The 41,526-nt window shown below is 63.2% G+C and carries 35 protein-coding genes and 1 tRNA gene (1 of these 36 running past the window's edge); 17 read left to right on the top strand and 19 right to left on the bottom strand.

The genetic code is table 11. The features are described from left to right. The first annotated feature begins 390 nt into the window (after window positions 1-390). From J2Y68_RS18025 to J2Y68_RS18010, 4 genes are all read left to right on the top strand, one after another. A complete protein-coding gene (locus tag J2Y68_RS18025; RefSeq protein WP_309995374.1) occupies window positions 391-1,953 on the top strand; it encodes an NCS1 family nucleobase:cation symporter-1 in 1,563 nt (520 codons plus the stop codon). 92 nt (window positions 1,954-2,045) lie between these two features. Further along, the gene (locus tag J2Y68_RS18020) at window positions 2,046-2,804 is read left to right on the top strand and encodes an aspartate/glutamate racemase family protein (protein WP_309995373.1); all 759 of its coding nucleotides are present in this window, start codon (window positions 2,046-2,048) and stop codon (window positions 2,802-2,804) included. A 32-nt stretch (window positions 2,805-2,836) separates the two neighbouring features. After that, the gene (locus J2Y68_RS18015; RefSeq protein ID WP_309995371.1) at window positions 2,837-3,604 is read left to right on the top strand and encodes an SDR family oxidoreductase; all 768 of its coding nucleotides are present in this window, start codon (window positions 2,837-2,839) and stop codon (window positions 3,602-3,604) included. A 269-nt stretch (window positions 3,605-3,873) separates the two neighbouring features. Then, the gene (locus J2Y68_RS18010; protein WP_309995369.1) at window positions 3,874-5,361 is read left to right on the top strand and encodes a cation:dicarboxylate symporter family transporter; all 1,488 of its coding nucleotides are present in this window, start codon (window positions 3,874-3,876) and stop codon (window positions 5,359-5,361) included. A gap of 46 nt (window positions 5,362-5,407) precedes the next feature. Here the strand turns inward: J2Y68_RS18010 and J2Y68_RS18005 are convergent, their stop codons facing one another. Both J2Y68_RS18005 and J2Y68_RS18000 read right to left on the bottom strand, forming a co-directional pair. Next, window positions 5,408-5,809: a sterol carrier family protein gene (locus J2Y68_RS18005; RefSeq protein WP_309995368.1), complete on the bottom strand. Its 402-nt coding sequence runs from the start codon at window positions 5,807-5,809 to the stop codon at window positions 5,408-5,410. Window positions 5,810-5,822: 13 nt separating this feature from the next. Next, a complete protein-coding gene (locus J2Y68_RS18000) occupies window positions 5,823-6,848 on the bottom strand; it encodes an asparaginase (RefSeq protein ID WP_309995366.1) in 1,026 nt (341 codons plus the stop codon). 80 nt (window positions 6,849-6,928) lie between these two features. On the opposite strand from J2Y68_RS18000, the gene purD reads away from it, so the two are divergent. Then, window positions 6,929-8,239: a phosphoribosylamine--glycine ligase gene (purD, locus tag J2Y68_RS17995; protein ID WP_309995365.1), complete on the top strand. Its 1,311-nt coding sequence runs from the start codon at window positions 6,929-6,931 to the stop codon at window positions 8,237-8,239. A gap of 1 nt (window position 8,240) precedes the next feature. Then, a complete protein-coding gene (locus J2Y68_RS17990) occupies window positions 8,241-9,179 on the top strand; it encodes a phosphoribosylaminoimidazolesuccinocarboxamide synthase (RefSeq protein ID WP_309995363.1) in 939 nt (312 codons plus the stop codon). Window positions 9,180-9,256: 77 nt separating this feature from the next. Here J2Y68_RS17990 and J2Y68_RS17985 read toward each other — a convergent pair whose 3' ends face one another. Continuing rightward, entirely contained in the window at window positions 9,257-10,531 is a 1,275-nt protein-coding gene (locus J2Y68_RS17985) for a helix-turn-helix domain-containing protein (RefSeq protein ID WP_257370949.1), read from the bottom strand. 126 nt (window positions 10,532-10,657) lie between these two features. Here J2Y68_RS17985 and J2Y68_RS17980 point away from each other — a divergent pair, with 126 nt between their 5' ends. Then, window positions 10,658-10,882 carry a hypothetical protein gene (locus J2Y68_RS17980; RefSeq protein ID WP_309995361.1) on the top strand — a complete coding sequence of 75 codons (225 nt, stop codon included), beginning with the start codon at window positions 10,658-10,660 and terminating at the stop codon, window positions 10,880-10,882. A gap of 114 nt (window positions 10,883-10,996) precedes the next feature. Here J2Y68_RS17980 and J2Y68_RS17975 read toward each other — a convergent pair. From J2Y68_RS17975 to J2Y68_RS17955, 5 genes are all read right to left on the bottom strand, one after another. After that, window positions 10,997-11,073, bottom strand: a tRNA-Pro gene (locus J2Y68_RS17975). A 99-nt stretch (window positions 11,074-11,172) separates the two neighbouring features. Then, entirely contained in the window at window positions 11,173-13,005 is a 1,833-nt protein-coding gene (locus tag J2Y68_RS17970; RefSeq protein ID WP_309995359.1) for an ABC transporter ATP-binding protein, read from the bottom strand. After that, a complete protein-coding gene (locus tag J2Y68_RS17965) occupies window positions 13,002-14,801 on the bottom strand; it encodes an ABC transporter ATP-binding protein (RefSeq protein ID WP_309995357.1) in 1,800 nt (599 codons plus the stop codon). Before J2Y68_RS17965 ends, J2Y68_RS17970 begins: the two co-directional genes overlap by 4 nt. Window positions 14,802-14,953: 152 nt before the next feature. Further along, on the bottom strand, window positions 14,954-15,901 hold the full coding sequence (locus tag J2Y68_RS17960; protein ID WP_309995355.1) for a metallophosphoesterase: 948 nt from the start codon (window positions 15,899-15,901) through the stop codon (window positions 14,954-14,956). 4 nt (window positions 15,902-15,905) lie between these two features. Beyond that, window positions 15,906-18,227, bottom strand: a complete 2,322-nt coding sequence (locus tag J2Y68_RS17955; RefSeq protein WP_309995353.1) for a transglycosylase domain-containing protein — start codon at window positions 18,225-18,227, stop codon at window positions 15,906-15,908. Here J2Y68_RS17955 and J2Y68_RS17950 point away from each other — a divergent pair. From J2Y68_RS17950 to J2Y68_RS17940, 3 genes are read left to right on the top strand one after another with little or no spacing between them, the layout of a single operon-like run. Next, window positions 18,226-18,381 carry a DUF4177 domain-containing protein gene (locus J2Y68_RS17950; protein ID WP_011775990.1) on the top strand — a complete coding sequence of 52 codons (156 nt, stop codon included), beginning with the start codon at window positions 18,226-18,228 and terminating at the stop codon, window positions 18,379-18,381. The genes J2Y68_RS17955 and J2Y68_RS17950 overlap by 2 nt on opposite strands. A 2-nt stretch (window positions 18,382-18,383) precedes the next feature. Further along, on the top strand, window positions 18,384-18,920 hold the full coding sequence (locus tag J2Y68_RS17945) for a RidA family protein (protein WP_257370943.1): 537 nt from the start codon (window positions 18,384-18,386) through the stop codon (window positions 18,918-18,920). A 17-nt stretch (window positions 18,921-18,937) separates the two neighbouring features. Further along, window positions 18,938-19,849, top strand: a complete 912-nt coding sequence (locus J2Y68_RS17940; RefSeq protein ID WP_309995349.1) for an NUDIX hydrolase — start codon at window positions 18,938-18,940, stop codon at window positions 19,847-19,849. A gap of 190 nt (window positions 19,850-20,039) precedes the next feature. On the opposite strand, the gene J2Y68_RS17935 is transcribed toward J2Y68_RS17940, so the two are convergent. Beyond that, window positions 20,040-20,717 carry a Crp/Fnr family transcriptional regulator gene (locus J2Y68_RS17935; protein WP_011775987.1) on the bottom strand — a complete coding sequence of 226 codons (678 nt, stop codon included), beginning with the start codon at window positions 20,715-20,717 and terminating at the stop codon, window positions 20,040-20,042. 233 nt (window positions 20,718-20,950) lie between these two features. Between J2Y68_RS17935 and J2Y68_RS17930 the strand changes: the two genes are divergently transcribed. Both J2Y68_RS17930 and aroQ read left to right on the top strand, forming a co-directional pair. Further along, on the top strand, window positions 20,951-22,135 hold the full coding sequence (locus tag J2Y68_RS17930; RefSeq protein ID WP_309995347.1) for a MarP family serine protease: 1,185 nt from the start codon (window positions 20,951-20,953) through the stop codon (window positions 22,133-22,135). Between the two features lie 130 nt (window positions 22,136-22,265). Next, window positions 22,266-22,742 carry a type II 3-dehydroquinate dehydratase gene (gene aroQ, locus J2Y68_RS17925; protein ID WP_309995345.1) on the top strand — a complete coding sequence of 159 codons (477 nt, stop codon included), beginning with the start codon at window positions 22,266-22,268 and terminating at the stop codon, window positions 22,740-22,742. A 75-nt stretch (window positions 22,743-22,817) separates the two neighbouring features. On the opposite strand, the gene J2Y68_RS17920 is transcribed toward aroQ, so the two are convergent. From J2Y68_RS17920 to J2Y68_RS17905, 4 genes are all read right to left on the bottom strand, one after another. Continuing rightward, on the bottom strand, window positions 22,818-24,998 hold the full coding sequence (locus tag J2Y68_RS17920) for an alpha-galactosidase (RefSeq protein WP_309995383.1): 2,181 nt from the start codon (window positions 24,996-24,998) through the stop codon (window positions 22,818-22,820). Between the two features lie 119 nt (window positions 24,999-25,117). After that, window positions 25,118-26,458: an ABC transporter substrate-binding protein gene (locus tag J2Y68_RS17915; RefSeq protein ID WP_309995343.1), complete on the bottom strand. Its 1,341-nt coding sequence runs from the start codon at window positions 26,456-26,458 to the stop codon at window positions 25,118-25,120. 37 nt (window positions 26,459-26,495) lie between these two features. Continuing rightward, window positions 26,496-27,407, bottom strand: a complete 912-nt coding sequence (locus J2Y68_RS17910) for a carbohydrate ABC transporter permease (protein WP_309995341.1) — start codon at window positions 27,405-27,407, stop codon at window positions 26,496-26,498. 25 nt (window positions 27,408-27,432) lie between these two features. Next, the gene (locus tag J2Y68_RS17905; protein WP_397335319.1) at window positions 27,433-28,395 is read right to left on the bottom strand and encodes a carbohydrate ABC transporter permease; all 963 of its coding nucleotides are present in this window, start codon (window positions 28,393-28,395) and stop codon (window positions 27,433-27,435) included. 213 nt (window positions 28,396-28,608) lie between these two features. Between J2Y68_RS17905 and J2Y68_RS17900 the strand changes: the two genes are divergently transcribed. Together J2Y68_RS17900 and J2Y68_RS17895 are read left to right on the top strand one after the other, a co-directional pair. Further along, window positions 28,609-29,808 carry a Gfo/Idh/MocA family protein gene (locus J2Y68_RS17900; protein WP_309995339.1) on the top strand — a complete coding sequence of 400 codons (1,200 nt, stop codon included), beginning with the start codon at window positions 28,609-28,611 and terminating at the stop codon, window positions 29,806-29,808. 14 nt (window positions 29,809-29,822) lie between these two features. After that, a complete protein-coding gene (locus tag J2Y68_RS17895; RefSeq protein WP_309995337.1) occupies window positions 29,823-30,842 on the top strand; it encodes a LacI family DNA-binding transcriptional regulator in 1,020 nt (339 codons plus the stop codon). 100 nt (window positions 30,843-30,942) lie between these two features. Here the strand turns inward: J2Y68_RS17895 and J2Y68_RS17890 are convergent, their stop codons facing one another. The 4 genes from J2Y68_RS17890 to acs form a co-directional block, all read right to left on the bottom strand. After that, entirely contained in the window at window positions 30,943-32,313 is a 1,371-nt protein-coding gene (locus tag J2Y68_RS17890) for an FtsX-like permease family protein (protein ID WP_309995335.1), read from the bottom strand. Beyond that, window positions 32,306-33,055, bottom strand: a complete 750-nt coding sequence (locus tag J2Y68_RS17885) for an ABC transporter ATP-binding protein (protein ID WP_309995333.1) — start codon at window positions 33,053-33,055, stop codon at window positions 32,306-32,308. The genes J2Y68_RS17890 and J2Y68_RS17885 overlap by 8 nt, the downstream gene beginning before the upstream one ends. Before the next feature lie 90 nt (window positions 33,056-33,145). Beyond that, window positions 33,146-33,943, bottom strand: a complete 798-nt coding sequence (locus tag J2Y68_RS17880; protein WP_309995331.1) for a DeoR/GlpR family DNA-binding transcription regulator — start codon at window positions 33,941-33,943, stop codon at window positions 33,146-33,148. 166 nt (window positions 33,944-34,109) lie between these two features. After that, the gene (acs, locus tag J2Y68_RS17875; RefSeq protein WP_309995329.1) at window positions 34,110-36,113 is read right to left on the bottom strand and encodes an acetate--CoA ligase; all 2,004 of its coding nucleotides are present in this window, start codon (window positions 36,111-36,113) and stop codon (window positions 34,110-34,112) included. Window positions 36,114-36,586: 473 nt separating this feature from the next. Between acs and J2Y68_RS17870 the strand changes: the two genes are divergently transcribed. From J2Y68_RS17870 to J2Y68_RS17860, 3 genes are read left to right on the top strand one after another with little or no spacing between them, the layout of a single operon-like run. After that, window positions 36,587-37,987: a hypothetical protein gene (locus J2Y68_RS17870; protein WP_309995328.1), complete on the top strand. Its 1,401-nt coding sequence runs from the start codon at window positions 36,587-36,589 to the stop codon at window positions 37,985-37,987. Window positions 37,988-37,998: 11 nt separating this feature from the next. Continuing rightward, a complete protein-coding gene (gene nth, locus J2Y68_RS17865) occupies window positions 37,999-38,793 on the top strand; it encodes an endonuclease III (RefSeq protein ID WP_309995326.1) in 795 nt (264 codons plus the stop codon). Continuing rightward, window positions 38,790-39,467, top strand: a complete 678-nt coding sequence (locus J2Y68_RS17860; protein ID WP_211713477.1) for an NUDIX hydrolase — start codon at window positions 38,790-38,792, stop codon at window positions 39,465-39,467. The genes nth and J2Y68_RS17860 overlap by 4 nt, the downstream gene beginning before the upstream one ends. 23 nt (window positions 39,468-39,490) lie before the next feature. On the opposite strand, the gene J2Y68_RS17855 is transcribed toward J2Y68_RS17860, so the two are convergent. Both J2Y68_RS17855 and J2Y68_RS17850 read right to left on the bottom strand, forming a co-directional pair. Then, window positions 39,491-39,691, bottom strand: a complete 201-nt coding sequence (locus tag J2Y68_RS17855; RefSeq protein WP_309995323.1) for a YegP family protein — start codon at window positions 39,689-39,691, stop codon at window positions 39,491-39,493. Window positions 39,692-39,850: 159 nt separating this feature from the next. Continuing rightward, window positions 39,851-41,526 carry the 3' portion of a bifunctional 3'-5' exonuclease/DNA polymerase gene (locus J2Y68_RS17850; RefSeq protein WP_309995380.1) on the bottom strand. 16 nt of this gene lie beyond the right edge of the window, so the window shows 1,676 of its 1,692 coding nt (coding positions 17-1,692); its start codon lies off the right edge, out of view — the gene reads right to left on this strand; its stop codon occupies window positions 39,851-39,853.

Genomic DNA, 41,526 nt, shown 5'->3' with positions numbered 1-41,526 from the left:
AAGGGACTCAATCCACTCCGCAGTCTCTTCCGGATCACGATCAGGCAGCTGGGCAGTCAACCCGCTGAGGATGTGTGAGGTCTCTTCTCCTACAGCCACGTCCAACCTCTCTTCATTGAATGTCTGGGCGCTTGCTCTGTGGGGGCGCTCAAGGAATTTCGTATTGTGAGAATAAAATTCTGCAATTCGAGATTACGTCTGCCGATGGGCAGCGTCAACACGGATCACCTGTCCGCAACGGTCAACTGGCAATCCTGTCGCCAGGCAACCAAATGTGACCCTGCATACACCGGGAGCACCTTGACCACAAGTGACCTGCGTCATAGAGTGCTTTCACTATTCAATAACTAGTTTCCGCAATGTGGAAGCAGTACGAAGTGGAGATCCACGATGCAGACGACTTCATCAGTCGGCGTCACTGAGACTCCGGACGAACCGCAGGGTGGCCCCAACCACCGTGCAGTAGGCAACACAGAACTATGTGAAATTGCGTCCGAAGCATCAGGCCGTACCATCAGCCCAAGCCTTTACAACATCGACCTGGCCCCCACCAAGGCCAAAGGCCGAAAGTGGACCAGCTACAGCATCTTCACCCTCTGGGCCAACGACGTCCACAGCCTGGGTAACTATGCTTTCGCGATTGGCCTTTTCTCGCTCGGATTGGGCGGGTGGCAGATCCTGGTGGCCCTGGGGATTGGTGCGGTCCTCCTCTTCGCCCTCCTGAACTTCTCCGGGTTCATGGGCCAGAAGACCGGCGTCCCTTTCCCCGTGATGAGCCGCATCAGTTTTGGCATCCGCGGTGCGCAGATTGCCAGCTTGATCCGCGGCGCCGTTGCCGTGGCGTGGTTCGGAATCCAGACATACCTGGCATCCGTCGTCCTGCGCGTCATGCTCGTTGCCATGGCGCCAGGCCTGAAGGACCTGGACAGCAACTCCATTCTGGGACTTTCCACCTTGGGCTGGTTGTCCTTCGTGGCCCTGTGGATCGTCCAGCTTGTCATCGTCAGTTTCGGCATGGAAATGATCCGTAAGTACGAGGCGTTCGCGGGTCCGGTCATCCTGGTCACCATGGCCGCCATCGCTGTGTGGGTCTTTGTCGAAGCCGGTGGAGCCATCCAGTGGTCCGGGATCAAGGGCCTTGAAGGTGGCGAGATGTGGTTGACCATCTTCGCAGGCGGAGCCCTGTGGGTTTCCATTTACGGAACCTTCGTGCTGAACTTCTGCGACTTCACCCGCTCGTCCACCACCAAGAAGTCGATCGTCAAGGGCAACTTCTGGGGTATCCCCATCAACATGCTGGTCTTCGGCGCCATTGTCGTGGTCATGGCCGGCGGGCAATACAAGATCAACGGCACGGTCATCGAAAGCCCCTCCGATATTGTCCAGAGCATCCCCAACACGCTCCTGTTGGTGCTGGCATGCCTGGCGCTGCTGATCCTCACCGTGGCCGTGAACCTGATGGCAAACTTCGTGGCGCCGGTGTACGCACTGACCAACCTCTTCCCGCGGCACCTGAACTTCCGTAAGGCAGCCTGGGTCAGTGGCACCATCGGCCTGGTCATCCTGCCCTGGAACCTTTACAACAACCCGATCGTGATCGTGTACTTCCTGGGCGGACTTGGCGCCTTGCTCGGCCCGCTGTTCGGAGTGATCATGGCCGACTACTGGCTGGTACGCCGGGGTAAGGTCAATGTCCCCGAGCTGTACACCGATGATCCCAAGGGCGCCTACTTCTACAAGCGCGGCGTGAATCCAAGGGCCATCATCGCTTTGATCCCGGCCGCGGCCATCGCCGTTGCCATAGCGTTCATCCCGGCGCTGGCACCAGCAGCACCCTTCGCGTGGTTCATCGGAGCAGGCGTCGCCGCCCTCACGTTCTTCGCCGTTGCTGACAAGAAGCAACGTCACGACGACGTGTCCGGTGAGCCGATCGCCGTCGCAAGCACCCACTAGCAACTCAGCACCAAGGCCAGGCCCATCCTCATTGGCAGCCGGACTCCGGTCCAGTTGCCCCGGGGGTGGGCGTCGCCGTTGAAAGGATTTCCATGCGCATCCTTGTCGCAAACGTCAACACCACCCAGTCCATGACGGACTCCATCGCCGCCCAGGCGCGGGCGGCGGCTGCTCCGGGCACCGAGATTATCGGAATTACGCCACGCTTCGGCGCCGACTCCTGCGAGGGCAACTTTGAAAGCTACCTCGCCGCGATCGCGGTCATGGATGCTGTGGTCAACTATCCGGAGCCGTTCGACGCCGTCATTCAGGCAGGCTACGGCGAACACGGCCGCGAAGGCCTGCAGGAACTCCTGGAGGTGCCGGTCGTGGATATCACCGAGGCTGCCGCAAGCACCGCCATGTTCCTGGGCCACAAGTATTCGGTGGTCACCACGCTTGACCGCGCGGTGCCCCTCATCGAGGACCGGCTCAAGCTGGCCGGCCTGGACGCCCGCTGCGCCTCTGTCCGGGCCAGTGGCATGGCAGTGCTGGAACTCGAGGAGTACCCCGAGCGGGCCGTCGAAGCGATTGTTGGCCAGGCCGAAGAGGCCGTCCGAAATGACAAGGCCGAGGTCATCGTCCTTGGCTGCGGCGGGATGGCGGGGCTGGATGAGCAGATCCGCCAGCGGACCGGCGTTCCCGTGGTGGATGGCGTAGCCTCGGCCGTCACCATCGCCGAGTCACTGGTCCGCCTTGGCCTGTCCACGTCCAAGGTCCGAACCTACGCCACGCCGCGCCCGAAGACTGTCATAGGCTGGCCGATAACCGCAGCCCGGCATTCCACAGACCAGCCCGAAGCCGCACACTGACGCTGCCCAAAGCATTTTCCGAAAGGCAACACATGACTGAGTCCAGCCTGCCCGCCCACCCGAGGATCGCCGTCGTCACCGGGGCCGGTTCCGGCATAGGGCGGGCGGTCGCCCGGCTGATGCTCGCGGAGGGTTACCGGGTGGCGCTGGCCGGCCGCCGGGAGGCGCAGCTGCTTGAGACTGCGGGCGATCATCCGCACGCGCTTGCGGTTCCTTGCGACGTAACAGCGCCCGACGACGTCGCTCGCCTCTTCGCCGAGGTCCGCCAGCGCTGGGGCCGGGTTGATGTGCTGTTCAACAACGCCGGTATCTTTGGTCCTGCGGGCGACGTCGGCGAGATCAGCGTGGACGAATGGGAAGCGACACTGCGGGTCAACGTCACCGGTTCCATGCTGTGCGCAGCGGAAGCGGTGCGAACCATGAAAGCCCAGGAACCCCAAGGTGGGCGGATCATCAATAATGGTTCCATTTCGGCGCATTCACCCAGACCCAGATCCGTGGCGTACACGGTCACCAAGCATGCGATGACAGGCCTCACCAAGAGCATCGAACTGGACGGCAGGGAGTTCGGGATCACGTGCGGCCAGATCGACATCGGCAACACGCGCACGGAAATCATGGACACGATTGGTGTCGGATCAGGAGCCCTGCAGGCCGACGGTAGCCGCAAGGTGGAACCGATGTTCCCGGTGGACGACGCAGCCCGTGCCGTGCTGATGATGGCCAACATGCCGGCGTCGGCAAGTGTCGGATCACTGGTGGTCACCGCAGCCGGCATGCCGTTCGTGGGCCGCGGCTAGCGAGTTAGGAGCGCCCGCCGGGGGAGTGGATGTACCGGCCCCACCCACTTTGCTTTTGAATGCCCGGGACACGCCTGAGGAGGAGTGTGTCGCGGGCTTTTCTGCGCCCAAACAAGGTGGTGGAGGCCCGCATCCCGGAGCCTTCCAACCGAATGTGACTTCCATAATATGGAAACTCAATTTCCCCTTGCGGAATCATGTGACCCGGCTTACATTGAAAACATCCCCCCAAAACGAGGGGCTGTTCCCAAACTGATTGGTTCAGATCAATGAAGATCCCAGACCCCGCGGCGCTGAAGGCGAGTTCGGCCCCGCAGAAGAAAAAGCGGCTGTACCAGTCGCTCTTTTTTCAAATCCTGATCGCCGTCGTCGCAGGTGTACTCATCGGTCATTTCTGGCCGAACATTGGGTCTGCCCTCCGGCCACTGGGTGATGGATTTATTCAACTCATCAAAATGATCATTGCCCCGCTGATTTTCCTCGTGATCGTCACAGGAATCTCGGCAGTGGGCGACGTCAAGGCGGTCGGCAGGGTTGGGGTCAAGGCACTCCTGTACTTCACCGGCGCCACGCTATTCGCCCTCGTTTTCGGGCTTATCGTAGGAAACATCGTTCAGCCCGGTGCTGGACTGAATATCGATCCATCAACGCTTTCGCAGGAAGCACTTGACGCCAAGACCGGCCATGCCGTCCCCAAGGACGCGGCCGCCTTCATCCTGGACGTCATTCCCTCGAGCGTGATCGGGGCCTTCGCCAGCAACAGCCTGCTCCAGGTCCTGTTCTTCTCCGTCTTCTTCGGCGCGGCGATCGTCGTCATTGGCCGGGAACGTTGCTTGCCGGTCATCAGCCTCATGGAAACCGTCCTGGAGCTGATCTTCAAGATCATGTCCTGGATCATGAGGGTGGCCCCGATCGGTGCCTTTGGTGCCATGGCCTTCATCATCGGCCAGTACGGCGTGGGGACGCTTGGGACCTACGCCCTGTTGATCGCCTCCTGCTACGGAGCGGCCGTCATCTTCATTGGCTTGCTGTTCCTGGTGGCGTGGGGCTTCGCCCGGGTTCCGCTGTGGCAGTTCCTCAAGTACACCCGCGAAGAGTTCCTGCTGGCCCTCGGCACCGCCTCAACGGAAGCCGTGATGCCGCGCATCATGACCAAGCTGACCAACGCCGGGTGCTCCCGGGCCACCACCGGTTTGGTGGTTCCCACCGGCTACTCCTTCAACCTCGACGGCGCCGCGATCTACCTTTCGATTTCGCTGCTGTTCCTGGCCCAAGCGTTCGGCCATCACCTGGACCTCGGCCAGCAACTGGCAGCCCTCGGCGTGCTGCTCCTGACATCAAAGGGCATGGCCGGCGTTCCGGGTTCATCGTTCCTGGCACTTTCTGCCACGGCCGCAGCTCTCGGCATCTTCCCTGTTGCCGGTGTGGCGCTTCTTCTCGGAGCCGACCGCCTCATGGACTCCATGCGCGTCGTCGTGAACTTGCTCGGCAACTGTGTGGCGACGTTCGTTGTCGCCAAGTGGGAGGGCCAATTCGACCGGAGCGTCATGGTTCGCGCCTTCAATGGCGAGATCACCAACGAGGACACGGCCATCATGCTTGGCAAAGAGGACGTCTACGCGCAGCAGGAACTGGAGCGCATCAGCAGTGGCCAGAACCCATCACCGAAGTTCCGCGGCGGTCCGACCTCCGATGAGATCCCGCAGTTCGAGATGAGTAAGCCGGGCCAGACGACAACACCGATCTGCCCCGACTGACTTAAGTGATGATGCCCTCCGGAAAGCTCCGGAGGGCATCACCTGTTTAAAGTGGCAGTAGTTCGGAGAGGTTGGCCCTCAAACCTGAGGCTGTCACTTTGTGTGACGATACCGCGTCCGCCCACGAGATTAGGCCTGTCACCAGCGAAAGCCAGGTGGCGGCGTCGCACTCAATCACATTGGGGGGAGTGCCGCGCGTGTGGCGGGGCCCCTCCACGCACTGCGTGACCCCGAACGGCGGTACCCGGACCTCCACCGAATTGCCGGGCGCCCGCGCGGTGACCTCCTCCAGGGAGTAGCGGACCGCCGTCGCAATTAAGGTCCTCGACGGCGGAGGTGCGGCTTCGGCGTCCGAGCCGGCGGTTTCGGAACGTTCGACGGCGGTTTGCCAGGCTGCCAGCGCAGCGCGGCCCTCCGAAATATCGACGCGGCGTCGTGCAACAGCCATTCGTTTCTCCCTCTCAGGCCGACTGGTCGAGCAGGGCGGAGACAGCGTGTCCAAGGCGGATCCTGCCCACCGAACGTCCGCCACCGAGTACCGGCTCCACTACGCGTTCCAGAACGTTGGATACCGCCGGAATGTCCACGGCTCCGCTCACTGCAAGGAGGGTCAGCCCGACCAAGGACGTGGCGCGGAGGTTACCGTCCAGCATCTTGACGGCCACGGTGGCGCCGGTGGACGTTGCAAGGACCAGGACGCCTTCGGCTCCGATTTTGGCCAGTACTTCCAGTTCTTCCATGACGATGGTGTTCGACTCGCCCTGGCCCTGGACCGCCCACGGGTAGTCCAGCATGGACGTGGCGATGGTGGCCGCGCGTGCGTTCGATGAGGAATCGCTGGGGGACTTGGCCAAACGGGAGTAGGCCCGGGCCACGCCAGTCAGGGAAAGGGCCGCGACGGGGGCCCCGCAACCGTCGATTCCCAGGTGGGAGATGGTTTCGCCACTGTATTCCTCAATGACGGAACGGACGCGTTGCTGGAGCGGGTGGTTCGGTTCGAGGTAGCTGCGCAGGTCCCAGCCGTTCTCGGTGCACGCCCAGAGGAAGGCTGCGTGCTTGCCGGAACAATTGAAAGCCAGCTTGGATTGTCCGCGTTCGGACCGGACCAGCCAGTTGCGTGCCGTTTCGTCCAGGGGCCACGCGGCAGGGCACAGGAGGTTTTCTTCCTTCACGCCCGCTGCTTTGAGCATCCCTTCCACAACGTCCATGTGGTCCAGGGAACCGGTGTGGCTTCCGCAGGCGATGGCAACTTGGGCGCCGCGGAGCGGGACGCCGGATTGCATGGAGGCCAGCGCTTGGAAGGGTTTGAGGGTGGAGCGGGCCAGCACGGGGGCGTCGATGTCACCAAGACGGGTGACCACAGAGCCGTCACCGGCAAGGACGACGGCCGCGCCGATGTGCCGGGACTCGATGAAGCCACTTCGTTCGATCACTGCCAGTTCCACCGCAGACTCAACGTTGAACGTTTCATGCGAACTCATGGGCATGATGCAAGTCTATGGCGCGACGGGGTCCGGGAAGTGACACAGCTTAGGCCGCGCGCCCTTCACAAAGTACCCTTGAAGCCGTGAAGGTACTCGTCATTGGCCCAGGCGGCCGCGAACACGCCATTGTCCGCTCTCTGCTTGAAGACCCAAACGTTTCGGAGGTCCACGCGGCCCCGGGCAACGCGGGCATCAGCAAACTCGTTCCCACCCACGCGATCGACGGGAACAACCCGGAAGCTGTGTCTGCCCTCGCCACCAAGCTGGGCGTGGACCTGGTTGTCGTAGGACCCGAGGCGCCGCTGGCTGCCGGTGTGTCCGACGCCGTCCGTGAGGCCGGGATTCCGGTGTTCGGACCCAGCAAGGAAGCAGCCCAGCTGGAGGCTTCAAAGGCCTTCGCCAAGCAGATCATGGCCGAGGCCAACGTCCCCACGGCCATGGCCCGCGTTGCCACCAACGCGGAGGAAGCTGCGGACGCGCTGGACACCTTCGGCGCACCGCATGTGGTCAAGGACGACGGCCTTGCTGCCGGGAAGGGCGTGGTGGTAACCAAGGACCGCGAGGAAGCACTGGCACACGCCCAGGCATGCTTCGACGCCGGTGGAACTGTGGTCATCGAGGAATTCCTTGACGGCCCCGAAGTTTCCCTGTTTGTCCTCTGCGACGGCCGCACCACTGTTCCGTTGTCCCCGGCGCAGGATTTCAAGCGCATCTTCGACAACGACGAAGGCCCCAACACCGGCGGCATGGGCGCGTACACCCCGCTTGAGTGGGCCCCCGAGGGCCTGGTCCAGGAAGTCATCGACCGCGTGGCCCAGCCCACCGTGGACGAGATGGCCCGCCGCGGCACGCCCTTCGTCGGCGTGTTGTACTGCGGCCTAGCCCTGACCTCCCGCGGCACCCGCGTCATCGAATTCAACGTCCGCTTCGGCGACCCGGAAACCCAGGCAGTCCTGGCGCGCCTCAAGACCCCGCTCGGCGCGTTGCTGCTGGCCGCTGCCAAGGGCGAACTGGACACCGCCGAAGAGCTGCGCTGGTCCAAGGACACGGCAGTCGCCGTCGTGGTTGCTGCCGAGAACTACCCGGACGCGCCCCGCACGGGTGACCGGATCCGTGGCCTGAAAAAGGTTGACGAATTGGATGGCGTCCACGTGGTCCATGCCGGCACCAAGCTGGATGATGAAGGCAAGGTGGTTTCCGCTGGCGGCCGCGTCCTGGCCGTTGTGGCGCTCGGTTCCGATCTGGTGGAAGCGCGGGAAAAAGCGTACGACGGCGTGGAGCTGGTTCAGCTTGAAGGCTCGCAGTTCCGTACGGACATCGGAGGCAAGGCCGCCCGCGGCGAAATCCGGGTTCCCTTCGCGGGTACTGGAACCATCCCGAAAGTGAAGGCCTGACATGACCGATTCCCTTCCCACAGGCGGCCTGGAAACCGAGGCCCTGCAGCTTCCTGGTTGGACGCACGTCTACTCCGGCAAGGTCCGTGACCTCTACGTCCCGGCCGACGAAGCCATTACGGAAAAGATCGGCCAGGAATGCGTACTGGTGGTGGCCAGTGACCGTATCAGCGCCTACGACCACGTGCTGAGCAGCGAGATCCCGGATAAGGGCCGTGTTCTGACCCAGCTGAGCCTGTGGTGGTTCGACCAGCTGGACGTCGAGCACCACGTCCTCGCTTCCACCGTTGAGAGGGGCGTCCCGGCCGAGGTTGAAGGCCGTGCCATGATCTGCAAGAAGCTGGACATGTTCCCCGTGGAGTGCATCGCCCGCGGGTACCTGACAGGTTCAGGCCTGGCCGAGTACAAGGCATCGGGCACGGTGTGTGACATCCCGCTGCCCGAAGGCCTGGTTGACGGCTCGCGCTTGGAGAAGGCGCTGTTCACGCCCTCGGCCAAGGCCGAGGTTGGCGAGCACGACGAAAACATCACCTACGACGACGTCGTGGCCATGGTGGGTGACGACATCGCCGCCCGCCTGAGCGAACTCACGTTGAAGATCTACACCCGCGCCGAGGAGATCGCCCGCGAACGCGGCATCATCCTGGCCGATACCAAGGTGGAGTTCGGGATCGACGCTGCCACCGGCGTGATCACGTTGGGTGACGAGGTCCTCACCCCGGACTCTTCACGTTTCTGGGATGCATCCACGTACGCGCCGGGCCAGTCCCAGCCTTCGTACGACAAGCAGTACGTCCGCGACTGGTTGACCTCGGCGGAGTCGGGCTGGGACAAGTCCTCGGACACCCCGCCGCCGGCGTTGCCCGCCGACGTTGTTGAGCGCACGCGCGCCCGCTACGTCGAGGCCTACGAAAAGCTCACGGGCCGCACCTTCGCGTAGCCCACCCAACTGGGGGACAGCACTTGCTCTACTGAATATCCAGTAGAGCGTGTGCTGTCCCCCAGTTTTTTGGTTAATCAGGCCTGAGAATGTTCCGGGTGTGTTGCAGCGGCGCGGCGCTCGGCGAGCCGGATCTCCAGCACCGCATCCATGGCCTGCTGAACCCGGTCCGAGGCTCCGGCAGCACTGAAGTCGTGCTGGGCCTCTTCCAGATAATGCAGTGCTTCGGTGGTTTCGCCTGCGGCTTTCAGGGACTTGCCCAGCAGCAGCGAAACCTCGCCTGCAGTGTGCCGGGCCAGGACTTTGCGGTCGGCGTAAATTTCGCGCAGTTTCTCCACCGCAGCGAGGATGTCGCCGGTCAGGTAGAGCCAGCGGGCCCGGATGAAAGCCACCTCGAGCTGGTCTGTCTTGTTGCCGCCCACGATGGACAGGGCCAGTTCCGCGCGTTCGATAGCGGACAGTGTTTCGGGTTCCACAATCCCGGAGGACAGCCGGACTGCGGCGGAGGCTTTGTTGAAGCGGGCCCACAGTTCGATGTCGTTGGCGGGGGAGAGCAGCTTGGCGGCACGCTCGTGGTGCTTGATGCCTTCCACATAGTCATGCCGCATGAAGGCAACGTTGCCCACAACCCACGCGACCTCGCCGGCCAGTTGCGACATGGAGTGCTCGTCCATGTGCTCAATCATGGCCAGGCAGTACGTCCATGCTTCGTCCAGCTTGCCGCTTTCGGCGAGTGCGCCGATCAGCGCGCGGTGCGCACCGATGATAAGGGTGGAACCTTTCGGCAGCTGCTCGCACAGCTTCACGGCTTGCTTTGCATGCTCGACGGCGGTGGCCAGCTGACCTTGTCCGTGGCACACGGCGGCGAGCATCTGCCAGGCCCGCACTCCCAGGCCTGCGGATTCCGTGGCCATGGGGTGTTCCAGGAGGTGCTCAACAATCTGCTGGCATTCCTTGAGGTGGCCTTGCTTCATCACGCACTCGGCCTGCATGTAGGTCATGTTCCACCAGGCGCTGTTGTTCTTGGCTTCAAGGGCGATTTGCGCTGCGGTGGCGGCGTGGCTGGCTGCGAGTTGGTAGTCACGGAGGTCCCAGGCTTGCCGCGCGTAGAGTCCGGCGAGGACATATTCGGCGTCGCTGACGGAAACGGGCTGGCTCCACGCTTCAAGGGCTTTGGGAGCAAGTTCCAGCCGCCGGGCGAGCTCTTCGATGACCTCGGCAGTGGGTTCCCGCCGTCCCGTCTCCAGCAGCGAAATGTAGCTGGGCGAATACAGGTTTTTGCCGAGCTCGGCCTGCGTTAACCCACGTTCGAGCCGTTCGGCACGTAGCTTCTCGCCGAATCCGTTTCCCACGGGGTTCCTCCTACAGGTGTCTTTTGACCAAAACCTTGACAGTCTCTGTGGAAAACATTTTACAATGTATGTCAACAGGGACCACGCAATTTCCGTAACGAATCCGACTCGCATTGGGGAAATACCATGTTCAAGAAAATCATCGCTTCAGCGGCTTTGGCAGGCGCGCTGTCGTTGGCAGTCGCGGCTCCCGCAGTCGTCTCCGCTGCTTCGGCAGGAGACTCCAGCACGGTAAGTGCTATCGGCAACTGGCCCGATCCCATGCGCGTGGCGGCGCCGACCAAGGCGACAACGACGTCCGAGCCGACCTTCACCACGATGTCCATCGGCAACTGGCCGGATCCTATGTAAATCCAGTGTAGTGAAGAAACCCCCGGGGCGTGACGAGCGAGGCCCCGGGGGTTTCTTTTTGCCTTCTTTTGGGCAACAAAAATGGCGCCGATTTCTCGACGCCATTCTCGTGTTTGGTCGGGATGACAGGATTTGAACCTGCGACCTCTTCGTCCCGAACGAAGCGCGCTACCAAGCTGCGCTACATCCCGATCCGCTGCGAAAGCAACTGTTCAAGGATAGCTGAATAGCCCCGTGATGCGAAATCGAGGACCGGGTGTCGCTCCTCACAGCATCCAGAAAAGAGGGGGCTACACCAGCGAGTCCCGCCAAGCCCCGTGCAGTTGGGCGAACCGTCCGCCTCCGCTGATCAGCTCGGCGGGTGTTCCGTCTTCCACAATTCGCCCGTCGTGGACCACCAGGACCCGGTCCGCTGTCTCCACCGTGGAGAGTCGGTGGGCGATGATGATGGCCGTGCGGGCCCCTCTGCCGCCGGCCACTCCCTCCAACAGGTTGGAGAGGCCCTGCTGGACCATCCGTTCCGAGGGGATGTCCAGCGAAGACGTTGCCTCGTCCAGGATCAGCACGGCGGGTGCCGCCAGGAAGGCGCGGGCAAACCCGATGAGTTGGCGCTGGCCTGACGACACGCGTCCACCACGCTTGTTGACGTCAGTGTCGTAGCCTTCGGGGAGGCTCATGATGAACTCGTGCGCCCCCACCGCTGCGGCCGCGGCTTCGATCTCAGAACGTGATGCTTCGGGCCGGCCCAAAGCGATGTTGTCCGCTACTGATCCACTGAACAGGAAGGCCTCTTGGGTGACCATCACCACGGCGCGGCGTAGGTCCGTGGTGGCGAGATCCCGCAGGTCGACGCCGTCCAGGGTGATCGCGCCCGAGGTGACGTCATAGAAGCGCGCCACCAGCTTGGCCAAAGTGGATTTCCCGGCACCTGTCTGGCCCACCAGCGCAAGAGTCTGACCGGCGGGGATATGCAGGTCGAGCCGGGGGACAACAATGCTGCCGTCGTTGTAGCCGAACTCCACCTCGTTAAAATCGATCTCGCCGCGCGGACTTTTCAATGGCACGGGATTCTTCGGCGGCCGGACGGTAGGAATTTCCTCGAGGAGGCCGGACACCTTTTCCAGCGCCGCTTGGGCGCTCTGGAACGAGTTGTAGAACATGGCCATCTGGTCCACCGGCTGGAAGAAGCGCTTGGTGGACAGGATCAACGCCAGCAGGACACCGACGGCGAGGTCACCGCTCAGCACCCGGAAGCCACCGAAGAGCAGGACGACGGCGACGCAGACGTTACCGATCAACACCAGGCCGGGCTGGAAAATGCCGTTGAGGTTGATGGACCGGACAGTGTTCTTGCGGTAATCCTCAGCCAACTGACCGTACTGGGCGGCGTTCCCGCGCTCCTTGCGGAAGGCCTTTACGGCACGGATGCCGGTCATGGTTTCCACGAAATGGACGATCAACCGCGCTGAAACCACCCGTGATTCCCGGAAAGCTATCTGTGAGTGCTTCTGGTACCAGCGGGCCAGGAAGAACATGGGGACACCGGCTGCGAGCATGATCAGGCCACTGCGCCAGTCCAAGGCAAACACGGTGACAGCCGTGAAGACCATGAACAGCATGCCGGAGGCGAGGGAGCTGACACCGGAGTCCAACAGTTCCCGCAGCGCCTCCAAGTCGGAAGTCTGCCGGGCGATGATGCGGCCCGAGGTGTATTTCTCGTGGAATTCCAAACTCAACCGTTGGGTGTGCCGAAAGACCCGAAGCCGGAGATCCAGGAGCATGGCCTGGCTCAGCCGGGCCGTGGACGTGACATACAGCGCCGTCATTCCCGCCGTTGCAATGGCGGCGGCCAGATACAACGAACCGGCCAGAACCAACGGACCGTTATCGCCGGATTGCAGTGCCGGGAGCGCACGGTCGATCCCGAAAGCGATCAGCGCAGGCCCAGCCACGCGGGTGAGTTGCGAGACCACCACCATGACGATCGTCATCCAGAAACGCAACCGTACCGGGCGGATCAGCGAGGCAAGCAAGGCGAGGGACCGGCGTCGTACGGCTTTGCTGTCCGCTTTGGTGAGGTGCGTGTTGTCCTCGTTGGCGGTTCCAAATGTTGTGGCGCTCACCGGCGGGCCTCCTCAGCTTCTTCGAGCTCGTCCAGTTCGCTGTCCAGATCCTTTGGACCGGCGTCAAGGCTGGCGATGACGTAGCGGTAATGGTCGTTTTCGGCCAACAGTTCCGTGTGGGTCCCCACGGCGGTAATGGTTCCGTTTTCGAGCAAAGCGACCCGGTCCGCCAAGGCCACGGTGGAAGGCCGGTGCGCCACGATGAGCGTTGTGGTGTCGCGGAGCACCTCGCGCAAACGAGCCTCCACACGTTCTTCGGTGTTCACATCCAGCGCGGACAGGGGGTCATCCAGGACAAGTACTTTCGGCTTTGCTGCAATGGCACGGGCCAAAGCAATGCGCTGGCGCTGGCCGCCTGACAAGCTCAGCCCTTCCTCGCCGATCAGCGTGTCCACACCGTCCGGCAAAGAGTAAGCGAACTGCGCCTGGGCAACGTCCAAGGCCTCGTCCAGCGCGGCATTACTGGGATCCGGGGCGCCAAGGAGGACGTTGTCACGTACGGAGCTGGAGAACAAAGTGGTGTCTTCGAAAGCGACCGCAACGATCCGTCGAAGCTCGTCGAGGTCGTAATCACGCACGTCCACCCCGTCGATGGTTACGGCGCCCTCGGTCACGTCGTACAGGCGGGGGACCAGCTGGAGCAGTGCACTCTTTCCGCTGCCTGTGATGCCCACCAGGGCCATGGTCTCACCAGGGCGAATGTCGAGGGTGACATCGTGCAGCAGGGTGCCGCCGTCGTCGAACCCGAAACCCGCATGCTCAAAGCGCAAGGCGCCCTTGACGGCTTCCGGCACCACGGCTTCATCCGGGGAGGTGATGGTGTTTTCAGTATCCATGACCTCGAAATGGCGATCCAGCGCAGTCTTGGCCGTCAGTGCCATGGCCAGCAGCATCCCGGAAAATTCCACCGGCGTTGCCACCACCGCGGCGGTTGCGAAGAACGCCACCAGCGATCCAATGCTCAGCTGCCCGCTGGCCGCCAGCATGATGCCGACCACCAGCCCTACGCCCAGCGCAAGCTCCGGCAGCAACGTAACCACCAGCGTGAAGCCTGCTTGTTGCTTGGCTTTTGCGATCTCGGTCTGACGCAGTTCCTCGGCTTGGCCGTTGAAGTTCTCCAGCGCTTCCCGGCTGCGGCCGAACGCCTTCAGCACGCGGATGCCGTGCACGGATTCTTCAACGGTGGTGGCGAGGTCACCCGCCTGGTCCTGGCTGAGGCGTGCCACCAAGCTGAAGCGGCGGCGGAATCGGAAGGAATTGATCATGATCGGCACAGCAGCGGCGAGGAAGATCAGGGCCAGCTGCCAGCTCATTGAGAACATGACGCCGACGCCAATAATCACGGTCAACGTCGTGACCACCAGCATGATCGCACCGAACGCCATCCAGCGGCGAAGGAAGCTGAGATCCGTCATGGCCCGCGAAAGGAGCTGGCCCGAACCCCAGCGATCGTGGAATGCGACAGTGAGCTCCTGGAGGTGGCCGTACAGGGTCACGCGCATCCTGGTCTCAACGGTGGTGGCCGGGTTAATGACGAACTGGCGGCGTAGCGCCACCAGTCCGGCTTCGGCAATACCCAAGCCAAGGATCACGACGGCGGCAATCCAGACTGCGTCCGTGGAACCGCCGGGCTGCAGGGAGTTATTGACGAGGACCCGCAGCACTTGCGGGATGGTCAGCGCCACAATGCTGGCGAGCAGGGCGCAGATGAGGCCCATAACTAGTCGGGGGATGATGGGCCGCACATGGGGGTACAGACGGCCGACGGAGGTGAAAAATGACGTTTGCTTGGACATGCCCGCTTCTCAACAGCTGGATCTTCAGATGGTGCGGAGGTAGTTTCCCGTAGCAACTACCCTATGCCATGCCGTGATTCGTTTCACAGAAGTGCCAAGGTCCGGTGAAATGTTTGACCCAGTTATTGAGGATCGTAATGCGTGCCGCGGTTCTAGCTGCGTGCCGTGAGGGTGAGCAGGACCGCTTCCGGGCGGCACGCAATGCGGACCGGCGAGAAGCGTGAGGTGCCGATGCCGCCCGAGACGTTCACCGGCGTCGTGAATCCGTTGCTTTCCCAGTCGTGGAGGCCCTTGGCGCGCCAGGTTGGCAGATCGCAATTGGAGACCAAAGCGCCGTAGCCGGGGATGCAGATCTGTCCGCCGTGGGTGTGGCCGGCGATGATGAGGTCTGCCTGGGCTTGGGTGAAGTGGTCGAGCACGCGCTGGTACGGCGCGTGGACGACGGCGACCTTCAGGTGCGGGCGGGCGTCCTGGTTAACCGTGCCGCGCGGCCAGCCCGCGTAGCGTTCGCGCTTCAAATGGGGATCATCGACCCCGGAAAAGTCGATACGCAGGCTATTCAACACAACAGACTGTGCACGGTTGGTGAGGTCGATCCAGCCACTCATGCCAAACGCTGACCTGAGCTTGGGCCAATCCAGCTTTTTTGGCTCATTCTTCGGCTTGGAAGGACCGCGGAAGTAGCCGGCAGGGTTCTTGATTCTCGGCGCGTAATAGTCGTTGGATCCCGGGACGAAGACGCCAGGGAACTCCAACAAGGGCCTCAGTGCCTGGACCAGGGGATCGATCGCTTTGGCGTGGCTCAGGTTGTCGCCCGTGTTCACAACCAGGTCAGGCTTGAGGCCGGCGAGGGACTTCAGCCATTCGGCCTTTTTCTCTTGGCCGGGCACGAAGTGGATGTCACTCAAGTGCAGGACTTTGAGCGGACCGAAGCCCTCCGGGAGGATGGGAAGGGTCTCGTGGCGAACCTCGAATTGGTCCTTCTCCCACCAGCCGTAGGCAGCGGCTGCCGCGCCTGCCGTTGCGCCGATTGCTGTGGTGACGGCGAAACCGCGCCCGACACTGCGGACGCGGTTTGCCAGTGAATCTCCGAACGACACCTGGTTAGTCCTTGCCCGGACCGTTGCCGTTGCCGTTGTTGCCGTTATCTGTGGCGGGGGGCGCGTTCTGCGTGGTGGGTGCAGGCGTCGTGGTGCGCTGGGGTGCCGCACCACCCAAAAGGTTGGAAGGGGGTGCCTGGAACGGGTTGGTTCCATACGCTGGAGCAACCGACAACATGTAGTTGGTGAACTGCGGCCCGGCGATCATGTAACCGTCGATGGATGGGTAGAACTTGCCGTTGACTGTGATGTTCCGACCCGGACGAAGCTGGTTGTCCAGCGGATCGCCGAACCAGGAAGCAGTTGCAAGGCCGGTGGTGTAACCAACAACCCAGGTGGAGCCGTTGGAGTCGTTGGTTCCAGTCTTGGCGGCTACCGGGAAGTTGTTGCGCGTTGAAAGCGCGGGCCGGATCAGCGAACCAGAACCAGCGTTGAGCACTTCCTGCATCGCGTAAGCCACACCGCGGGCAACCTCGGGCTTGATGGCGTCCTTGCAGTTCGATGATTGGGCCGGCAGGTCAGCACCCGATTGGTCCTTCACTGAAGTGATGGCAATCGGCTCGCAGTACTTGCCGTCAGCAGCGAACGTAGCGAACGCAGCGGCCATGGTTAGCGGAGCCGTCTGAGTAGAACCAATCAGGTTGGCCAGCGTGGTCATGGTGACCTTCGGGTTCGGGTCCGTGATCTTGCCGTTTTCATCGCGGGCCGGAAGTCCTCCGTGGATCCCCGTAGCGTCAACGATTCCCTGGATACCGCAGAGGTCCACCTGGGATGCCGAGGCGAAGGTGGCCGTGTTGATGGAGTTCATCAGGCCATACAAAACAGTCATGTTCCTGTAGTAGCCTTCGTCGGAGTTCTGCAGGTCGAAGCTGCCGGGAACGCTCTTGTCGTAAAAACCATTGACGGGCGTCGGGCAGGTGTTACGCCACGGGAAATTCTGTGGGTAGGTCCGGCGGGACGCGTTGATGGTGGTGTTCATCGACTTGCCCTCGTTCAGCCATTGAGCGAACGTGAAGGGCTTCATCGTGGAACCAGGCTGGAAGCCGCCGATGCCATTGAGGTCATTGCCATTGGCGTCCAAAACATCAACGTTGAAGTTCTGGGTCTGATCAAACTTGCCCTCTTGAGGCAGCCACACCGTGTTCTGGGCCATGCTCACAATCTGACCGGTGCCCGGCTGGACGGAGGTGATAGAGGCGCCCCACTTGTCCGGGTTTGCGCCTGCCGTGCCGTCAACCTGCTGCTGGGCCACTGCCTGCGCAGTGGGATCAAGGGTGGTCCTGATGGTGAGGCCACCGCGCTGGACGCGCTTGATGCGCTCTTCCTGCGTGTCGCCGTAGGCCGGGTTGTTGAAGAGCAAGTGGAGCACGTAGTCGCAGAAGTACGGTGCCATGGTGGCGTAGGCGCAACCCTGGCGGGCCGGGGTGACCTTGGTAGTCACCGGCGTAGCCACAGCGGCGTCGTATTCCGCCTTGGTGATCTTGTTCTGGTTGACCATGGCTGCCAGCACCAGGTCACGGCGGACCTTGGCGTTGTCCGGGTTGGTGATCGGATCAAAAGCGGATGGGCTGTTGACCAAGCCGGCCAGCAGGGCAGCCTGGGGGAGGGTGAGGTCCTTGGCCGAGGTGCTGAAGAAGAATTTTGCTGCAGCCTCAATGCCGTAAGCGTCGCGGTTGAAGAACACGATGTTGAGGTAGCCCTCAAGGATCTGTTCCTTGGAGAACTTCTTCTCCAGTGCGATAGCCAACTTCATTTCGCGAAGCTTGTCGCCAACGCCTTTATTAACACCGTTGAGCTTGACGTCGGAGTCGTTGCCCGATGCCACCAGTGACTCGTTGATGACGTTGTTCACATACTGCTGCGTGATGGTGGACGCGCCCTGCTTGTTACCGCGTGCAGTGCTGACGATGGCTCGCAGGATGCCGGTGGTGTCGATGCCGCCGTGCTCGTAGAAGCGGCTGTCCTCGATAGCGATGACAGCGTCCTTGATATACGGGCTCATCTGGTCCAGCGGAACCTTGGTGCGGTTCTCTGCGTAGATCGAGGCGATCGGCGAACCGTCCTTCGCCAGGATCGTCGTGTTCTGGCTGGGCGGATCCACTTGGAGTTCCGCCGGCAGAGTGTCAAAGAACTGGATTGAACCGCTTGCGGCACTGCCTGAGACGGCCGCGGCGGGGACCAAAAGGCCCGCTACCAGGACGCCACAGATCGCACTCACGCCAAGGAAACCTAGAATCTTTCCGAGGGTGGTGGCAGTGTCGAATAGTGGGTTCTTGCGAGTCACCATGTTTTCCACTTTACCGGCAAGGGCTAGGCTTTCTGTCATGACCAAATGGGAGTACGCCACGATTCCGCTCATTATCCACGCCACGAAGCAGATCCTGGACCAGTGGGGCGAGGATGGCTGGGAGCTTGTTCAGGTCGTCGGTGGACCCGATGGCAAAGGCCTTGTTGCATACCTGAAGAGGGAGAAGCAGTAACTATGACCACCCCCGCAGAAACCACGTCTGCCGCGGAATCCGCCGCCCCGACGTCTGCCGTTGAGCAGCGGATCGCCGAGCTCGGTTTGACCCTCCCCGAGGTCGCCGCCCCGGTAGCTGACTACGTACCCGCCGTTGTCTCCGGCAACTACGTTTACACGTCCGGACAGCTGCCCTTTATTAATGGCAAACTCGAAGCTACGGGCAAGGTCTCTCTCGGCGAGTTGGGTACCTCCGATGAACCCACCGTCGACCCCGAGGACGCCAAGCGCTACGCCGCCGTATGCGCCATTAACGCCCTTGCGGCCGTCAAGAGCGTCATTGGCGATCTCGACCGCATCACCCGCATCGTTAAGGTGGTCGGCTTCGTTTCGTCCGACCCCACGTTCACCGGCCAGCCCGGCGTCATCAACGGTGCGTCCGAACTCCTCGGCCAGGTTTTGGGCGAGGCCGGCAAGCACGCACGTTCCGCCGTCGGCGTTTCTGTGTTGCCGCTCGACTCTCCCGTAGAGGTCGAGCTCATTGCTGAATTCAGCTAAGGAACCGGTTCACCCAATTGCCGCAGCTTGCACGCCGTCTGTTCGTTCTGCCCCCCGAACTCGAAGGGGCAGCACGAAACTGGCTTGATCTCGGCGAGCGGACCCCCAGGGCCGCCCGCTACGCCTCATCCGTTGTCCTTTTGCGGGACTCGCCCACCGGTCTGGAGACCTGGCTTGGTTACAGGCCAGGATCTTCGCCGTTGGGCGTTGTCGCTTTCCCGGGCGGTTCCCTCGACCCGTCCGACGACGACCCCGTGGGTTGGTTGGGCCCCTCACCCCAGCATTGGGCTGAGCAGATGGGAACGGACGACGTCGGACTCGCCCGCCGCCACGTGGTGGGCGCCATCCGCGAACTCTTTGAAGAGACCGGCGTCCTGCTCGCTGGGCCGGACGCGTCCTCCACAGTTGAGTCGAACTCCACGGTGGACTGGATGCGGGCCCGGGAAGCAGTAGCGGCGCAGGAGAAGTCCTTCACCGAGATGCTGTCCAAGCGTGGTCTCTCTCTGCGTACTGACCTGTTGAAGCCCCTGGTGAATTGGCTGAGCCCGGATTTCGCGCACACCCGCTTCAACACCCGGTACTTTGCCGCCACGGTCCCAGTGAACCAGCAGCCTTCGATCCTTGGAAGTAAGGGTGTCTGGGGCCGTTGGGTGTGTGCTGCCGAGGCTGTCTCCCTGCGGGACACTCCTGCGCTCGGCGACGAAATCGGCCAACCTAATACTGTTGGGCTCACGTTGGGCCAACTCCTGGTGCCTGGCTCCGAAATCATGCTCGAGAAAATGGCCGCCGCTAATGGCTGCATCGCGTACCTGAGCTACAAGCGCAAAGCCCACGTCTACCAGGCGAAGCTTGTGGACGAGGGCGGAATCCTGATGCTCGAAGTCGAAGCCGCCAAGACCATAGCCGGAGAGCCCCAGCGCGAACGCTGACGAACGCTCGCTCACGTTCCGCCTGCTTGAGCCGAACGCTCATTCACGTTCCGCCTGCTTGATCCGAACGCTCATTGCCTGCTTGATCCGAACGCTCATTCACGTTCCGCCTGCTTGAGCGGAACGCTCGCTCACCAAGGCAACAAAAAAGCCGCCCCGGTCATCAACCGGGGCGGCTTTTTTGAATGCTCTAGCGGGAGCGCTGGCGGAGGCGCTGCATGTCGAGGATGACCACTGCCCGTGCCTCGAGGCGGAGCCAGCCGCGCTGGACGAACTCGGCCAGTGCCTTGTTCACGGTCTCGCGGGAAGCGCCAACCAGCTGGGCCAGTTCTTCCTGCGTAAGCTCGTGGGCAACCAGGACACCGTCGGTGGCCGGGCGGCCGAAGCGGTCAGCCAGGTCCAGGAGGGCCTTGGCTACGCGGCCCGGAACGTCAGAGAAGACGAGGTCCGAGAGGGAGTCGTTGGTGCGGCGAAGGCGGCGGGCCAAGGCCTGAAGCAGCTGCGCGGAAACTTCCGGGCGTGTGCGCAGGAGCGCGTTGAGGCTCTCGTTCTTGAGGCCGGCCAAGCGGGTCTCGGAGACGGCTGTAGCCGTGGCGGTGCGCGGGCTGGGGTCGAACAAAGCCATTTCACCGAAGAGTTCACCCGGGCCAAGGATGGCGAGCAGGGACTCGCGGCCGTCGGGGGAGGTGCGGCCGAGCTTCACCTTGCCGGAAACGATGAAGTAGAGCTGGTCACCCTGGTCGCCTTCGCGGAACACGGAAGCCCCGCGTGAAAGGTCCACCTCTGTGAGTTCGTCCGTCAGCAGGCGGAATGCGTCGTCGTCAAGGGTGGCGAAGAGGGGTGCGCGGCGCAATACCTCGATGTCCATGAAATCTCCTGAATATAAGTTTCGGTCGTGGCGCTTCAGCCATTGTTTCAGAATTTTTGGGCTTCTGTGACGTACTTGGCATGCGAAACGCTGAAACGGCGCGGGTTTGGCGCCATCAGCGCCCTTCTCTGGCCAGTAATCAGTCCAAATGCGTCATCCGGCGTGATGTGACTAACGGTTGGCTGTCAGGGTCCGCAACTAGAATTGTCGCTACCCGGCTATGAGGAGCATTGGTGTTTGGCTTGACGATATTGGATTTGGCATTGATCCTGATGCTGCTCTCCTACCTGATCTACGGCCTGCGGAACGGCTTTATGGTCACTTTGGGCGGAATTGCCGGTTTCGTTGTCGGCGCCATCGCTGCCTTCGTAGCGGTCCCGCTCGTCAGTGGCTGGGTGACCGACAGCGGCTGGAGGCTTACCGCCACGGTAGGGGCCGCCGTCGTACTTATTGCTGTCGGTCATGGACTGGGAACCATGATTGGGCGTCGTATCCGCCACGCTGTCCGGATCAAACCGCTGCACGCTGTCGACCGGCTGATCGGTGGCGTGGTGAGCATAGTGGTCGCTGCGCTGGTGATGTCCATGCTCGCATTCAGCATCAGTTCGCTGGGCGTGCCGTTCGTTTCGCAGCAAATCGCGGAGTCGCGAGTCATTCGTTCCATCGACAATCTGACACCGACACCGGTCAAGAGCACCATGGCGCAACTCAGGTCCACGGTGATCGGCGATGGGATTCCCAAGCTCATCGAGGGCATCGGACCGACGACGCCTGTGACCATCCCGAACGAGTCAACTGACACTCCCGCGCTGAACCAGGCCGCCCAGTCCGTTCTGAAGATCGCCGGCACGGCCTACGAATGCGGACAGAACCAAACCGGATCCGGATTCGTTGTTTCGCCCGGGCGCGTCGTCACCAACGCCCATGTTGTTGCGGGCGTGTCGCAGCCGGTGGTGGAAATTCCCGACGGCGGTGCGCTGCCGGGTCGCGTGGTCTACTTCGACTCCCAGCGGGACATCGCAGTCCTGGCCGTTGACGGCCTCCGGTCCGCACCGTTGCCGCTCAGCGCCGACCTGCCGGCTGGCACCCCGGCTGCTTTCGCAGGGTACCCGCATGGCGGCCCGTTCCAGTCGAAACCGGCTACCGTGCAAGGTATCTCCACCATCCTGGTTCCGGATATTTACGGCAATAACCCGTCACCGGAGCTGGTGTACAAGCTCGCCGGGGACGTCCAGCCTGGAAACTCGGGCGGACCACTGTTGACGACGCAGGGGCAGGTGGCGGGGCTGATCTTCGCAAAGACCACCACTGATGCGGCACTTGGCTTTGCCCTCACCATGGAAGACCTTGAGCCCGTGGCAGCCCAGGCTCCAGGTCTCAACAGTGCGGTCTCAGCCGGCCAGTGCACGCGTAAGTAACGCATCCCTCTCTCACATCCCGGCCGTTTTTGGGCGACGCGCTCTCACATGGTGGCGGTTTTTGAGGAACGCTCTCTCACTTGGTGGGCGGAGTTCCCTGAGGCTTCTACACGGCTATAGATTGGGAGCCATGACTGAAGCCACTCCCGCCACCGAATCCGGTCGCGGCACCATCCTTGTGATCAATGGACCCAACCTCAATCTTCTGGGCACCCGCGAACCTGAAAAGTATGGAACGTCAACCCTGGCCGACGTCGAACAACTTGCCATGACTGCAGCTGCAGGCCACGGCTTCACTGTTGACTGCGTTCAGTCGAACCACGAGGGCGATCTCCTCGACGCCATCCATGCAGCCCGGGGAACGGCGGTGGGAATTGTCATCAACGCGGGAGCCTACACGCACACTTCCGTGGCACTTCGTGACGCCCTCGCGGCTGTGCAGCTTCCCGCCGTCGAGGTCCACATCACCAACGTCCACCAGCGTGAAGAGTTCCGTCACCACTCATACCTGTCGGGCGTGTGCAGCGCGATCATCGTGGGCGCCGGTGTGCTCGGCTACAAGCTGGCCATCGACTACCTGGCAGACGCGGTCCAGAGCACGCAGTAGGTGAGCGAGCGTTCCCGGGAAACCCTTCGTTGGTGAGAGGGGATCCCCGGGAACGCTGCGGCAGGTGAGAGAGCGTCAGAGAGCTGTGAGACGCAGCAGGATGGCGTGCTCCGGGTTCAGGACGGGCATCGGAAGGCCCACTTCGCCCAGGAACCGGCCGGTGGCTTCCGCCCCGGACGCCAACCAAGGCGCCGCTTTCGCTTCGATGAACGTGTGCCCGTAGTCGGCGTCACCCGGTGAGGGGAAGATTGCCTCCACCCGGTATGAACGCGACGGATCGAGCCCCGGGAGCGCTACGCGACCCACCTGCTCGGCGAAGCCCGTTCGCGTCTTCACGACAGCGAAAAGCGCGGCCGTGGCTCCTGCGATGCCGCCGCCGTGGATGTCCGCAACAACGCCGTGCACCATCAGCGACTCGTCCAGTGCATCGGCGCGCACCACTCGTCCGCTGTGGATCAGGCCCCGGTGTTCCTTGTACAGGCCGATGAAGCGCTTGAGTTCCTCGCGCTCCGCGCCAGTGACGGAGCGGACGTCCCATTCCATGCCGAAGTGTCCGAAGAGCGCAGTGATGGCGCGGAAGGAGAGGTCGTGCGTCCGCCCAGTGGTGTGTGATGTGGTCGGTCCGATGTGTCCGCCCACCAGCTCAGGCGGAACCACCATTCCAGTCCATCGCTGAATTGTCTGCCGTTCCAGTGCGTCGTTGCAGTCAGATGCCCAAACACGGTCGGTACGCTCAAGGATCCCCAGGTCAACGCGCGCACCGCCGGAGGAGCAGCTTTCGATCTCTACGCCGGGGTGGGCCGCATGGAGCGCGTCAAAAAGCCGGTACGCCGCCAAGGTCTGTTCGTGGACTGACGCCCGGCCGGCATGCCCATGCTCCAGGAGATCCCGGTTCTGGTCCCATTTGAGGTAGCTAATGGTGTTCTCACGCAGCAAAGTGTCGATGCGGTCGAAGATGTACTGCCACGCGTCCGGGTTCACCAGATCGATGACGTGCTGCTGCCGCCACTCGAGGGGCAGCCTGCCGCCGTCCTTGTATGAATCAGCGGAGGGGCCAACAATCCACTCGGGGTGTGCCCGGGCTGCGTCGGAATCAAGGTTGATCATTTCCGGCTCCACCCAGAGCCCGAATTCCATGCCCAGGGACGTCACGGCATCGATGAGCGGCGTCAGACCGCCGGGCCATATGGTCTCATCGATGTACCAGTCGCCCAGCCCGGCCCGGTCGTCGCGGCGCCCGCGGAACCAGCCGTCGTCGAGCACGAAACGCTCAACGCCAAGGTCGGCAGCAGACTCAGCGAGCTCGACGAGTGCGTCCAGGTTGTGGTCGAAGTAAACTGCCTCCCACGTGTTGAGGACTACTGGACGGGGCTTGCCGGAGAGCGCTCCCACGTGGTGGGGGCGCGAGCGGAACCAGCTGTAGAAGGCTGCAGAGATCCCGTCCAGACCCTGGTCCGAATAAGCGGCAAAGAGTGCAGGAGTGGTGTAGCTGTCACCGGGTTCCAGGACTACTTCAGCCGGCCCCAATAGTTCAGACCCGCCGATCATCGTGCGCCCATCAGCGACGCTGTCCGCGAACTCCTCATGGTTGCCGCTCCAGGCCAGGTGCGTAGCCCAAACCTTGCCGTGCCTGTTGCCGAAGCCGGCGGTTCCCGCGGCGAGCAGAAGCGACGAGTCGTGCCCTGTACGGCCGTGTCGCCCGGTGCGGACCCACGTTCCCTGCTGGATCGCCCGGCGCTGCGGGTGACGTTCTCGGCACCAGCGCCCGGTCAGGTCCAAAAGTTCGACGGCGTCCGGCGCCACCGGGAGCATCGTCGCCAGTTCATCCACTTGGAAAGGTGACGGGCCGTCGTTCGTGGCCGTGTGCCGCAGTTCGAGGAGCCCGCCCGGGTGCAGGGTGAGGTTGCTGGTCACGGTGATACCGGCGTCGGGATCTGCCTGGACGATGACCGCTGTGGTGCCGTCCGTCGTCGCGCTCACTACGCGAAGGCTGACTGAGAAATCAAAGCCGGGTACGCCGTCGGTGATTCGATGGCCGCGAAGTCCGGGCCTGCCCTGCCACGACGACGAAGCCTGGGGGAGGAGCCCGGCGGGGACGTTGGCGTCGATCGAAGACGGGGGGATGGGCTCGTTGAGGATGGCCAGGTCCGGAAGGGTGTCGCCCAGGTCAGCTCCCCAGTGGCTTATCTCAGCCTCGCCGCGGTGGGTGCTGATCACCAGGCTGGTACCTGCGGAACGGAGATGGAGCGGGTGCATGTGTGAAGTCGCTTTCATATCGGATCGTATGGGGTGTTGTGTGGCCCGCTCTGCGGGATTCGCGAAGGAAATAACGCGCAGAGCAGGCCTCACAACGTGTGGGGTGAGAGCGGGTTGTCCTACTTGAAGAGGTTGTTGACCTGGTTGTTCGCCTCGGTCAGTGAGGAGGCGGGCTTCTTGCCGGAGAGGACTGCATCCATGGCGGGCTTCATGATGCCGTCAACCTTGGCAGCCTTGTCCGCGATCGGGAAGAGGAACGTGGTGCCATCCTTCACATGGGTGGTGAAGGCGGAGACGTCCGTGCCCTTGTCAGCGAAGGCCTTGGCTGCGATCTCAGAGGAACTGGCAATGGCCGGGAACACAACGGCCTTGCTGGCCACGACATCCTGGCAAGCGGTGGACCCAAGGTATTCCACCCACTTGATGCTGGCTCCGGGGTTTTTGGTGCCGGCCCAGACGGAGTCGGCCAGACCATTGAACATGGACGCGCGCTTGCCGTCGGTGCCCTTTGGAGTGGGTGCGAAGGCCGTTTCGATGCCCTTGTAGGTCTGGTACTGGCCGATCAGCCAATCCCCGTTGGTGTTGATGGCAGCCTTGCCGGCTCCGAAGCTGTCCGGCATGCTGGCGCCGACGGTGGTTTCCAGCTTGGGCATGTAGCCCTTGTCCACCAGGCCCGCCCACCAGGCGATGGTTTCCTGGAAACGGGGGTCGTCGTAGTTGAACTTGGTGCCCCACGGATTCTTGTCGGTTGCGGTCCAGCCCGTGGTCGCCGTGAGGAAGCTCCACTCGGTTTGGCCTTGGCCCGCACCGCTGCCCGTCAGCCCCAGTCCGTAGGTGGCAACGTTGTTCTTATCAAAGCCCGGTTCGTCGCCGCGCTTGCCGTTCTTGTCCACGGTCAGGTGCGCGATGGTCTTCTCGTAGCTGCCACCGTCCTTGGGGTTCCACTCCAAGTTGGCCATCTGCTCGGCGGTGATCCCGGCAGCGTCGGTCATGGCCTTGTTGTAGAAGAGGCCTACGGTGTCCCAGTCCTTCGGGAGGCCATAGCGCTTGCCGTCCTGGCCGACCCAGAGCTCGGGGAGGCCCTTGGTGTAGGCGTCCAGCTTGATACCGTCTTTCTCCACAGCCTCGTCCAGCGACAGCAGCTGTTTCTTTGCTGCGTACTCCGGGTACTTGGAGAGGTGGTTGGTGAAGACGTCAGGTGCTGTTCCGGCCACGAAGCCGTTGGTCAGCGTCGTCCAGTAGTCGTCCCAGCCGCGCTGGGTGATCTTGATCTTGATGTCCGGGTTGGCCTTGGTGAAATCGTCCGCGCATTGCTGGTACGCCGGGAGCTGGTTGGCGTCCCAGAGCCAGTAGTTGATGTCACCCTTGGCTTCGGAAGAAGCGGGGGAGGAGCCGCCACAGGCGGACAGGGTCAGGGCGATGGCGGCGGCAGCAGCGGCGACGCCGAGGGTTTTCTTCATAGCGAACCTTTCGGGGATGACTTTGCAGAGGGTGCGGTTATTTGATTCCGGAGAATCCGATGGAGTTGACTACCTTCTTGCCGAAGGCGATGAACAGCAGGAAGATCGGCAGCGCTGCCACGAGGGTCCCGGCCATGAGCCCGGACCAGTCGAGGGCGCCTTGCGGGGACTGCGACTTGAAGACACTCAGGCCAACAGTGAGGACACGGACGTTCTCGTCCTGGCCCACCAACAGCGGCCAGAAGTATTCGTTCCACTGGCCGATAAAGGTCAGCAGCGCCAGGGTGGCGATGGGGGCGGCGGCGTTGGGAAGCACAATCTGGAAGAAGATGCGCAGGTGCTTGGCGCCGTCGAGCATTGCCGCTTCCTCAACTTCGCGGGACATGCTCAGGAAGAACTGCCGCAGGAAGAAGATGGCGAAAGGGGTCATGAACAGGAAGGGCAGGGACATCCCGGCCATGGTGTTCAGCAGCCCGAGGTTCTTGATCATCAGGAAGTTGGGCAGGGCCGTGAAGATCGGGGGAACCATCATGGTGGTCAGGAAGACGGCGAACACCTTGTTCCGGCCTGGCCATCGCAACCGTGCGAAGGCGTAGGCGGCCATCGCGCTGAAGAACACCTGGCCGGCCGTGGTGATGGTGGCGAAGATGATGGAGTTGCGCAGGTAAAGCCAGAAGTTGATGGCCGCACCGGAGCCGCCGTCGGCTATCGCTTCTTCGGTGGTTTGCAGGCCAAGTACGCGTTTGAACGCGCCCCAGCTGAAGTCGGCCGGGAGGAGGTTTCCGGCGTTGGAGGCCAGCGCGCTGTTGCTCGACAGTGCCGTCCGCAGCATCCACAGGAACGGTGCGATGGTGATGGCGAGGGCGACGGCGACCAGCGCCCAGGCGCCGATGCGTCGCCAGTTGAGCGGCTTCTTGCGGTCGTTTCGAGGCAGTGTTGACGTAGTCATGGCGGTTCCTTAGTCCTTGTCCGGCTTAGTCCAGGTCCGATTCGTTGCCCTTGAGGAACTTCATTTGCACGAAGGCCACCAGGGCGAGAATGACGAACAGGATCACGGACAGGGCGGAGGCGTAGCCGAAGTCGGACTCGCCAAAGGCTTTCTGGTAGATGTACATCTGGATCACGCGTGAGGCGTTGACGGGGCCACCGTTGGTGGTGACGGCGACGGTGTCGAAGACTTGGAAGGAACCGATCACGGTGACCACCAGTACCAGCACCAACACGGGGCGGAGCAGCGGCATGGTGACGCTCCAGAACGTCCGGGTGGGGGACGCACCGTCGAGGTTGGCTACCTCGTAGAGGTGGTTCGGGATGGATTGCAGCCCGGCGAAAATCAGCAGCGCGGTGTAGCCCATGTGCCGCCACACGTTGACGAACGCGATGGTGGGGATGGCCCACTGTTCGCTGCCGAAGAAGGCGACGCGGGGGAGCCCCACCCAGCTCATGACCTCGTTGACGATGCCCAGTTGGTAGTCGAGCATCCAGAACCAGAGCAGGGCGACGATGACGTTGGCCACCAGGAACGGCAGCAGGAGAGCGCCTCGAACGAAAGTGGACTTTGCCACCCGGTGCATCAGCAACGCCAGTCCCAGAGCAATAACCGTTTGGAAGCCGATGTTCAGGCCCACGTACTGGAGCGTGACGCCCATGGCGTTCCAGAAGAGTTCGTCCGCAAAGATGGCCGTGTAGTTATCTATGCCGATCCACGTTGGCTCACCCAGGATGCTGTACTCGGTGAAGCTGAGGTAGATGCCGCGGATGGTGGGGATCAGAAAGAAGGCTACGAAGCCGATAACGGCCGGGAAAATAAAGAACAGGGCGATTTTCAGGTCACCGAGACGGCTGGTCATGCTGCGTTTGGCTGGCTGAAGCTTGCGTCCGTGGTTGCTCCTGGAACGCCCCGAAGCTTGCCCGGGTTGCTTGGTTAGCGTGGTCATCGTCGACCCTTTCCTGACTGTGATGGGGGTAACAACTGTTGGCGAATCTACACGAGTAGATTTGGCGAGCGCAAGACATGACTGCAAAATTTGGTCAAAAATGTTCGAACCTGTTCTTTCTGTTGACTCGTGTAGATCGCGGTGGAAGACTCATGTGGAACCCAACAAGGGACGCTTCGCAAGCTGCGCCTGCAGCTTCAGGAAAGGCAAACAATGACGTTTTCGATCGGTGTTGTGGGTGTCGGGCAGTTCGGCAGCCAGTTCGCGCACTTGTTCAAGCTCCACCCGGGCGTCAGCGCGGTTTACGCAGTGGATGAACTCCCCGAACGTGCAGCTGCAGCCCAGGAACGCTGGGGCCTGGACGGCGTCAGGGGCAGCTTCGAGGAGTTGTTGGAGTCCGACGTCGATGCTGTCGCCATCTTCACGCAGCGGTGGACCCATGGGCCGCTGGTCGAGCGTGCTCTGCGCGCAGGGAAACACGTATATTCAGCCGTGCCAATGGCCATTTCCGAAGAAGAAATCGCCCGGATCATAGAGGCCGTACGCGAGACCAAGCTTGTCTACGCCATGGGGGAGACCAGCTACTACAACCCCGCCACGGTCTTCGCCCGACAACAACATGCGGCAGGCAAGTTTGGCCGTATCTTCTACACCGAGGGCGACTACGTTCATGACATGGACCTGGGGTTTTACGAGGCCTATCAGTACAGCGGCGGAGAGCGGTGGAAGGAAACCGCCAGTTACCCACCCATGCTGTACCCGACCCACGCCATCGGTGGAGTCCTCGGCGCTGTACCGGGGCACGCGGTCAGCGTCAGCTGCATCGGCGTGAAGGACCAGCGCGGTGACGGCGTCTTCGACAAGGACGTCAGCATGTTCGCCAACGACTTCTCCAACGCCACTGCGCTGTTTGAAATGAACGACGGCGGCGCGATGCGCACCAACGAGATGCGCCGAGTGGGGTACCCCTCCCATATCCGGGAATCGCGCTTCCGTTTCTTCGGCACCGAGGCCAGTTTTGAGCAGCTCGCCACCACCACCGTCTGGCAGGACAAGTCTTCCGTTGAGGACGTGTCCGAGCAGGTGGAAACCAAACCGACCATGTCCGCAGACGATCCCTCCCTTGCAGATGTAGCACCGGAGCTGCGGGATGCTTTCATCTCCGGGCTGGCCCCGGTACATGACCAGTCCAGGCTTCCCCAAGAATTCCTGGGAGCCCCCAACGGGCATGAAGGCAGCCACCAATTCCTGGTGGATGACTTCGTGACGGCCGTGAACAATCGCAGCCTCCCACCCGTTAATGCTTGGGTTGCGGCCCGGTTCACGCTGCCGGGAATCATCGCTCATGAGTCTGCGCTCCGTGGCGGGGAGCGCCTTCCCATCCGCGACTTCGGTGATGCCCCCGTGGAGTAGTTAGCATTTACCCCATGACACCTTCGGCGGTACAAACCTCGCGCGGCCCGGTAACACGCAAAGACGTGGCCCGGTACGCCGGGGTGAGTACCGCCGTCGTGAGTTATGTGGTGAACGGTGGGCCCAAGAACGTGGCCCCAACCACGGAAGCCAAGGTTCGCGAGGCCATCCGTGTCCTCGGATACCGGCCCAACGCTGCCGCCCGTGCCCTGAAGCTGGGATCCAGCGAGACCATTGGCGTGGTGGTTCCTGATAACACCAACCCGTTCTTTACTCAGCTGGCACACGCCGTGGAGGATGCGGCCGCGGAACTTGGCTTTGGCATGGTGCTCACCAACTCGGACGGCAGCCTGACGCGCGAACGCAAGAACATCCGCACTTTGGCTGCCCGGCAGGTGGACGGGGTGTTCCTGGCCAGCTGCGTGTTCGATCCCGACGTCACGGAGCTTGAAGCCTCGGAGATCCCTTCCGTGCTCTTGAACAATGCAGGCTCGCCGCCGGGTTTCGCCAGCGTTGGCGTGGACTTGGAAGCTGGCGGCCGTGCTGCTGTCCAGCACCTGATAGGCCATGGACACACGAACATCGGCCTGGCCATCGGCACCAACACCGGTAATCAACTGGACGGACGCGAAGTGGGATGGCTGGCCACGCTGCGTGAAGCGGGCCTGCCGGATGGCCCTATGCTGCACAGTCCGTTCACCCGGCCTGGCGGCTACGAAGTGGGCAAGCGATTCCTGTCCATGGCCAACCGGCCCACTGCGATCTTTGCCAGTAACGACATGCAGGCCATCGGAATACTCCGGGCCTTCCACGAGGCCGGAGTCCGTGTGCCCGAGGACATGGCGCTGGTGTCCTTCGACGGGTCCTTGGATTCGGAATACAGTTGGCCCGCACTGACCACGGTGGCGCAGCCGGTCCAACTGATGGCCGAAGCCGCCGTTCGTGCGTTGGTGGGCAAGGGACGCGCGGAGGAACCGCAGCACCACATCCTGCCCACCGAGCTGATCATCCGGCAGTCCTGCGGCTGCGACTAGCACCCTCCATCACCGACTCGCCTGTTTGGCCGGACGCTCGCTCACCTTTCACGGCCCACTGAGAGGGGCTGGTCGGGAGGGGGCCATAGGTGGGAGGGGGCTAGGAGTCCATGCTTGCGTAGCGTTCCGGCCGGGCGAGCACCTGGCTGATCTGCGCCGTGCCCGCAGCGACGGCCAGGCGGACCAGCAGGAACCCGGCGGCGAACACTCCGCCGATGGTCACAAACACCACGGGCTGGGTCAACAGCACGGCACCCGTGAGCGGGAGGACCAGGACAGCCGCCGCTGCCGCCGAAATTCCGGCAACCAGGAAGAGCGGCGACATCACGGCCTTGACCCTGGCCGCCACCATGAGCTTCCGCGGCATGCCAACCCGGTCCAGGGCCACCAGCATCGGCGCCCGGTCGAGCACCGCCGCGGCCTGGTTCACGCCAGCGGAACACGCCACCATCAGGAATGAACCCAACAGGGTGATCATCACGCCGGTGTTGATGTCCCGCACCAACAACGCCGTCTCATCCGTGGCGCTGCCGCCCATGGTGTCGGCCACCGCCATGCCGACGCCCACGAATACCCCTACAAAACTGGTCATCGCGACGCCCCCAACTTGCCGCCACGATTCCTTGGGGCTCTCCAGCACAGTCCTGGCGGCCAAGAGTTGCTCAGGTCGCTTGGCCCGCTTGAGCTGCGAGGACGCGCGCAACCGAAGGATCCACGGGCCCATGAGGTTCAAGGCGAGCAGTGCCAGGCCAAAGCAGCCACCCATGACCGCGATGATCACAATGAATGTGCCAAAACTGCTCAGCATCCCCATCGCCACCACGCCGATGACCACAACCACAACCGCGATAAGTCCGCGAACCCAATGCGCGCCGTCGGCCGTTTGCCTGGTCCTGACGCCCAACGGGGTGACCACGACTTTCCGCAGTCCAAGGGCGGCGCTCGACGCGGCCAGCACGCAGACGGCAAGAACGCAACCAAGGATGGAGGGCACAGACAGCCACGCGTGGCCGCCTATGGCTTGGCCACGGAACTGGATCAGGCCGAGGAACGGTGCAACGCACGCGTACAGTCCCGCGCCCGCCAGCGCTCCGACCGCCGCGAGCACTGTCGACTCGATGACGGTCATCCACACCACGGTGGCGCTGTTGGCGCCCAGCAGGCGCAAGGAGGCCAAGCGGTCATCACGACGGCGGGCGGCCAGTCGCGCGGCCGAGGCACCGAGCGTCAGGAGCGGGATGATGAGCAAGACCATGGCGACGACGGCCAGCGCTTGGTAAGTGCCGGCGATGTCGTCAGTCCAGGACCAGAAAACCTGCGAGCCGCCCGCAACAGTGAGCAGTAGGGCCGTGACGGTTCCGAAAGCGAGGACCGGCAGGCCGGCGTCGCGGAGGCCTGTTTCGCGGAGGCTGCTGCCGTTGCTCCGCGCAAGGTACGGGGTGAGGCGCAGTGCCATGGAGAGACTAGACATTGAAGGCACCCTTGAAGTTGGTGGTCGCGGGAGCAGCCTGGATGGGACTGGCAACGGTGCCGCCGCTGTCCGCCACGATCCGACCGTCCCGCAGTTCCACGACGCGTTGACAGCGGGCCGCGACGTTGGGATCGTGCGTAACCACCAGCAAGGTGCGGCCGTTGGCGGCAACAGAGCCAAGCAGTATGTCCAGCACTTCGCTGGACGTTGCTGAATCCAGGGCGCCGGTGGGTTCATCCGCAAAGACCACCCGGGCACCGGTGACCTGGGCGCGGGCGATCGCCACACGCTGGACCTGCCCGCCGGATAGCTCACCCAGGCGGCGCTGCTCCATCCCGCCAAGGCCCAGGGCAGCCAGCCATTCCGCGGCCCTGGTTTCCGATGTAGTGCGGTCCGTACCGTTGAGCATCAAGGCCAGGGCCACGTTTTCGATGGCCGTCAGTTCCGGAAGGAGCATGCCTTGCTGGAAAACGAAACCGAACTCCTCGCGCCGCAAACGGCACAGCGCAGCGTCACCCAAGGTGTCCAGCCGCAATGGTGCCGAGGGAGTGTGCAAGGTGACCGATCCGGCGTCGGGCCTCAAAATCCCGGCGAGGCAGTGCAGCAGAGTGGTCTTGCCGGAACCCGAGGGGCCAATGATCGCAATGGATTCGCCGGTGTTCACAGTGAAGTCGACGTGGTCCAGGGCGAGGCTGCCTGGATAGTGCTTGGTGAGTTGCTGGGCGTGGAGGATGGCGTTCATACAACCAGCATCCCGAAACGGACCATGTCCGCGCGTCAGTCCACCGGTTGAACTCCGGGCCCAGCCATCCACCCGCGGTATGAGAGCGGCCTAGCTGTGTTGGGAGTCCGCAATCCGAAGCTTCGCCACGTTCTCTTCCAGCACCCGCCGGGCGTCCTCACCCAGCAACGAGTCCGTGATGAGTTCGTCGGCCTCTTCCAACTGGGCGATCGAAGCAATGCCCACTACGCCCCACTTGCTGTGGTCGGCCAGCACAACAGTGCTTCGCGCGGAGGCCATGAAGGCGCGGTTGGTCTCGGCTTCGAGCAGATTGGGGGTGGTGAAGCCTGCATGGGCGTCCATGCCGTGGACGCCCAGGAACAGGACGTCCAGGTGGAGTTGCTTCAAGGATGCGGTGGCAATGGGTCCAACCAAGGCGTCCGACGGCGTGCGCTCGCCGCCGATCAGGATGACGGTGGAACCGAACCGGGCAGGACCGGAGGAAGCGCCGTGATGAAAAAGGTCGGCGATCCGGACAGAGTTGGTCACCACCGTGATGCGTGGACCGTTGACGAGTTCCTTCGCCAGTGCCCAGGTGGTGGTGCCGGCACCGAGCCCAATCGCCATACCCTCCTGGACCATCGAGGCGGCTTCAACGGCAATTGCGTGCTTCTCGGCGGTCAGCTGCGTGGACTTGAGCTCAAATCCGGGCTCGTGCGTGCTCGCATCGCCGGGCAGTTTGGCGCCGCCGTGGATGCGCTCCACCCGGCCGGATTCCTCCAAGGCTTCGATGTCGCGCCGCACGGTCATGGGGGAGACGCCAAGGAGTTGGGCGAGGTCCGAAACCCGTACGACGCGTTCGCGCTGGACGGCGTCGATGATGGCGGAGTGGCGTGCTGCCTGAAGCATCAGGGCCTTTCTGGGAACCTCGTCAAACGTGTGGCTGAGTCTGGCTCCAGTCTAGGACGCAGGACTCCCCGACGGCGGTAAGGCACCCCACCGCAGCAGGAACGCACGACGGCGCCGCTCACCACGGGAGGCGAGCGGCGCCGTCGATAATCCGGGCCGGGAAACGCTACTTGCGGAGCGAGTCGGCGATCTGGGTCATGATGCCCGGGTCCGCCAGGGTGGTGGCGTCGCCGGTGTCGCGGCCCTCGGCGATGTCCTTGAGAAGACGGCGGACGATCTTGCCTGAGCGTGTCTTGGGCAGTTCGGGAACGATGAGCAGCTGCTTGGGCTTGGCGATCGGGCCGATTTCCTTGCCCACGTGGTTGCGCAGTTCCAGGACGGTTTCGTCGCCGTTGTTCACGGCGTCACCGCGGAGGATGACGAACGCGACGACGGCCTGTCCGGTGGTCTCGTCCGCGGCGCCAACGACGGCTGCTTCGGCGACAGACGGGTGGCTGACGAGGGCGGACTCGATTTCGGTGGTGGAGAGGCGGTGGCCTGAGACGTTCATGACGTCGTCCACGCGGCCCAGGAGCCAGACGTCGCCGTCTTCGTCTTTCTTGGCGCCGTCGCCGGCGAAGTACATGGCCTCGAACCGGGACCAGTAGGTGTCCTTGAACCGCTCGGGGTCGCCCCAAATGCCGCGCAGCATGGAGGGCCACGGTTCGCGAACCACCAGGTAGCCGCCTTCGCCGTTGGCCACGGATTGGCCGTTTTCGTCCACCACGTCCACGGCGATGCCCGGCAGCGGCACCTGCGCGGAGCCGGGCTTGGTGGCCGTCACGCCGGGCAGCGGGGCGATCATTTGCGCGCCGGTTTCGGTCTGCCACCAGGTGTCCACGATCGGGGCCGGGTGTTCCTTCTTCTCGCCGTTCTTGCCGGCGTTGCCGCCGATGACGTCCCGGTACCACATCCACGCTTCGGGGTTGATGGATTCACCCACGGAGCCGAGGACGCGGATGGAGGAGAGGTCGTACTTGTCCGGGATGTCCCGGCCCCACTTCATGAACGTCCTGATCGCGGTGGGGGCGGTGTAGAGGATGGAGACCTTATACTTCTCCACGATTTCCCACCAGCGGCCCTGGTGCGGGGAGTCGGGGGTGCCTTCGTACATGACCTGGGTGGCGCCGTTGATGAGCGGTGCGTAGGTGACGTAGGAGTGGCCGGTGACCCATCCGACGTCGGCGGTGCACCAGTACACGTCCGTTTCCGGGTGGAGGTCGAACACGGCTTTGTGCGTGTAGGCGCCCTGGGTGAGGTAGCCGCCGGTGGTGTGCAGGATGCCCTTGGGTTTGCCCGTGGTACCGGAGGTGTAGAGGATGAACAGCGGGTGCTCGGAATCATGTCCGACGGCGGTGTGCTCGGTTTCGGCTTTATCAACCGTCTCGGACCACCAGAGGTCGCGGCCTTCCACCCAGTTGACGTCCTCGCCGTTGCGCTTCACCACGACGACGTTCTGAACGGTGTGGCCCTCTTTGGAGAGGGCTTCGTCCACGGCTGGCTTGAGCGGTGAGGGCTTACCGCGGCGGTAGGTGCCATCGGCGGTGACCACGAGCTTGGCTTCGGCGTCCTCGATCCTGGAACGCAGGGCATCAGCGGAGAAACCACCGAAGACCACCGAGTGCACGGCCCCGATCCGGGCGCAGGCAAGCAGCGTGATGACGGCCTCGGGGATCATGGGCAGGTACACGGCCACGCGGTCACCCTTGGCAACACCGAGGGCTTCGAACGCATTGGCGGCCTTCTTGACCTCTTCGGTCAGCTCCGCGTACGTGTAGGTGCGGGTGTCGCCGGGTTCGCCTTCAAAGTAGATGGCAACGCGGTCGCCCAGGCCGTTTTCCACGTGCCGGTCCAGCGCGTTGTAGGCGGCGTTGATCTCGCCGCCGACGAACCACTTGGCAAACGGCGGGTTGGACCAGTCAAGGGCTTCATTGAAGTCCTTGTCCCAAGTCAGCAGCTCGCGGGCCTGCTTGGCCCAGAACGCGGGGCGGTCCGCCTCAGCCTCTGCATAGGCGTCAGCGCTGGTGACGGCGTTGGCCGCGAACTCCGCCGACGGCCCGAACTTGCGGTTCTCGTGCAGGAGGTTTTCAAGGGCCTCGACGTGTGTGGATCCGGTGGTGTCCTGGGACATGGTGAACCTCATTATTCATCGATCTTTGCTTCGCGGAGCCTTTCCGGGGGTCCGCGCCCGAGCCGCGTTCCGGCGTCGTGCAGGTCCCGTGGAAGGTCCGCAGAGTGCTGTCCGCCAACAACACTATCGCTTTGGAAGGTCCTACGTGTGCGTGGTCACAAACGTGGCCGTGAGCGGCGTAAATTTAGCGCCGAATGGCGGCCGGGGTCATGAGGAACCGTTTACATGACGACGACGGCGGAGCCGGGCCCTCGCTGTCGGGGCGGAAGTCGGGTAGCGATTACTGTAAGGGACCTTGGAGTTTGCTGTGGGCGAAGCCGTATGACCGTTTTCTGCTGGAACCCTGTCAGTGGGGTGGCATAGGCTGAAGAGGCCTTGGGACGCATCTTCTGGCGTGTCCGGTTTCCCCGCAGAATCCTGCGGGGAGGACCGGGCCGGACTGTCCAAGGCACCGCCGTACGAAGGAGAAATAGATGAACCAGCTGAGCCCAGGCCCGCACGACTCACAACCGACGGGACCGGACACCACGGCTGGAACGGCCACCCCTGCAGGTGGCAACGCCGCCGCCAGCAAGGCCCACAGCGGTACCACGAAGGACTCGTCCGCAGCACCAGCCACCTACGAAGCTGTGGCCGGCCCCTTCACCATCCGGGACCTCTCCGTCTTCGGCTCCACCCTCCTGATGTTCGTTGCGTCCCTCCTGCCTATGTTCGGAGAGCGCTACAACTTGTGGAACCTTGGAAACCTGTTCTTCCTGCTGCTGGGCATCATCCTGCCGGTGGTGGTGACGGCGCTGTTCGTCGCCCGCAGGCTGCAGCCAAAGACCATAGTGCGTGTCGGCTCCCTGTCCGTTGACCAGTTCGCGTCGGTCACGGCCTCCTTCGCCTTCCCCCTCTTCTTCCTGACCATCGCCAACTCCTTCAACGGCAGCGTGCTGCTGGGCCTGATCGGTTCGGTGGGCCTGCTGGCTGCGACGGTACTTGGCCCGCATCTTCCGTGGCTGTCTGCCGATTTCAAGGGTCGCGCTGAAACGCCGGCGCATATTGTTGCCCGCGAAGCAGTTGTGCCTAGCCGTAAACCTGCCGCTCCCAAGGCGCCCAAAGCTCCCAAACCGGCTGCAACTTCGTCTACTCCTGGCTTCCAAGGTTCGGCGCCCGGATACCAGGCTCCCAGTCCCGTAGTTTCATCCGGCGCCCCCGGCGCCGCCGCAGGTTCCAGCCCGTTCGCTCCGGCTGCCCCGGCAGAGGCCAAGGCAGCGCAGGCCACCGCGGCGGAGGCCAACCCGGCGCAGGTCGCCGCGGCGCCCGCCACCGCGGCGCCCGCCGTCGTTCATTCAGCCGACGGCACGCCTGGGACCGCGCCTGCTCCGTCCGGTGCCACCGCGGCGCCCGCAACACCTGCGGCTCAAGAAGCCACGAGGAACGGGTCTGCCGCGTCCAGTGAAGTGGACAAAGCCCAGGCGTCCGCTCCGGAGCCCGCCACCACCCAGCACGCGACCCAGCCCGCTGCCGGGCAGCCGGCCGCCAACGCCCAGGCCGCCGCGCAGCAGCCGGCCGCGCAGCAGCCGTGGGCTGCCACCATGGCTACGCCTATCGTTTCCGGTGACACCCGCCGGGTCAGCGACTCCATCGGCGCCACGGTGGACCCAGCAAGTCGTCCCGAGGAATCCGATTCCCCCGCGTACGAGGCCTTCTGGTTCGCGGTCGCCCAGCCACGCACGGCGTACGACGAACACTCCGGCGCTCCTTCCTTCACCATAGAACCCGGCGGCTGGGTCCTCGCACTTGAGGACCGAGGCCACGAATTCCTGGTACAGGACACTGACGGCAAGGTTGGGGTCCTCAGGGAGCTCAGCAACATCGAACGCGGCTAGGCGAGGACACCGTGGCCATCGCCGAAGCTGGTTCGCTGCTCGCTCTCAAACGCCGGGCACGCAAGATCAACAGGGTTCTCGCTGACAAGTACCCTTACGCGCATGCGGAGTTGGACTTCCGGAACCCGTTTGAACTGGTAGTGGCCACGGTCCTTTCCGCCCAGACAACCGACGTCCTGGTCAACCAGGTAACCAAGATCCTGTTTGCCCGCTACCCGGACGCGCGGACCATGGCTGAAGCGGATCCTTTCGAACTTGAAGCAATCCTTCAACCCACAGGTTTCTTCAGGGCAAAGACCCGCAACGTCCTGGCGCTGAGCACCCGGTTGGTGGACGAGTACGACGGCGAGGTCCCGGGCCGGTTGGAAGACCTGGTGACGCTGCCGGGAGTCGGGCGGAAGACCGCCAACGTTGTGCTGGGCAATGCCTTCGGAGTTCCGGGAATCACCGTCGACACGCACTTTGGACGCTTGGCACGACGGTTCGGATGGACTGCTTCCGATGATCCGGTCAAGATCGAATTTGATGTTGCCGAGCTGTTTGAACGCCGGGACTGGACTATGCTGTCCCACCGCGTGGTGTTCCACGGACGCAGGATCTGCCACGCCAAGAAGCCGGCCTGCGGTGCCTGTCCTGTCGCCAGTCTCTGCCCCAGCTACGGCGACGGCGAGACGGACCCCGTCAAAGCAGCCAAGTTGTTGAAGTACGAGCTCGCGCCCGGAAATGAAGCGCTGCTGGAACGATTGCTCGCTGAGACCCACCGGGCCGCGGAAATCCGCATGGAATCGCAAAGGAGGCCCGGGTGACCGCGCTTGAGGAGTTGTCCGCACTCGTTGCCCGCTACGAGTCCGGCGAACAACAGCACTCAAGCCTTTGGGCCCAGCTGCCCGTCCTTGAGGAGACAAACCGGGCCGCCGCCGTCCTGATGTTGTTCGGCGTGCTGGACAACGTGCCCGCGGAATCCGGGCGTCCCATCGCCCCGGCAGACCTTGACGTCCTCCTGCTGGAACGGGCGCATACCCTTGACGACCATCCGGGGCAGGTGGCGTTTCCGGGTGGCAGCGTTGACCCGGAGGACGAATCGGTTGTGGCCGCGGCGCTCCGGGAAGCAGTGGAAGAAACCGGCTTGGACGCCAGTGGCGTCCGGGTTCTCGGCGTCATGCCCGAGCTGGGCCTTATCCGCAGTAACTTCCGGGTCACGCCAGTGCTGGCCTGGTGGGATGCGCCATCACCGGTTCGCGTGGTGGACTATGGCGAATCGGCCCAGGTTTTCAGGGTTCCCGTCCGGGACCTGCTTGACCCGGTCAACCGTGTAAGCGCCACCATTTCGCGGTTCGGGCGCACGTATACCAGCCCGGGCTTCACCGTTAACGGCGTGGTGGTGTGGGGCTTTACCGGAATGGTCCTCAGCGGCCTTTTCGACGAACTGGGCTGGACCGTTCCCTGGGACCAGAACAAGCTCCACGACATCGATCTCTAGGGCTGCGACGCCCGAGGTGCCGTTCAGGCGGCCGTGCGGGCCGCCGTCGAACGGTCCACGATCAGGCCGGTGGCGGCGTTCTCACGGACGGCGTTGATGCCGGCAACGACGCCCTCCAGGTGAGTGAACGTTGGTGATTCGGCCACGACGGTTCCGTCGGCCGCCGTGAGCCGGAAGCGGTATGTTTCGTCGGTGCCTTTGAGAATCTCAAACCTGCCAGCCATCGCTTTCCCCCTGATGCTTCCTTGCACGCGAATGTGGAAGGGCGAACCTGTCCACACAGTGAAAGTATCCAGAACGGCGGAATATCCAAAGTTACTTTTCGGTACTCGTCATGGCGGCTCATATGGCGAGATGTGACTGGATACCCGGGCCGGTTCCTGTTACTTCGCCTTGTCGTAGGAATCGACGACGGCGACGCTCACCGGGAACTCCACAGGCACCTGCCCGAACATGAGCAGTTTCGCCGCTGCCGCCGCCTCTTCGATGGCCCTGATGCAGTCGTCCACAGCATTGTCAGGCGCGTGAACCATGACTTCGTCATGGAGGAAGAAGACGAGTTCCCCGGAGGGCGATCCTTCGGCCCGGAAAGCCCGCAGCCGTCGTCGTAATTCCGCCAGCCAGCAGGCCGCCCATTCCGCCGCGGAGCCTTGGACCACGAAATTGCGGGTGAAGCGGCCCCGTGATCGGGCCAGGTTATCCGCCCGACGCTGTTCTTCGGCGGTGGTGGATTGCTGGCTCCGTAACCAGCCGGCCGACGGCGGTGGGCTGCTTCGCCCCAGCCTCGTGGTCACGGTCCGGCCTGCTTCGCCCTCACGGGCTGCCTGCTCCACGAACCCCACCGCGCGGGGATAGGTGCGCGTCAGCTGAGGCATGAGCCGGCCCGACTCGCCGGTGGTAGCGCCGTAAATCGCCCCCAGGAGGGCAACCTTCGCTTTGGCTCGATCACCGCCAAAGCCCTGCGCCGCGATGCCTGCGTAGAGGTCCTTGTCCCGCGCCGCTTCCGCCATCTTGGTGTCCTGGGCCAATGCCACCAGGACGCGGGGTTCCAGTTGGGACGCGTCAGCGACGATGAGCTTATGGCCCGGGTCGGCATGGACTGCTGCCCGGATGTTGCGCGGAATTTGCAGCGCGCCGCCACCCCGGGAAGCCCAGCGACCGGAAACTACTCCGCCCACCACATACTCCGGGTGGAACCGCCCGTCACTGACCCATGCGTCCAGCCAGGCCCAACCGTTGGCAGTGTGCAGGCGCGATAGCTTCTTGTACGCAAGCAATGGCTGGATGGCAGGGTGCTTCGACTCCTGGAGCTCCCACTGCCGCGTACTTTTCACTTCGATTCCGTTCCGGTGCAGGGCGCGCATGAGGTCCTGCGGGGAGTCGGGGTTCAAACCGGGGGAGTTCAGGATGCTCCGGAGCTCGGCGCACAGGGCCTCAAGTGCTGGTGGCCGGTGTCCTGGTTGGGGCCGTGGACCGAGGACATCCGCGAGAATTTGCTGATGGAGTTCCTCCCGCCAGGGGACACCGGCGTGTTGCATCTCGACGGCGATGATTGCGCAGGCTGACTCAGCGGCGAGCAGCAGTTGGAGGCGCTGCCTCTGCTGCTGGTCCGTGGACACCTGGGCGACGGCGTGCTGTTGGGCCGTGAACTCTTCCTTGAGTTCAGCCAGGCCTGCCCTCGGGGTCGAGCTGATGATGTCATCGAAGAGTGCGCCTTGATCGGCCGGCGGGGGCGGGGGCTGCAGGACGCGGGGAGGTGCCGCGTCGTCGTCCTGCGTGAGCTTGACGGCGTGCTTGGCGTAGTCCGTATGGGCTGTGAACTCCGAATGGGCCAGGATCGCCCCACACAGGGCAAGATCGTGGCAGCGCTCCAGCTCGACTCCGTGACCGAGGAGTTCCGGGTACCAGTCCTGGGCCCGGTGCCACACCCAGCGTGGCCGCTGGGCTTCCAGCTCACGTACGACGCCGGGCAACTCGCCTCGCGTGACAAGGCGTGGGTCGGCAGTTGGTTTCCCCGTGGGGGAGATCCTCTGTATGGCTGCGCCTTCCGGGTGGGCGG

Origin of the sequence: Paenarthrobacter nitroguajacolicus, assembly GCF_031455195.1 — a bacterium.
Lineage (GTDB): Bacteria > Actinomycetota > Actinomycetes > Actinomycetales > Micrococcaceae > Arthrobacter > Arthrobacter nitroguajacolicus_D.
This window is presented reverse-complemented; position numbering and strand designations above follow the sequence as displayed.

Bases quoted from the DNA above. Each gene is read 5' to 3' on its own strand.
- J2Y68_RS18025 (WP_309995374.1), top strand. From the start codon at position 391: ATGCAGACGACTTCATCAGTCGGCGTCACTGAGACTCCGGACGAACCG.
- J2Y68_RS18020 (WP_309995373.1), top strand. From the start codon at position 2,046: ATGCGCATCCTTGTCGCAAACGTCAACACCACCCAGTCCATGACGGAC.
- J2Y68_RS18015 (WP_309995371.1), top strand. From the start codon at position 2,837: ATGACTGAGTCCAGCCTGCCCGCCCACCCGAGGATCGCCGTCGTCACC.
- J2Y68_RS18010 (WP_309995369.1), top strand. From the start codon at position 3,874: ATGAAGATCCCAGACCCCGCGGCGCTGAAGGCGAGTTCGGCCCCGCAG.
- J2Y68_RS18005 (WP_309995368.1), bottom strand. From the start codon at position 5,809: ATGGCTGTTGCACGACGCCGCGTCGATATTTCGGAGGGCCGCGCTGCG.
- J2Y68_RS18000 (WP_309995366.1), bottom strand. From the start codon at position 6,848: ATGCCCATGAGTTCGCATGAAACGTTCAACGTTGAGTCTGCGGTGGAA.
- J2Y68_RS17990 (WP_309995363.1), top strand. From the start codon at position 8,241: ATGACCGATTCCCTTCCCACAGGCGGCCTGGAAACCGAGGCCCTGCAG.
- J2Y68_RS17980 (WP_309995361.1), top strand. From the start codon at position 10,658: ATGTTCAAGAAAATCATCGCTTCAGCGGCTTTGGCAGGCGCGCTGTCG.
- J2Y68_RS17965 (WP_309995357.1), bottom strand. From the start codon at position 14,801: ATGTCCAAGCAAACGTCATTTTTCACCTCCGTCGGCCGTCTGTACCCC.
- J2Y68_RS17950 (WP_011775990.1), top strand. From the start codon at position 18,226: ATGACCAAATGGGAGTACGCCACGATTCCGCTCATTATCCACGCCACG.
- J2Y68_RS17955 (WP_309995353.1), bottom strand. From the start codon at position 18,227: ATGACAGAAAGCCTAGCCCTTGCCGGTAAAGTGGAAAACATGGTGACT.
- J2Y68_RS17945 (WP_257370943.1), top strand. From the start codon at position 18,384: ATGACCACCCCCGCAGAAACCACGTCTGCCGCGGAATCCGCCGCCCCG.
- J2Y68_RS17935 (WP_011775987.1), bottom strand. From the start codon at position 20,717: ATGGACATCGAGGTATTGCGCCGCGCACCCCTCTTCGCCACCCTTGAC.
- aroQ (WP_309995345.1), top strand. From the start codon at position 22,266: ATGACTGAAGCCACTCCCGCCACCGAATCCGGTCGCGGCACCATCCTT.
- J2Y68_RS17920 (WP_309995383.1), bottom strand. From the start codon at position 24,998: ATGCACCCGCTCCATCTCCGTTCCGCAGGTACCAGCCTGGTGATCAGC.
- J2Y68_RS17915 (WP_309995343.1), bottom strand. From the start codon at position 26,458: ATGAAGAAAACCCTCGGCGTCGCCGCTGCTGCCGCCGCCATCGCCCTG.
- J2Y68_RS17910 (WP_309995341.1), bottom strand. From the start codon at position 27,407: ATGACTACGTCAACACTGCCTCGAAACGACCGCAAGAAGCCGCTCAAC.
- J2Y68_RS17905 (WP_397335319.1), bottom strand. From the start codon at position 28,395: ATGACCACGCTAACCAAGCAACCCGGGCAAGCTTCGGGGCGTTCCAGG.
- J2Y68_RS17900 (WP_309995339.1), top strand. From the start codon at position 28,609: ATGACGTTTTCGATCGGTGTTGTGGGTGTCGGGCAGTTCGGCAGCCAG.
- J2Y68_RS17895 (WP_309995337.1), top strand. From the start codon at position 29,823: ATGACACCTTCGGCGGTACAAACCTCGCGCGGCCCGGTAACACGCAAA.
- J2Y68_RS17890 (WP_309995335.1), bottom strand. From the start codon at position 32,313: ATGTCTAGTCTCTCCATGGCACTGCGCCTCACCCCGTACCTTGCGCGG.
- J2Y68_RS17885 (WP_309995333.1), bottom strand. From the start codon at position 33,055: ATGAACGCCATCCTCCACGCCCAGCAACTCACCAAGCACTATCCAGGC.
- J2Y68_RS17880 (WP_309995331.1), bottom strand. From the start codon at position 33,943: ATGCTTCAGGCAGCACGCCACTCCGCCATCATCGACGCCGTCCAGCGC.
- acs (WP_309995329.1), bottom strand. From the start codon at position 36,113: ATGTCCCAGGACACCACCGGATCCACACACGTCGAGGCCCTTGAAAAC.
- J2Y68_RS17870 (WP_309995328.1), top strand. From the start codon at position 36,587: ATGAACCAGCTGAGCCCAGGCCCGCACGACTCACAACCGACGGGACCG.
- J2Y68_RS17855 (WP_309995323.1), bottom strand. From the start codon at position 39,691: ATGGCTGGCAGGTTTGAGATTCTCAAAGGCACCGACGAAACATACCGC.